Here is a 57,671-nt window from a genome sequence, read left to right as displayed (position 1 = left end):
ACCCGGCACTACTGTGTTTTCGGCTGCCAGGTCGCCGGCGTCGGGTTGAACGGCCGCGGCTGCACGCCCAACCGGGCGGTCAGCTCGGTATTGTCGGCCACCAGGTCCTGCTCCAGCCGCGAAACCGGTCCGCGCGCGCGCGGCACGGCCGCCGCGAGCAGGCGAAGCGCGGCCTGCGGCAGATACACCGGCAGCGTGAAGGTGCCCACGCTCGCCCGCACGCGCTGGAACATCTGCTGGTAATCCAGCCGTTCGCCACCGCCGATCTGCAGGGTCTGGCCGGACGCTGCATCGCTGCGCAGCGCTGCCATTACCGCCAGGGCGATGTCGTCGGCGTGTACCGGTTGGCGCAGCCCATGCGCCATGGGAATTGGAAACAACCGGGTGCGCCGCGCCCGCGCGACGATCGGGGTCAGGCTGCGGTCGACGCCGGCGCCGTATACCAGCGTCGGGCGCAGCACGGTCCACTGCATGCCCAGGCGCTCGGCCTGCATTGCCAGGTTCTGTTCGCCCCGCTGCAGCAGCGCCACCAACGCCTGTTCGTCGGCCTGCGCCGATCCCTGCTTGGTGAGCACGCTCATCGAGCTGGTCACGATGATCTTCGCCGCCGGGGCAACGCTCTGCCGCGCCAACCAGTCGCTCCACGCGTCCAGCGGCGCGAAACTGACGATTGCCTGCAGCGGTTGCTCCGGTGCCGGCAACGCACGCATGTCGCCCACCTGCCAGTCCACGCCCGGTTGCTCCGGATGTGCATGACGGCTCAACGCGAGGACGGGCAGCCGCGCGGCTACCAGGCGTGGCAGCAGATACCGGCCAATCTGGCTGGTTGCGCCCGAAACAAGAACCGTCATTGCCTGTCCACTCCCAAACGAGCGCGCACTATAGCCGACCCGGCACATGCACCCTGGTGCAGCACATCAACGCAACGCATCGACATCGACATCGCGCAGGCGCTGCTGCAGCGCCTGGTAGTCGGCGGCCGTGGCCGGAATACCCCACCGGGCCGCCTGCTGCAGTGCTTCCTGCGCGAAGGCCACATCGCCCCGGCCCAGCCGTTCGCTGCCGATGGCCAACCAGCGTTGCCCCAGGCGCTGGCGGGCATCGGCCTGGGGCCCTCCCCGCGCCAGCACCTGCCATGCCTCCAGGCAGGCACCGGCCGCCTGCACCCGGTTTTCGCGCAGTCGATCTTCAACGCACTGCTGCGCCGCCGGCACCAGCCGCTGCGCGGCGGCGCGTACCCGCGCATCCTGCGGGGCGAGCGCCTGTGCCTCGCGCAGGGCGTCATAGGCGCTGCGGCCGGGCGGCGAGAGGATATCGCCGCGCGCCTGCGCCTGCTCCAGGCGCGCCAGCAGCGTCTGCAGGGCCTGCTCCCGGCGCCGGTGCGGCGCAGCAGGTGCGGTCAGCGCACGCTCGGCCTGACGGGCCTGCGCCATGGTCTGGCGTGACGCCGCCAACTGGCGCTCGGATGCACCCAGCGCCTGTGCGGCGACCAGCGCCTGCCCGGCAAGGTCGAAACGGAAATCAGCGGCCTGCCGTGCCGCCGCTGCCAGCAGCGCCTCGACCACCTGCTGCAATCCCTGCTGCGCGACGGCGTCATCCGGCCGCACCGCCAGCACCGCCTGGAACGCTTCGCCCGCCGCCTGCCAGCGCTGCCTTCGCTGCCACTGCTGCCCTTGGCGCACGCGTGACTCCAGCGCGGCGTTCAACGCCGCTTCGCTGGCCGGCAGATCGACGTGACCCGGGTCGAACCCGCGTGCACGCTGCACGCGCGCCGCCGCACCGGCGAGATCGCCCTGCGCTGCGGCATCACGTGCCTGCTGCAGCAGGTCCGACAGCGCGTCCTCGCGCCCTTCCAACGCGCGCAGGTGGTTGGGCGCCCGCGCCAGCACTTGTTGGAACAATGGCAATGCACTGTCATCGCTGCCGTCCAGGCGTTGCGCCTGCAGCGCCGATTCGGCCCGGCCCAGCAGCGCCCCGATACCGGCGCCTTCGTGCTGGTGCCCGCGCAGCCGGCGCGCCACCGCATCGGCATCGCGCTGCGGCACCTGCAGCTCGCGGGCCAACGCCAAGGCACGTTGCGCGGCGGCCACATCGCCGGCGTCGAGTGCCGCGCCCGCCTGCGCCAGCGCGGCCTGGCCGGTACGCGCCAGCCCGGTGCGGGCCTGCGGCCGGTCGCTGTCCAGCGCCAATGCCGCCTGGTACCACTCGCGCGCGCCGGTACCGTCAGCGGCCGTCAGCCGGCCTGCCGCCAGCGCGCGGTCGCCGCGATCGAGCAGCTGCTCCACCTGCGGCTCATTCCAGAACCAGTTCGCCAGCGGGCGCCGGAACACCACCAGCAGCACGAACACTGCCACCGCCACCAGCAGCGCCCACCGCCAGATGCGCCGGGACTGCCACGCCTGCACCCACCACCAGCGGCCTTCGCGGCGCATGCGGCGCAGGGCGGCATGCGCGGCGTCTTGATGGTCGGGATGGCGGCTCATTCCGTGAGCGTAACGTGGAGCATGTGATGTCAGCCCAGACGCCGCGCGTCGCTGACCCCGGGCAAGGCATCCAGTTTGCCCAGCAGCGTCGACAACTGGCCGTAGTCGCTCACCTTCAACCGCAGGCGCAGATGCGCGCGGCCACTGTTGCGCACGTTGTCGCTGTGGATGTCGAGCACATAGGCATCCTCCTGCGCGATCAGGTTGGTGATGTCCTTGAGCAGCCAGCGGCGGTCGACCGCATTGACCACCACGTCCACTTCGTAGCCACCGCCGGCCTGGCCCCACTCGACCGGCAGGATGCGCTGCGGGCTGGCCGCCGACAGGCGGGCCAGCGCAGCACAATCGGTGCGGTGCACGGTAACGCCGCGCGTGCGGGTCAGGTAGCCCACGATCGGTTCGCCGGCCACCGGCTGGCAGCAGCGCGCCAGCTGCACCAGCAGGTTGCCTACGCCCTGCACGGTGAACTTGGACTTGCCCAGGCTGTCGCGGCGCGCGGTTGGCCTCGGCAGCGCGGGTACGTCCGGCTGCGTGGCGGCGCGTTCGGCCTCGAGCAGGGTCCGGCTGACCTGGTGCGGCCCGGTATCGCCCAGTGCGACCTGGATATACAGGTCATCGACGCTGTCGGCATGGAACTTCTTCGCTGCAACGGCCAGGTCGGCCTGCGCCAGTCCGAGCCGCTTCAGTTCGCGGTCGAGCAGATCGCGACCGGCCTGTACATTGCGCGCACGGTCAAGCTTGTGGAACCAGCCGCGCACCTTTTCACGCGAGCGGTTGCTGGCCAGGTAGCCGTTGGAGGCCAGCAGCCAGTCACGACGTGGATCGGCCTCCTTGCCGGTGAGGATCTCCACGCGGTCGCCACTGCGCAGGCGATAGGTGAGCGGCACGATGCGGCCGTTGACCTTCGCCCCCCGGCACCGGTGCCCGACCATGGTGTGCACGTGGTAGGCGAAGTCCAGCGGCGTGGCGCCCTGCGGCAGGTCCATCACCTCGTCCTTCGGACTGAGCGCATAGACCCGGTCCTCGGTCAGCTCCGCGTCCAGCGCACCGGCCAGTTCGCCCGCATGACCTTCCTGGGACTGCTCCAGCAGCTGGCGCATCCAGGTGATCTTGCGGTCGAACGCCTTCTCCGCGCCCTTGCTGCCTTCCTTGTAGCGCCAGTGCGCGGCCACGCCGAGCTCGGCCTGGGCGTGCATGTCATGACTGCGGATCTGCACCTCGATCGTGCGCCCTTCCGGCCCCACCACGGCAGTATGCAGCGAGCGGTAGTCGTTGGCCTTGGGCCGGGCGATGTAGTCATCGAACTCGCTGGGCACCGGCGCCCACAGCGAGTGCACCACGCCCAGCGCGGCGTAGCAGGCCGCCACGTCCTTGACCATCACCCGCACCGCGCGGATGTCATAGAGCTGATCGTAGGCCAGCCGCTTCTTCTGCATCTTCCGCCAGATGCTGTAGATGTGCTTCGGGCGCCCGCTGACCTCCGCTTCGATGCCCTGTGCCAGCAGTTCGCGCGACAGCACCTTCTTGACCGACTCGACGTAGCGCTCACGCGCCAGCCGGGTCTCGTCGACTTCCCGTGCGATGCGGCGGTAGGTGTCCGGCTCCAGGTGGCGGAACGCCAGGTCTTCCAGTTCCCACTTCAGCTGCCAGATACCCAGCCGGTTGGCCAGCGGAGCGTGGATGTCGCGGGTCAACTGGGCCAGCGCGCGGCGTTCGGCCTCGGGCAGGCGATCGGCCGCGCGCATGCGCGCCAGCTGCCGGGCCAGCAGGATCGGCACCACCCGCAGGTCCTGGATGATCGACAGCAGCAGCCGACGCAGGCCTTCGCTGTTGCGCCCGGCATCGCGCCCGGCGTGCAGCGCCCAGACCTGGTCGGCCGCGTCCAGCCCGTCGAGCAGGCCGACCACCGCCTGCTTGTGGCTTCCCAATGGAAGTGCATCCAGGCCGGCACGCAGCCACGGCAGGTCGAACAACAGCGCGGCAAGCATGGCGCTGTCATCGGCCGACAGCAGGGCCAGCGCATCCAGGGTATCGGCCAGCACCGGCCAGGCGGCGGCCTGGGCGTGGTCGGCATCCCCGGCCTGCCAGCGCTGCAGCAGCGCCTCGCGCAGCGCGGGGGGCAGCGAAGCCGCCGAGGGTCGGTTCAACAAGGCATCCAGGCCGGGGGCAGAAGCGCGGTTCACAGCATCATGCAGACAAGATGGAGAGCCCTACACTAGCGCTGCTATCGTTACCCGACAATCAGAACCCGTGCCATCCCGAATTCCTGGAGACCTGCCATGCGCTTTTCCCGTCTGAGGTTGTTGGCCAGTGCGGCCGTCCTGCTGAGCATGGCCAGCCCCGCCCTCGCCCAGCGGGTAGTCGAAGGCGACCTGCAGCAGCAGATGTCGCCGGCCGAGTTCAAGGCCGCCGGCCTGGACAAATTGAAGCCGGCCGAACTGGCCGCACTCAACAACTGGCTGCAGGGCAAGGTGGCCGCCATAGCCGCCGATGCGCGCGAGCAGGCACGCGAAGAAGGCCGCCAGGAAGTGATCGTCAAGAACCGGGGTTTCTTCGACTTCGGCAGCAAGGAGCCGATCGCCAGCACGCTGCAGGGCGATTTCCGCGGCTTCGGCAAGGGCTACCGGTATGTGCTGGCCAACGGCCAGGAATGGGAACAGACCGACGAGACCCAGCGCGCCGGCAGCCGCAAGTCCGCGCCAGCGGTCACCATCACCCCGGGCCTGGCCGGCGCCTGGTACCTGCAGGTCGAGGGCGTCAACCTGCGCTCCAAAGTCCGCCGGGTGAAGTAAGGCACGGCGCGGACCGCGATCACGCCTGGCGCAGCGCGGCCACGCGCTGGGCCAGCTTCTTGGCCGAGATGCCGGTCCTGGCACCCAGTTCCTGCGCGAACAGCGACACCCGCAGCTCTTCCAGGTCCCAACGCAGCGCCTGCCATTGCGGGCGCTCGCGCAGGCCGCGCGCCTGCGCTTCCTCCAACGCCTCCAGGAACGGGCGCAGCTCCAGCATCCGTGCCTGGTCGCGCGGTGGATCGCGCTTGGCCCGCTCACTGCGCAGGATCATCGCGCGCAGGTAGCGCGGGTACTGCGCCAGCGCATCGGCGGGCGTTTCGCGCAGGAAGCCGGGGTGCACCAGCGACGCCAGCTGCTGCTCCAGGTCATCCAGGTTGCCGCGTGCCCAGCCCATCAACGGCGCTTCCAGCAACGGCTTGAGCTCGGCCACATGCGCCAGGATGTTCTCGGCCAGCTTCAGCCGCGCCATCGCCTCGCCGAACAGCTCACGGCCGGCGGCATCGCGCCGCTTGGCGAAGGCCGCCGGGTCGCGGATCTCGCCCAGCCCTTCAGCCAGCACGGCATTCATGGCGGCATCGACCAGATCGCCGCGCAGGCGCTCCTGCGATTCGATCGAGGCATACAACAGACCAGTCTTGGGCGGCACGGGCAGCTGCTTGCGCGCCTGCTTGGCCTTGTCGGCCAGGGCGATGTCCAGCAGGCGGCGCACGCCACGCGGGTGCTGTTCAAGGGCTTCGTTGCGGTCGGCGAAGATGCGCAGCGATGCCGATTCACCGGCATCGACCAGCGCCGGATACGCCGGCACGCCGGCTTCACCGGGCACCTGCAGCGGAATCGGCGCCGCCGGGAAATCACGCAGGCCTTCGGCCGCCAATGCCCGGCCCGCACGCGCGGCGAACGCATCGCCGGCCTGCTCGCCGAAGCGGGCGCGCAGTGCCTCCAGGTCGCGCGAGGCGGCCAGCAGTTTGCCCTGCGCATCGTGCAGGCGCAGGTTCATGCGCAGGTGCGGGTCCAGCGCGCTTTCATCGAAATCGGTGGCGGACACCTGCGCGCCGGTCGCGCGCGAGAGGAACCGTGCCAGTTCGCCGCGCAGGTCGTCAGCACTGGGCGCGGAAAACGCCTCGGCAAAGGCGCGGCCAAAATCCGGCGCCGGCACGTAATTGCGACGCATGGCCTTGGGCAGGCTGCGAATCAGGGCCGACGCCTTGTCGGCCACGAAACCCGGCGCCAGCCACGAAAGACGTGCCGGATCCAATGCATTGAGCAGGTGCAGCGGCACATCCAGGCTGACGCCATCCTCCTCGCTGCCCGGTTCGAAACGGTAGTGCAGCGCCAGCCGCGCATCGCCCAGCGGCAGGTACTTCGGGTAGCGCTCGGCATCGCTGCCCTCGCCCGGCAGCAGGTCGGCCAGCGTCCACGCCAGCGCGTGCCGCTTCTCCGGCGCCAACGCCTTCCACCAGGTATCCAGCCCGGTGGCCGAATGGATCTCGGACGGAATCCGGTCCAGGTACCAGCGTGCCTGCCAGCCCTCGTCGGCCACGATGCCGGCGCGGCGCAGCTTGGCTTCTTCTTCGCGCGCCTGCTCCAGCACCTTGAGGTTGTCGGCGATGACGCTCGCACGCGTATTGATCTCGCCGGTGACCAGCGCCTGGCGCACGAAGATGTCATGCGCCTCGCCCGGGGCGATGCGGCCGTAGTGGACCGGCTTCTTCGGTGCCAGCACCAGCCCGAACAGGCTGATCTGCTCCGAGGCCAGCACCTGGCCCTGGGCGCGCGACCAGTGCGGGTCGAAGTGCTTGCGCAGCAGCAGGTGCGGCAGTTCGGCGATCACCCAGTCCGGCTCGATTGCCGCATTGGTCAGGCCCCACACCTTCTGGGTGTCCAGCAGGGTCGCCGCCAGCAGCCACGGCGGCGGCCGCTTGGCCATCACTGAACCCGGGAACGGCAGGAAGCGGCGTTGGCGCGGCGCGAGGAAATCGCCCTTGTCGCTGCGGTGGCCGATCTGGGTGGGCAGGCCGGCGATGAGCGCACGGTGCAGGGTCTGGTACGCATTGGCACGCACGCGCTCGCTGAAACCGCTGCGCGCATCGTCGGCCGCTGCCGGGGATGCGGCAGGGGCAACAACGGCCGGCGCTTCGGTCTTGCCTTCACGGGCCAGCCGCGCGGCGCGGTGCTGCTGGCCGCGGGTTGCCTTCGCCTTTTCGGCATCATCGCGTGCTGGCGCCGGCGCCGACGCGCCGGCCAGCAACGGTGCCATCGCACTGTCCACCGGCTCTTCGGTCCAACCCAGCTCTTCGCACAACACCCGCAGCTGGCGATGCAGCTCGCGCCATTCGCGCATGCGCAGGAAGCCCAGGAAATGGCGCTCGCACCAGCCCCGCAGTTTCGATTGGGTCAGGTCTTCGTGGGCCTGGCGGTAGCCTTCCCACAGCCGCAGCACGCCGACGAATTCCGATCGCCCATCGGCGAACAGCGCATGCGCGTTGTCGGCGGCGGCACGCGCTTCCGGCGGGCGCTCGCGCGGATCCTGGATGCCCAGGAACGAGGCGATGACCAGCATCGGGCGCAGGCACCCCTGCGCCTGCGCGGCCACCAGCATCCGGGCCAGCTTGACGTCCACCGGCAGGCGCGCCATCTGTCGGCCGATCGGGGTGAGCCGGCGTTCGTTGTCCACCGCGCCCAGTTCGCCCAGCTGCTGCCACCCATCTGCAATGGCGCGCTCGTCGGGCGCCTCCAGGAACGGGAAATCCTCGATCCGGCCCAGGCCCAGCTGCAGCATGCGCAGGATCACCCCGGACAGGCTGGAACGGCGGATTTCCGGATCGGTGAATTCGGCGCGCGACTGGAAGTCCGCTTCCGAGTACAGGCGGTAGCAGATGCCTTCAGAGACGCGCCCGCAACGGCCCTTGCGCTGGTTGGCGCTGGCCTGCGAAATCGCCTCGATGTGCAGCCGGTCCAGCTTCTGGCGCGGGCTGTAACGCTTCACGCGGGCCAGGCCCGGATCGATCACGTAGCGGATGCGCGGCACCGTCAGCGAGGTTTCGGCCACGTTGGTGGCCAGCACGATGCGGCGCCTGCTGCCCGGGTTGAAGACCTGGTCCTGGTCTTTCACCGACAGCCGCGCGTACAGCGGCAGCACCTCGGTTTCGCGATATTTGCGCCGTTCCAGCGCCTGGTGCGCATCGCGGATCTCGCGTTCGCCCGGGAAGAACAGCAGGATGTCGCCGCGCGGGTCGAGCCGGGTGATTTCATCCACCGCTGCCACCACCGCATCGTTGACGGTGCGCTCGCCATCGCGGCCGCCGTCCTCGTCGCCACCGCCCTCGCCTTCCAGCGGGCGGTAGCGCACTTCAACGGGGAAGGTACGGCCTTCCACGCTGATCACCGGCGCATCATCGAAGTGCTGGGCGAAGCGCGAGGTATCGATGGTCGCCGAGGTGACGATCAGCTTCAGGTCCGGCCGCTTGCGCAGCAGCTGCTTCAGATAGCCGAGCAGGAAATCGATGTTGAGGCTGCGTTCGTGCGCCTCGTCGACGATGATCGTGTCGTACTGCGAGAGCCAGCGGTCGCTGCTGATCTCGGCCAGCAGGATGCCGTCGGTCATGAACTTGATGCGGGTATCGTCGCCTACCCGATCGGTGAAGCGCACCTGGTAGCCGACCGTGGTGCCCAGCTCGGACTTCAGCTCCTGCGCCACGCGGGTTGCCACCGCGCGTGCGGCAATCCGTCGCGGCTGGGTGCAGCCGATCATGCCGCCCACGCCCCGGCCGGCGGCCAGGCACAGCTTGGGCAGCTGGGTGGTCTTGCCCGACCCGGTTTCACCGGCGATGACCACCACCTGGTGCTCACGGATCAGCGCGGTGATGCGCTCGGCTTCACGCGCGATCGGCAGGCTGTCGTCCAGAATGATCGACGGCTGGTTCAGCGCCCGCGCCTGGCGCCGCTGCACCGACGCCTGCAGGGCCTGTTCGAACGCCGCTGCCACGCCCGCATCGGCCGGTTTGGCCCGCCAGCGCGAGAGCATGCCCAGCAGGCGGCCGCGATCACGGCTCATGGCCCCGTCAATGGCTGCCTGCTGCGACGACAGGGACGAAGCGTTGGGTTGTCTGATAGCGGTCATCAATCGAATTGTTTAGAACTTATGAGTACAACTGAAGGTTAGTCTGACTTATTGTGAAGGCCATCCCATCCACCAGGAGGATTTCCCCCATGGCGAAGACCAAGACCCCGGCCAAACCCAAGGCCGCCAAGCAGAAGCTGGCAACGGCGGCACCGTCGGCCCCGAACATCGATATCGGGATCAAGGAAAGCGATCGCAAGAAGATTGCCGATGGACTGGCGGCCTTCCAGGCGGACGCGTTCACGCTCTACCTGAAGACCCACAACTTCCATTGGAACGTGACCGGTTCGATGTTCAATTCGCTGCATACGATGTTCGAAACCCAGTACACCGAGCAGTGGGCGGCCCTGGACGACGTGGCCGAACGCATCCGCGCACTGGGCTTCAACGCCCCGGGTTCCTACCGCGAATTCGCCGCCCTGACCTCGATCGCCGAGGAACCGGGCCTGACCGACAGCGCGGACTGGCGTGAAATGGTACGCCAGTTGGTCGCCGCCAACGAGGCCGTGTGCCGGACCGCCCGCAAGGTGCTGGACGTGGCCGACGACGCCGACGACGCTCCGACCGAGGACCTGATGACCCAGCGCCTGCAGACCCACGAAAAGTACGCCTGGATGCTCCGCAGCCTGCTCGCGTAGAGCCGGGCTCTGCCCGGCTGCCTTTGCCGTTGCGTGGAGCCGGGCAGAGCCCGGCTCTACCGGCCTGACGGCCGGATGCGGGAATCCCGGACGGGGAACGCCCCCCGGAACCGGTAAACTAGCGCGATGTCTTCCCGCCCCGCGCACGAACTGCTGCACCGCATCTTTGGTTACGACGATTTCCGCGGTCCGCAGCAGGCGATCGTCGAGCATGTCGCGGCCGGTAATGACGCGCTTGTCCTGATGCCCACCGGCGGCGGCAAGTCGCTGTGCTACCAGGTGCCGTCCCTGCTGCGCGAAGGCACCGGCATCGTCATCTCGCCGCTGATCGCGCTCATGCAGGACCAGGTCGAAGCCCTGCGCCAACTGGGCGTGCGTGCCGAGTACCTGAATTCGGCCCTGGATGCCGAAACTGCGGCCCGGGTCGAGCGCGAACTGGCCGCCGGCGAGCTGGAACTGCTGTATGTCGCGCCCGAGCGGCTGCTGACCGGCCGTTTCCTTTCGCTGCTGGCGCGCAGCCGCATTGCCCTGTTCGCCATTGACGAAGCCCATTGCGTGTCGCAGTGGGGCCACGATTTCCGGCCCGAATACCGCCAGCTCACCGTGCTGCATGAGCGCTGGCCCGACGTGCCGCGCATCGCGCTGACCGCCACGGCCGACCCGCCGACCCAGCGCGAGATCGCCGAACGGCTGGACCTGACCACCGCCCAGCACTTCGTCAGCTCCTTCGACCGGCCCAACATCCGCTATACCGTGGTCCAGAAGGACAACGCCAAGCGCCAACTGCTGGATTTCCTGCGCGGCCACCGCGACGAAGCCGGCATCGTGTACTGCATGTCGCGGCGCAAGGTCGAGGAAACGGCCGAGTTCCTGTGCAAGGAGGGCATGAATGCCCTGCCCTACCATGCCGGCCTGCCGGCCGAGGTGCGCGCGAACAACCAGCGCCGCTTCCTGCGTGAGGACGGCATCGTCATGTGCGCCACCATCGCCTTCGGCATGGGCATCGACAAGCCCGACGTGCGCTTTGTCGCCCATACCGACCTGCCCAAGTCGATGGAAGGCTACTACCAGGAAACCGGCCGCGCCGGCCGCGACAGCGAACCGGCTGAAGCCTGGCTCTGCTACGGCCTGGGCGATGTGGTGCTGCTCAAGCAGATGATCGAGCAGTCCGAGGCGGGCGAAGAGCGCAAGACGCTGGAACGCTCCAAGCTCGACCACCTGCTGGGCTACTGCGAATCCATGCAGTGCCGCCGCCAGGTGCTGCTGGCCGGGTTCGGTGAAACCTATCCCCAGCCGTGCGGCAACTGCGACAACTGCCTGCAGCCCCCCGACGCCTGGGATGCCAGCGTGGCCGCGCAGAAGGCGCTGAGCTGCGTGTACCGCAGCGGCCAGCGGTTTGGCGTGGGCCACCTGATCGACATCCTGCGCGGCGGTGAGAACGACAAGATCCGCCAGTTCGGCCACACCGAACTGAGCACCTACGGCATCGGCAGGGACCTGGACGCCCGCACCTGGCGCAGCGTGTTCCGCCAACTGGTTGCCGCCAGCCTGCTGGAAGTGGACAGCGACGCTTACGGCGGCCTGCGCCTGACCGACGGCAGCCGCCAGGTGCTCAAAGGCGAGCGCAAGGTGATGATGCGCCGGGAAAGTCCCAAAACCCGCGAACGCGAGCGCGGCGGCCAACGCACCGGCCTGTCGGTGCTGCCGCAGGACCTGGCCCTGTTCAACGCCCTGCGCGGCCTGCGTGCCGAACTGGCGCGCGAGCAGAACGTGCCGGCCTTCGTGATCTTCCACGACAGCACCCTGCGCAACATCGCCGAACAACGCCCCACCAGCATCGACGCACTGGGCCGCGTGGGCGGGATCGGTGGCACCAAGCTGTCCCGCTACGGCGAGCGGCTGGTCGAGATCGTCCGCGAAGAAGGCTGATGGGCGCGGCCCCAGCCAGACCCACGTCCAGAGTTGAACCTGCCGTTCAGGCAGGGGTGCGTGGTATGCGCTTTGGCGCTAAGGTGGCGCCCATGTCCGCCGGTAGCCTGCTCCTGCGAGTGGTGTTGATGCTCAGCCTGTTGCTCAACGGGCTGAACGCGGCCATGGCCGGCCCCATGCTGCTGGCGATGGCGATGCCCGCCGCTGCAGAGAAACCTGCAGCGCCGCCCTGCCATGGCGAAGGCCCTGCTGCCATGCACGGCGCTCCGGCCGAAACACCCGCCCAGGCACCGGACGGCAGCGACCACTGCAAGATCAAGGATTGCCTGCGCAACTGCGCCCAGCAACCCAGCCTGACCGCCCAGATCGCCTGGATTCCGGTACCGCCACCGCCGTCGCCGGTTCTGCTGCGCGTGGCGCACCCTTCCCTGCCCAGCCCGCCGCTGGACCGCATCACCCGCCCTCCCATCGGCTGAGCGCGCGTTCACCAAGAACGCCTGCGTAACGCGATGCCGTGCTGCCGCACGCGCATCCTGTCGGCACCTGCGCGTGCCCCTCGGATCCGATTCGGAGTTGCAATGTCACACCCCTCTTCCCCCGGCGCGGGTGCCCCGCCCGTGCCGTCGCGGCGCCTGTTCGTGCAGGGCCTGGCTGCGGGCGGCGTGGTCGCCGGCCTGACCGGCACCGTGCCGGCCCGCGCCCTGGCCAACGCCGGTCCGCGCGTGGCCACCGCCCCGCAGGTGCTCAGCGGCCAGCAGTTCCAGCTGAGCATCGGCGAGTCACTGGCCAACTTCACCGGCCGCACCCGCCCGGCCATCACGGTCAACGGCAGCCTGCCCGCACCGATCCTGCGCTGGCGCGAAGGCGACACCGTCAACGTGCGCGTGGCCAACGCGCTGCAGGGCCACCCTACCTCGATCCATTGGCACGGCATCCTGCTGCCGGCCAACATGGACGGCGTGCCCGGCCTGAGCTTCAACGGCATCGCCCCGGGCGAGGCCTACGACTACCGTTTCACTCTCAAGCAGTCCGGCACCTACTGGTACCACAGCCATTCGATGTTCCAGGAACAGGCCGGCCTGTATGGCGCACTGATCATCGACCCGCTGCAGCCGGCCCCGTACCGGTTCGACCGCGAGCACGTGATCCTGCTCTCGGACTGGACCGACATGGATCCCGGCGCGCTGTTCCGGCGCATGAAGAAGCTGGCCGAGCATGATAACTACTACAAGCGCACGCTGCCCGATTTCCTGCGCGACGTGCGCCGCGATGGCTGGAGCGCGGCCACCGCCGACCGTGGCATGTGGGGCCGGATGCGGATGACGCCCACCGACATCTCCGACATCAACGCGCACACCTACACCTACCTGCTCAACGGCACCGCGCCGGCCGGCAACTGGACCGGGTTGTTCCGCAGCGGCGAAAAGGTGCTGCTGCGCTTCATCAACGGCGGCTCGATGACCTACTTCGACGTGCGCATTCCCGGCCTGAAGATGACCGTGGTGGCCGCCGACGGCCAGTACATTCACCCGGTGAGCATCGACGAGTTCCGCATCGCGCCAGCGGAGACCTTCGATGTGATCGTCGAACCCAGCGGCCAGGATGCCTTCACCATTTTCTGCCAGGACATGGGCCGCACCGGCCATGCCGCCGGCACGCTGGCCGTACGCCATGGCCTGCAGGCGCCGATCCCCGCACGCGACCCGCGCCCGCTGCTGACGATGAGTGACATGGGGCATGACATGGCTGCAATGGGACATGACATGAAGGGCATGGAAGGGGGCTGCGGCGCCAACATGGGCCACGCCGGTCATGGCGGTGGCGACAAGGCACCACGCCACGCACCGAGCGAGAACGGCAACCCACTGGTCGACATGCAAAGCTCGGCCACCGAGCCCAAGCTCGACGACCCCGGCATCGGCCTGCGCGACAACGGCCGCCAGGTGCTCACCTACGGCGCGATGCGCAGCCTGTTCGAAGATCCCGATGGGCGCGAACCTTCGCGCGAGGTCGAGCTGCACCTCACCGGGCACATGGAAAAATTCAGCTGGTCGTTCGATGGCATTCCGTTCGCCAGCGCCGAACCGCTGCGCCTGAACTACGGCGAGCGCATGCGCATCGTGCTGGTCAACGACACCATGATGCAGCACCCCATCCACCTGCACGGGGTATGGAGCGACCTGGAGAACGCCGACGGTGAATTCCACCTGCGCAAACACACCATCGACATGCCGCCGGGCACCCGCCGCAGCTACCGCGTGCGCGCCGATGCACTGGGCCGTTGGGCCTACCATTGCCACCTGCTGTACCACATGGAAGCAGGGATGATGCGCGAAGTGAGGATCGAAGAATGAAGATGCTCACTGTTGCACTTCTGACCGCCATCGCAGGACCGGCGTGGGCGCAGTCGCATGCGCACGCCGATGCCGCACCCGCTGCCGCACCGGCAGTGGTCGATCATTCGAAGATGGACCACGCGATGATGGGGCACGCCCAGGCAGCCGATGCTGAAGTGGATCACGCCACGATGGATCATGAGCAGATGGACCACTCGAAGATGGATCACGCTGCCATGGGCCACGACGCAGCGCCCAGCGCGCCGCGCGAACCGATTCCAGTGGTGACCGACGCCGACCGTGCAGCCGCCTTCCCGACGATCCGCCATGATGCGATGGAGCACGCGCCCAACCTGCACAGCCTGCTGCTGATCAACCGGCTGGAGCACTGGGATGGCCGGCATGGCACCGGCCAGGCCTGGGAAGCCAGCGGCTGGATCGGCGGCAACATCAACCGCCTGTGGTTGCGCAGCGAGGGCGAACGCAGCGGCAGCCGCACCGAATCGTCTGATCTGGAAGTCCTGTACGGACGCAGCGTGTCGCCGTGGTGGGACGTGCTGGTGGGCGTGAAGCAGGACTTCCGCCCCGCGGACTCGCGCACGTGGGCCGCGTTCGGTATCCAGGGCCTGGCGCAGTACAAGTTCGAAACCTCGGCAACGGCCTATGTCGGTGAGGGCGGACAGCTGGCTGCCACGTTGGAGGTCGAGTACGAGCTGCTGCTCACCAACCGGCTCATCCTGCAGCCGCTGGTGGAAGCGACCCTGGCCGCCAAAGACGAACCCGGGCACGGCATGGGTGCCGGCCTGAACAAGGTCGAGGCTGGTTTACGCCTACGCTATGAGTTCAGCCGCCGCTTCGCGCCTTACATCGGCATTTCGCATGAGCGCCTGTTCGGCGATACCGCCGATTACCACCAGGCAGCCGGCGAGCACACCCGTGACACGCGCTGGGTGGCCGGCGTGCGCATCTGGTTCTGATCGCCGTCGATCATGAATTCCCGGTGGGCGAACGCCGCGACCTGGAATTCATCCTGCGCCGGCCCTGAGCAGGGCCGGCGCGCGGATCGCGTTCGCGATTAGAAGTCGAACAGGTCAGACAGGAAGCTTTCTTTCTTCTTCTTGCGGTAGCCCTGTCCATCGCCGTAGTGCTGCTGGCCGAGGTGGCGGGTATCGCGATGCTGCACATGTTGCGGCGGCGGAGACGGCGGTGCAGCGGCACGCACCGGTGCCGGCGCGGCGGCACCGGCCGATCGCTCGATGATCTTGTCCAGCTCGCCACGGTCCAGCCACACGCCCCGGCACTGCGGGCAGTAATCGATCTCGATGCCCTGGCGCTCGGACATCACCAGCGCTTGGGTAGTACAGACGGGGCATTGCATCGATCAGGCTCCATTCGGGGTCGAACGCTGACTGTACCGTGGCCCAGCTGACCGGCGCACAACGGGACAACGCCAGGATGACGGTTTCTGCACGAACCCCTCATCTGCCCCGCTGCCCATGCTGCCGCGCTGTCATCGGTTGGCTCAGCCTGCAGCCTTGCAGCTCAGGCGCGTGCCGTAGAACTCCAGCGTTGCCTCGCCCTGGTGTTCCCAGAATTCCACGCCCTCGCGGGTGTAGCGGCTGCCGCTGGCTGACGGTGCAGCAAAGGCGATGGCCTGGTCGCGGCCCAAGCGGATGATGGCCACTTGCGGGTCAAGCTCATTGTGGATGGCCACCGAGAGCGGCTTGCTGGCGTCATCGCACTGGTACTGAATTGCAGTGGGTGCCGGTCCGGTAGCCGCGGCCAGACGCAGCTCGACGATGCGGGTCTGGTACGACTCGAGCAGGCAGCGGTTGGCATCCACCGCCTGCCAGCAGGCATCGCGGCCCTTGATCCAGCCGCGCTGCTCAGCGGCCACGTCCAGCTCGCCCGGGCCGGTCTGTGCCGCCTTGTAGAGTCCGGCCAGTTCACGATCCAACGCCGACAGCCGTGCGTCGCCGCATACGGTTTTCTCCGTATCCGATGTCGCCTTGGCGCAGTCGAAGGACGGACCTTCGCCGCCAGCCACTGGAAGTACCGCCGACGAAGGCGCCGGCTTCGGCGATTCTGACGCTGCCGTTCCCGTTGTGGGCGCGCTGGGCGCAGCCGCCGTATCGGTGGGCGCGGGTTTGCAGGCCGCCAGCGCCAGCGCGCCCAGGCCGATCAGGACAAAACGGTTCATGGCACCTCCACAGCGCCTGTTACTCAACCAGCACAGTCTGCGCCACGCCGCGCTCAGGCGGCGTGTATGCGGGCTATTCAATGGTGCAGTCATCCACCCGGGCGGTATCGGGGAGGACCTCGATGCTGCCCACCGCCAGCTGCTCCAGGATCGTCTCCGGGCCGCGCCAGCTGCGCCATTCCAACCCGATGCTGGCCGCGCGTGCGTCGTGGATGCGGTCCACCACCGGCAGTGTCCAGCCGCGACGGTCGTACTCAGCGAGCCATTGCGGACAACGCTGGGCCAGCACGTCATGAGGGTCGGTCACCAAGGCCTCGCAATCTTCCCGCCGGAACGGGGTCCAGCCGCTGGCCAGGTAACGCTGGAACGCGGGGCCGCCATTGGTCAATGCCGCCACGTGTGCATCAGCCACATCGCGGACATCGATGCCGCGATGGAGCCGGTATAACATCATGCGTTCTGGCGGCTCCGGGAAGCAACGCGACATCCGGATCACGCGCACGTCCAGGTCGAAGCCAGCCGCCTCTTCCAGCCACTGTTCGGCCGCCAGCTTGGAACGGTGGTAAACGGTGCGGGGCTGGGGCGTTGTCTGCTCATCCACCCAGGTGCAGCGCCCCGGCACGATGGCGTGCCCGTACAGCGCGGTGGTGCTGGTGAACACCAGTCGCCGCACGCCAGCATCGCGCGCCAGCATCGCCAGCGTGCGGGTGCCTTCCACGTTGATGCGCTGGAATTCGCTGTCGCTGAAAAGCCCCACGTGTGGCGCATGCAGCGCGGCGGCGTGGATGACCGCATCCACCCCCTGCAGCGCTTTTGCCAGCACACGGGTATCGGTGAAATCGGCCACGTGACGCGTGGTCGCAAAGGGACTGCGGTCGATGCCCACCACCTCGTGGCGGGCGGCCAAGGCGCCAAAGATGGCGCGACCTACCCGGCCTGAACTTCCTGTCAGGAGAATCTTCACTGGAGAGCACATGTCAGCGCCCGGGAGCTACCGGGATACGTGGATTGTAGCGGGAAGACACCATGGCGCATGTCTTGAATGACACCGGTAGTGTGCATAGCAAGCCGGCCCCGCTGAACGGGGCCGGCCAACGCACGCATCATCAGAATCGGTAGTTCATACCGGTGTAGAAGAATCGCCCGACGTTATCGTACTGCGCGCTGCCCACGCCGGTGCCATAGAGATTGTACGGCGGCTCGCGGTCGAACACGTTGCGCACGCCAAGATACAGACTGAGGCGTTCGGTGGCGCCATACCCGACGCGTGCGTCGGTGAAGGTCATCCGCGACACCTTGATTGGATCCTGTAGATCCGGGTTGGTCGCGTACTGCTCGTTCGTCACCAGGATCTGGCTGTCGACATAGCGGGTACGCAGGCTCAGATCCCAGGCTCCGCGGGCATAGCCGATGGTGAGGATCCCCTTCCACCTCGGCGTGCCCAGCACGTTGCGCTCATCCACGACTTCGTCCGGGAAGCTCTGGAACGGGTAGCTCAGGAACTCCTTGAGGTAAGTCCCTTCCAGCTTCGTCGTCAGGCGCCCACCGAACACGTTCTCGAAGGCGTAGTCGATGCCGAAGTCGATACCTCGCGCCCGCAGCTTGGAGATGTTGAGCGGCAGGACTTCCAGCGAGGTAATCGCGCACGGATCGTCTGTGGCGCCGGCGATATCGCGGGTCATGCTGGCGCAGAACTCGTTGTCGATTCCGCCCACCGCGTCCACGCAACGATCGGCCAGCTGCTGGCCGCTGACGGAACTGATGGCGTCCTCGATCTGGATGTCCCAGTAGTCCACCGTGATGCCGAAGCCCGGTAGGGCGGCCGGCGTGAACACCGCGCCTACCGTGAAGGTCTTGCTGGTCTCTTCCGCCAGATCCGGGTTGCCACCGGACAGGCCGCGGCGCGTGGACGTGTCATTGGGTGTCCAGCCCATCGGCACGCCGAGTGCGCTGCAGTTGGCCTGGCGAACTGCCGGATCCGCGCCGCGCCCGATGTTGGCCGCAGAACACGGGTCGCTGATGGAGAAGAAGTTCACCGACTGCGGATCGTAGAGCTCGGAGATGTTTGGCGCGCGCACCGCGTTGGAGTAGGTACTGCGCAGACGCAGGGAGTCGTTGAACGTCCAATCCAACCCCGTCTTCCAGCTGACCGTGGTACCGACCGTCGTGTAGTCGGAGATGCGGCCCGCCAGGTCGAGATTGACGCTCTGCGCGAAGGGCAGGTCAGCCAGCAAAGGCATACTGATTTCCGCAAACGCCTCGCGGACCGAGTACTGGCCCCGCTGGTTCTGGATCGCATTCAGGAACGTCAGGTCGGCTTGCTGCAGCGGGTCAGTCGTCTGCTGGCTGGTTTCCTTGCGGAACTCGACACCGGAGGCAAAGCCCACGGAGCCGGCCGGCATCGCGAACAGTTCGCTCTTGGCGAGGTTGGCGGAGAAGACCTTCTGCGTCAGTTCGGTGCGGCTTGGGGTACGCGCATTGAACCACGCCGCCGCGCCCGGAGAGACCGCGCCTTCGCCGAAGATGCTGGTCGGGATGCAGCCTGCCAGCAGGTCTTCGCCGGTGACCGGATGCTCCGGGCCAGCGGTGCCATCGCGCGCGGCCCGGCACACGATGTTGCCGTTGTCGTCGAACACCGCATCGATCGAGGCATTGAAGCGGTCGGGCATCTGATTGTTCAGATTCGTCCGGGTTTCCACGGTGCGCCCGTAATTGGCGCTGGCCTCATACGACCAGTCCGAGCCGAACACCCCTTGGATGCCCGCCACGATGCGGCCGGTCCTGCGGGTGGTGTCTTCGCCGCGGAATCCGGCATCGGTGTTGTTGCGGCTGATGCGCAGACGCGTGAGCCCATTGGCATCCATGAACTGCCCCAGCTCGTCGCTGATATAGGCGTTGTCACGCGGAATCATGTACGTGCCGAATGATGGTCCAGACGTGGAGAACGCCTTGACCTTGTTCTGCGCCCACTTGCTTTCGACGAAGATCCGGTGGTTGTCGTTGAGGTCGAAACCGAAGTTGGCGTTGACTGCGCCGGTGCTGTTGCTCGGCTGCATCTGGCCGTACTGGTTCGGGTCCAGATTGTCGCAGTCGGAACAACCGGTACGCGTGGTGTCGACGATTCCATCGAAACGCTGCGGGCGCAGGCTGCCATCCGGATCGAACACATAGCGGTCATGGGTTGTAGCACTGCGACCGTCGAGATCGAGCACACCGCCAGCGGTGTAGCTGTACACGCTGGCGTTGCGGGCCAGGATGGTACGGGTCTGGGTTGGATCGTTCGGATCGGTCAGATAGCGCTGCGAGTCGCGGCTGAACGCGCGGTCCCGCAGGTACAGCGGATCCTGGTTGTTGAATGCCGCCGAGAAGACTAACTGGCCTCGGCCGTCCGCGAAGGTGCCGCCACTGACGACATTGACCGACCGCTCGTTGAAGTTGCCTTCCTCCGCGTGGCCGATCTGGGCATTCACGACGGTTCCGTCAAAGGACTTCTTGAGGATGAAGTTCACTACGCCGCTGACGGCGTCGGCGCCGTAGATGGCCGACGAACCGCCGGTGAGGATCTCAACACGCTCCACCAGCGCGGCCGGAATGGTGTTGATGTCCACGGCCGACGAGCCCGCGGCACTGGCAACGTGCCGGCGTCCATTGACCAGCACCAGGGTCCGATCCACGCCCAGGCCCCGCAGGTCCAGCAGGTTGAGGCCGGCGGTGCCGATGAACCGCGTCGAGTTGCCCATCGAGTAGGTCGTCGACATCTGCGGCAGCGCGTTGATCACATCGCCCAGCGTCACCGCACCGGTGGCCCGGATGTCTTCGGCGGTCAGCGTGCCGACCGGAGATGCCGACAGATAGTCCACGCGCGGAATGCGCGAGCCAGTCACCGTCACTGCATCAAGTCGTTTGATGTCGGCGCTTTCCTCCGTGGGCTGCCTTGCGTCCTGAGCCTGCGCCGTGGCCGCTGCTGCGACCATCAAGATGGTGCTGATGGCCGTAGCCAGTGTCCTCTTGTGCATCCTTGATTCCCTCTTGCGTCAAGTATGGCTAGCCGTCAACGATCCCGACCTCACGCGGAGGTAGCGGCAGGTGATCGGCCATCCAGAGTGGATCCAAACACCCGATGAACGATTTCAGCGGGACGCCTATGACGCACTCAGACGGGGAGTTCGGCTATCAGATAGTTCTCATCACAGAGCAGAAAATGACGCGAACCTGCTGCGAGAGGGGCAATTCGCTGAGCCCAGTGACCATGCTGGTGGTGCTCACGATCGCTACGCCGCTGATCTGCAATGCGAATTGGCCAAATTTTTCGTGAGCCACTAAAAAGGCGCCCCGGGGGCGCCTAAATATCTGATGCAATTGGTGGGCCGTGATGGATTCGAACCATCGACCAAAAGATTAAAAGTCTTCTGCTCTACCGACTGAGCTAACGGCCCATTGCATGCCCCGACTTCGCGCCGGGGGTGCGCATTCTAACCCATCTTGCGCCGCAGGCGTAGCCCGGCGGTCAGGCGTAGCGGGTCGGGTCGGCCACGCCGGCGTCGGCAAAACCCTGGGCGCGCAGGCGGCAGGCGTCGCAGTGGCCGCAGGCCGCGCCCGTGGCGTCGGCGTTGTAGCAGGACACGGTCAGGCCGAAGTCCACGCCCAGGCGCACGCCTTCACGCACGATGTCGGCCTTGCTCAGGAACTGCAGCGGGGCGTGTACCTGGATGCCCGCCCCTTCCACGCCCGCCTTGGTGGCCAGGTTGGCCAGGGTCTGGAAGGCGCTGATGAACTCGGGGCGGCAGTCCGGGTAGCCGGAATAGTCCACGGCGTTGACGCCGCAGAAGATGTCGTTGGCGCCCAGCACTTCAGCCCAGCCCAGCGCGACCGACAACATGATGGTGTTGCGCGCCGGCACGTAGGTGACCGGGATGCCCTCGCCGCCCGCTTCGGGCACGTCGATGTCGTCGGTCAGCGCCGAACCGCCGATGCTGCGCAGGTCGACGTTCACGGTCTTGTGCGCGACCACGCCCAGGGCCTTGGCCACGGCGGCGGCGGCATCCAGTTCGGAGGTGTGGCGCTGGCCGTAGCGCACGCTCAGCGCATGCACGGCATAGCCCTGCTCACGAGCCATGGCGACGACGGCGGCGGAATCCATGCCGCCGGACAGGAGGACAACTGCGTTCTTCATCAGGGTGTTTCCGGTGGGTTGCGGGAAAGCCAGCACGCTGTCCCGCGCCGGTGCATCAAGGGGCGTCGATCGGGCTCATCGCCCAGGCTCGTCGTCCCAGAGAATCTTGTGGAGTTGCATCTGGAAGCGTACCGGCAGGCGGTCTTCCACGATCCAGTCGGCCAGCTCGCGCGGGCTCACCTGCCCCTTGCTGGGCGAGAACAGCACCATGGAACGCTCGTTCAAGCGGTGCTCGCGGACCATGCCGCGCGCCCAGTCGTAATCCTCGCGGCTGCACAGCACGAACTTGATCTGGTCGCGGCGGGTCAGCAGCGGCAGGTTTTCCAGGCGGTTGCGCGCCATTTCGCCAGAACCGGGGGTCTTGAGGTCGACCACGCGCGAGACGCGCGGGTCCACGCCGCTCACATCGAGCGCGCCGGAGGTTTCCAGCGAGACGTCCAGACCGGCCGCGCACAGCTTTTCCAGCAGCACCAGGCAACGCTTCTGGGCCAGCGGCTCGCCGCCGGTCACGCAGACGTGGTGCACGCCCTGGGCCAGCACCTCGCGCACGATCTCGTCGATGTCCCACCAGGTGCCGCCGTGGAAGGCGTAGGCGGTGTCGCAGTAGGTGCAGCGCAACGGGCAGCCGGTCAGGCGCACGAACACGGTCGGCCAGCCAGCGGCATCGGCCTCGCCCTGCAGGGAGGTGAAGATCTCGGTGATCTTCAGCCGTGGCAGGGGCGACTGCACGATCTCGCTGGGGAGCGCGGCGGCGGCGGACAGGGGGGTGGTCATCGTGGGCGTCTGGGAATGCGGTTACGGAAACGAGAGCAGCCAGGCAGGGCCTGGCTCTACGGTGCCCGACACAGTCGGGCCAACCTCTGATTATACCGGCCTTGGCCGGTCGGGGCCTCAGCGGATCTGCTGACCGAGGCGGATGGCCTGCAGACGGTCCTGCGCGGTGCGCGCGGCGTCGGAGCCGGGATAGGTGTTGACGACCTGCTCCAGGGTGGCCTGGGCTTCATCGATCCTGCCTTCGCCGTACTGGGAAAGGCCGATCTTCAACAGGCCACCAGAGGCCTTGTCGTGGGTCGGGTAACGCGCGATGAGGTCGCGGAACTGCGCCTCGGCGAGCGGGAAATTGCGGGTGGCGTAGTAGCTTTCACCCAGCCAGTACAGCGCGTTGGGGGTGTAGACGCCATTGGGATAGAGCTCAAGGAAGCTCAGGAACAGCTGGGCCGAGTCGTCGTACTTGCCGGCCTTGAGCGAATCAAAGGCCACGTTGTACGCGGTGCGCTCATCGCCACTGGCGGCAAGGCTGCCCGGGTCGCCGTGCACGGAGGGCGGCCGCTCGGTGGCGGCCACTGCCGGTGCGGCGGGCTTGGGGGCAACGGCCGGGGCATTCGCGGCCGGAGCGGCCGGAAGGATCGGAGCCGAGCCGCCTTCAATACGGTTCAGACGCCCGTCCAGGTCCAGGTACTGGTCCTGCGAGGTCTGCTTGAGCTGGGCGTTTTCGTTCTGGAGCTGCTCAACCGTGCTCTGCAGCTGCTGGATCTGCTGCCGAAGCTGGTTGACCTGGTTCAACAGGTCCTGGTTGGAGCTGTTGTTGTAGGCCTGCTGCTCGAGCGCGCCAACGCGGTCGGCCAGGCTCTGCCGCTGGGCCTGCGCCGGTGCGGCAGCCACGAGGGCTGCCGCAACGACCAGCATCAGGGTTTTGATGCCGATGCGCATGGATTACTGCGCGGTGTAGACGATTTCGACGCGACGGTTCTGCGACCAGCAGCCTTCGTTCGACTCGGTGCAGGTCGGACGCTCTTCACCGTAGGACACCACGGTGATCTGGCTGCCCGAAGCGCCGTTGGCCTGCAGCGCCGAGGACACGGCGTTTGCACGACGCTCGCCCAGGGCCTGGTTGTACGCGCGCGAACCGCGTTCGTCGGTGTGGCCCTGCAGGGTCATGCGGGCCGACGGACGGTCACGCAGGTACTTGGCGTGGCAGTTCATCTGGGCCTGGAATTCCGGCCTGATGACGTCCTGGTCCAGGTCGAAGAACACAACGCGCTGGCGCAGGCAGGCGTCGGTGTCCAGGTCGCCCGGGCCGTACAGGCCGGAGGTGGTCGGACCGGTCGGCTGGGTGGTGCTGCCGGTGTCGACCGGAGCCTCCGGCACTTCCTTCACCTTCTTGGAGCAGCCGGCCAGGACGGCCATGGAAAGCAGGGAGACAAGCAAAACGCGGGAGGTCTTGTTCATGTAGTTACCTTTGAGGCTCCTAAAGCCGGATGTAGGGATGAATACGTGCGGATCTTAACACTCTGTTAGCGCTTTGTACGGTATGGCGACCAAGAAGGTTCGCGAACATCCCCGTCGGCCAGGACCAGCCGCTGGCGCACGCGCGCATCGGCCGATACGGCATACAACACCCCACGACCACCCTCGCGGGCGGCGTACAGCACCATGCTGGCGTTGGGCGCAAAAGTGGGCGATTCGTCCAGCGAACCGGGCGACAGCGTGCTCCAGCGCGGGGAGCCCAGGCTGCTGTCCATCATCGCGATCTTGTAGGTGTTGCCGCTGCCCTGCGCCACGACCAGCTTCTTGCCGTCATAGGACATGCTCGGCGTGGCGTTGTAGTTGCCCTGGAAGGTCACGCGCGAGGCGCTGCCGCCGCTGGAGGAGACCTGATAGATCTGCGGGCGGCCGCCACGGTCGGAGGTGAAGTAGACGTTGGAACCGTCTGCACTCCAGGTCGGCTCGGTATCGATGGCGAAGTGGTTGGTGAGCTGGGTGAGCTGCTTGCTGCCCAGGTCCATCACGTAGATTTCCGGGTTGCCGCTGCGCGACAGCGACAGGGCCAGGCGGCGGCCATCCGGGGAGAACGAGGGGGCGCTGTTGATGCCGCGGAAGCTGGTGACCAGCTCACGGGCGCCGGTGGCGATGTTCTGGATGTAGATCGCCGAGTTGCCGCGCTCGAAGCTGACGTAGGCCAGGCGGTTGCCGTCCGGGCTCCACGACGGGGACAGCAGCGGTTCGGCAGAACGCACGATGGTCTGCGGGTTGAAGCCGTCCGAATCGGCCACCATCAGCGCGTAGCGCATGGCATCGCCCTTGCCGCTGGCGGTGACATAGGCGATGCGGGTCCAGAACGCGCCGCGCACGCCAGTGATCTTTTCGTAGATGGCGTCGGCCATCTGGTGGGCTACATCGCGCATGGCATTGCCACGGGCGGTCATCGCCAGGCCCAGCAGGCGCTCGCCCTTGGGCACGTCATACAGCTCGTACTCGACGCGGTAGGCGCCGGCACCGGCGTCCATGACCCGGCCCACCACGATGTAGTTCTGCTTCAGCGCGCGCCAGGTGGCGAACTGGATTTCGCTGCCGCGGGTGGGCTTTTCGACGATCTGCGCTTCGGGAAGGGTGCGGAACTGGCCGGAACGCTCCAGGTCGGCGCGTACCACCTGGGCCACGTCGGTCTGCGGGGCCGCGGCCGAACCCTGATAGGGCATGGGCACCACGGTGATGGGCAGCGCGGAGGCGTTGCCGCCGATGATGTCGATATCCAGGCCCCTCTGCTGCGCGACGGCGGCAAAAGGCAGCAACAACAAAGCCGCGAACACGGCAAACCAGCGAGGCATCTTCTTCATGGGCGCTCTATAGGGGGAAAACCAGAACGAGGGATAACAGCAGTGCGGTGAACAGTTTCGCAATCATGAACCAACCGGGTGTGAAATCCGAGTGGTCGCGCCCCGAAAAATCACGGTTCATTAACGGAACGGGGGCTGCCCGGCCGCCCGGGATCAGTTGTCCTGGGCGGTAAAGGTGAAATTGAGCTGGCGGGCGAACACGGTCTCGAAGCCGCGGTACGGCAGCGGCTGGGCGTTGAGCACGGCCGCTTCGATCGAGCGTCGGCCGGCCTCGTCGAACGGGCAGTCCGGGCTCACCTTGGCCGAGCTCACGTTGCCGCCGGGCAGCTGCACGATCTCGATCCTGCAACGTTGCCCGAACGGCACGTTGTCCGGGCGGGTCCACGAGGCCAGCACCTTCTGCTGGATCGCCGCGGCGTACTTGGCGCGCAGGTCGTCGCTGGTGCCGCCGCCACCGGCGGCCGGCTGGGCGGCGCCGCTGGAACCGGCGGTAGACTGCCCGGCTGCCGCGCGGGCGGCGGCCAGCTGGCGCAGCTTCTGCTCGGCCAGCTTGGCTTCCTTCTCAGCTGCCTCGCGGCGGCTGCGGATCTCGGCGATCTTCTTCTGGCGCTCGGCTTCTGCCTTGGTGTCGTTGGCCATCTGTTCCTGCTCGGCCAGCTTCTTTTTCTGCTCAGCCTCTTCCTGCTGCTTGGCCAGGCGAAGCTTCTGCTCGGCTTCTTCCACGCGCTTGCGTTCGGTCAGGTCGATCTGTTCCTGGCGGCGCTTGGCTTCCTGTTCCTGCTTGGCCTTCTCGGCCGAGATCGACATCGCGTTGACCGCGGCCTGGTCGACCGTGTCGGGCTGGGCGATGCGCTCCTGCGCGTTCTGCTGCTGCGGGGTGGGCGCGTCCTGCGGGCGTGGCTCAGGCAGCGGCTGCGGCGGCGGCACGGTGTCTTCTTCCACCGGGATCGGCTCGGCAACCGGCTCGGGCAGGTCGGGCAGCTTTTCCGAGGCGCGCAGCGCCTGGCGTGCGGCGGCGGCTTCAGAGGCCGACAGCTGCAGGCTGGCCTCAATGGCCGGATCGCCGGCGGCCGCTTCGGTGCTGCGCTGGGGCGACCACAGCCAGGCGGCGATGAACACCAGCGCGAGCAGCACGTGGACCAGGATCGCCAGGGCGATCGGCAGGCCCCACCCGCCTTCCGGCTGGCGCTGCGGTGGCAGGGCTTCAGCGTGCATCGGTCGCCAGGCCCACCTTTTCCACGTTGGCGCGCTTGATCACGTCCATGGCCGCAACCACCTTTTCATAGGCCACGGCCTTGTCGGCGGCCACGATCACGCGCAGGTTTTTGTCCTGTGCGGCGAGTGCGCCAAGCCGTGCCTGCAGCTGGCCGGCGTCCATCGGGGCCGGTTCCTTGGCGTCTGGCAGTTTCAGGCTGAGCTGGCCGTCCAGGCGCACCGAGACGATCACCGGATCCTGCTTGCTCTCGAGGGCCTTGGCCTGCGAACTGGGCAGGTCCACTTCAAAGCTCAGGGTGAGCAGCGGCGCGGTGACCATGAAAATGATCAGCAACACCAGCATGACGTCGATGTACGGCACGACGTTGATTTCGGATTTGAGCTTGCGGCGCTTGCGGCGGCCGATGGCAGCGGTCATGGCAGGATCCTTGTGCTGGGCGCTTACTCGTCGCCCGCGGACTGGCGCTGCAGGATCGAGCTGAACTCTTCGGCGAAGGTCTCGAAGCGGACCGAGATGCGCTCGACGCGGGTGGTGAAGCGGTTGTAGGCCCACACCGCCGGGATCGCCACGAACAGGCCGATGGCGGTGGCAAACAGCGCTTCGGAGATACCCGGCGCCACCGAGGCGATACCGGCCTGCTCACCGCTGTTGATCATGTCGTGCATGGTCACCATGATGCCGAACACGGTGCCGACCAGGCCCACGTAGGGCGCGGTCGAACCGATGTTGGCCAACAGCTCCAGGCTGCGTTCCATCTGGTCCACTTCACGGGTGAAGGTGGTGCGCATGGCGCGCTGGGCGCCTTCAAGCTGGGCGCGGCCATCCAGGCGGCGCTTGTCGCGCAGGCGGGTGAACTCGCGGAAGCCGGCTTCGAAGATCGCTTCCAGCCCGCCCACCTTGCGGTTGCGGTCGGTGGCGGCGCTGTACAGCTTGCCCAGGTCGGCGCCGGACCAGAAGCGGCTTTCGAACTCGTCGGCTTCGCGGTTGGCCGCGTTGAACACGCGTGCCTTGCGGAAGATGATCACCCAGCTGATGAACGAACCGGCCAGCAGCAGCAGCACGATGATCTTCACCGGCAGGCTGGCCTTGATCATCAGGTCCAGGTAATTGATGCCACCGCCATGCGCGGCTTGGGCGACGGCCTGCGACGCGGCGCTGGTGACTTCCTGCGGCAGCGCTTCGACCACCGTGGCCTGCAGGGCCAGGAGCATTGCGATCATCCGTTGTTCCTCAATATGCGGCTATTTGAATTGCGTGGGTGTTCAACGCGGCATGGAGAACATCGTCCATGCCGCGCGGCTTGAATGTGGCAGCGTCCAGTGCCGCGATCCTGACCTGCGCGGTCAGCAGCGTTTCATCGCCGCGACACACCGCCTGGTCGAACACCATGCTGGCGCGCTTGCACTGCACCAGCGTGGCGGTCACTTCCAGCGCGTCGTCCAGCCGCGCCGGCTTGAGGAACTCCATGGTCATCGACCGGACCGCGAACACCAGGCCATGCTCGGTGCGGGTGCGTTCCTGGCCGTAGCCCAGGGCCCGCATCCATTCGGTGCGCGCCCGTTCCATGAAGGCCACGTAGCGGGCGTGGTAGACCACCCCGCCAGCGTCGGTATCTTCCCAATATATGCGTGTCGGCCAACTGAACCGCGGGTCAACCGACATCGGGGACCTCCGCGAACAGGTCGGCGGGCGGGTTCTTCGGCTTCAACCCCAGGTGGCGGTAGGCCTTGTGGGTGGCCATGCGGCCGCGCGCGGTGCGCACCAGGAAGCCCTGCTGGATCAGGTAGGGTTCGACCACGTCTTCGAGCGTGCCGCGCTCCTCGGACAGCGCCGCCGCCATCGATTCCACGCCCACCGGGCCGCCGTCGAAGAAATCGACCAGGGTGCGCAGCATGCGCCGATCGAGCTCGTCGAAGCCTTCCGGGTCGACCTTGAGCATCTGCATGGCAGCCTGCGCAACCTCCAGGTCGATATGGCCGGCGGCCTTGACCTGGGCGTAGTCGCGCACCCGGCGCAACAGCCGGTTGGCGATACGGGGGGTACCGCGCGAGCGCCGTGCGATCTCGGCTGCGCCATCGGCGGTGCAGTCGATGCCGAGTATGGCCGCCGAGCGCCTGACGATCTTCGTCAGCTCTTCGGGGGTATAGAACTCAAGCCGGTGCACGATGCCGAAGCGGTCGCGCAGTGGCGCGGTCAGCAGGCCGGCCCGGGTGGTGGCACCAATCAGGGTGAACGGCGGCAGGTCGATCTTGATCGAGCGGGCCGCAGGGCCTTCGCCGATCATGATGTCGATCTGGAAATCTTCCATCGCCGGGTACAGCACTTCTTCCACCACCGGCGACAGGCGGTGGATCTCATCGATGAACAGCACATCGTGCGGCTGCAGGTTGGTGAGCAGCGCGGCCAGGTCGCCGGCCTTTTCGATCACCGGCCCGGAGGTCACCCGCAGCGCCACGCCCAGCTCGTTGGCGATCACGTGGCTCAGGGTGGTCTTGCCCAGGCCGGGCGGCCCGAAGATCAGCACATGGTCCAGCGCATCGCCACGGGCCTTGGCCGCTTCGATGTAGATCGACAGCTGCTCGCGCACGGGCGCCTGGCCAAGATAATCGGCCATGCGCTTGGGGCGGATGCTGGCGTCGGTGGTGTCATCCTCGCGGGTGGCACCGGCGCCGATGATGCGGTCGTCGGTCATATCCGGATTATGCGGCAACAGCGCTCGTTTCGGGGTTATGCGAGGGCCGGCCAACGGCCGGCGCTACCACGCCACGGTGAAAATGCCCCGTTCTGATGGTGAACGCGTCGCCACGCGCCCGGTCAACGATTCGCCGACCGCATCGGTAGCGCCGGCCGTTGGCCGGCCCATGCGATGTCAGATCTCCACCTGGGCGCCCAGCTCCACGAGCCTGTTCCCCGGAATCCGGAAGAACCCGGTCGCCGGCGCGGCGTTCCGATGCATCAGCGCGAACAGCTTGTCGCGCCAGATCGGCATCCCGCGGTTGGCGGTGGCCACGATGGTTTCGCGGCTGGCGAAGAAGGTGGTGTCCATCGGGTCGAAGTAGATCCCGCCGTGGTCGCACGAGCGCATCAGCGCCAGCGGCACGTCCGGGGTTTCCATGAAGCCGAAGCGGACGAACACGCGGTAGAACTCATCGCCCACCGATTCGATCTTCAGGCGCTTGCCTTCCATCGCGTATGGCATGGGCAGGGTTTCCACGTGCAGGAACACGTTGCGCTCGTGCAGCACCTTGTTGTGCTTGAGGTTGTGCATCAGCGCGTGCGGGGCCACCGAGGGGTCGGCCGTGAGGAACACCGCCGTGCCCGGCACCCGTACCGGCGGGGCCAGCATCAGCCCGGGCAGGAAGGTATCCAGGCGGATGCCGTCCTTGCGGATCTCATCGCGCAGCAGCTCGCGGCCACGCCGCCAGGTGCGCATCATGGTGAACAGCACGATGCCCAGCACCACCGGGAACCAGGCACCCTGCAGCAGTTTGGCGCCGTTGGCGATCACAAAGCCCAGGTCGATGATGAAGAACACCACGCACAGCGGGATGATCCAGTAGCGCGAGGTCGGCCACAGCGCGCGCGCCACCAGCGCCAGCAGCAGGGTATCGATGAGCATGGTCGCCGACACCGAGATGCCGTAGGCCACCGCCAGGTTGGAGGAGCTGCGGAAGGCCAGCACCAGCCCGATCACCATTACCGCGATGCCCCAGTTGATGCCGGGGATGTAGATCTGGCCGATGGTGTCGTGCGAGGTATGGGTGATGCGCATGCGTGGGATGTAGCCCAGCTGCATGGCCTGGCGCGAGACCGAGAACGCGCCGGTGATCACCGACTGCGAGGCGATCACCGCGGCCATGGTGGCCAGGATGATCATCGGGTACAGCGCCCACTCCGGCACCGCTTCAAAGAACGGGTTCCTGACCGCTTCGGGATTGTTGAGCACCAGCGCGCCCTGCCCCAGGTAGTTCAGCACCAGGCACGGCAGCACGAAGAAGTACCAGGCGTGGCGGATCGGCTTGGCGCCGAAGTGGCCCATGTCCGCGTACAGCGCCTCGCCGCCGGTTACCGCCAGCACCACCGCGCCAAGGATGAAGATGCCGTGCCAACCGTGCTCGAGGAAGAAGCGCAGCGCCCACATCGGGTTGAAGGCCTTGAGCACTTCGGGGGAGTCGACGATGTTCCAGATGCCGATCGCAGCCAGCGAAATGAACCAGATCGAGGTGATCGGCCCGAACAGCTTGCCGATCTTCTCGGTGCCGAAGCGCTGCACGGCAAACACCGCCAGCAGCACGATCACGGTGATCGGCACGATGAAGGCATGCAGGCCGGGGGCGGCCACCTCCAGGCCTTCGACCGCGCCCAGCACCGAAATGGCCGGGGTGATCACCCCGTCGCCGAAGAACAGCGAAGCACCGAAGATGCCCAGGATGCCCACCACGTAGGCCGAGCGCGAACCGTGGCGCAGGGTGCGCTGGGTCAGTGCCATCAGCGCCATGATGCCGCCCTCGCCGTCGTTGTCGGCGCGCATGATGATGGTGACGTACTTCAGCGTCACCACGATGTTCAACGCCCAGAACGCCAGCGACAGCACGCCCAGTACGGTGTCGTGGTCGCTGTTGAGGCCGTAGTGCGGCGAGAACGCTTCCTTCAGCGTGTACAGCGGGCTGGTGCCGATGTCGCCGAACACCACGCCGATGGCGCCGACGATCAACGCCAGGCCGCTGGCGGCCGGCGCATGGCCGTGCCCGTGGTGGCCGCTGTCGTGCTGGGTGGAAGAGGTGGACATGGAACTCCGGGAAGGCGTCGGTCGGTAAGGGAGAAGGCCGCCGCGCTCAGCGCAGCGCGGCCTGCAGGGCCCTGCGGATCACGGTGGCGACATCATCGCCGTCGGTGTTGGCATCGCGCGCCATGCGCGCGGCCTCGGCCGGCTTGTAGCCCAGCTGCTGCAGGGCCACGGTGGCTTCGGACACCGGGTCGGTGGCCGGTGCCGCACCCGCAATCGGCGCACCGCCACCGCCAAAGGTGGCCGCGCGGTCGCGCAGCTCCAGCACCATGCGCTCGGCGGTCTTCTTGCCGATACCCGGAATGCGGGTCAGCGCGGTGATGTCGCCGGCCTGCACCATCCGCGCGAACTCATCCACGCTCACCCCGGACAACACCGCCAGCGCGATCTTCGCGCCGATCCCGCTGACCTTCTGCACATCGCGGAACAACCGGCGCTCGCCCTCGCGCAGGAAGCCGTACAGCGACACGCTGTCTTCCTTCTGCGCGTAGTGGGTGAACAGGGTGACCTCGCGGCCCAGTTCGGGCAGGTCGTAGAAGGTGCTCATCGGCGCCTCCAGCTCGTAGCCGACGCCGTTGACGTCGATCAGCAGCCACGGGGGTGCCTTGTACGCCACGATCCCACGCAGACGACCAATCATGCAGATGTCCTCATTTCCGGCTCCAGGCCTGGCGCACATTGACGCCCAGGCGCTGCGCCGTTGCCCTTACATGGGCGTGGGTGATGGCCACGGCCAACGCATCGGCGGCGTCGGCCTGCAGCCTGGTTTTCAGGTTGAGCATAAGCCCGACCATGTGTTGGACCTGTTGCTTCTCTGCCCCACCCCGCCCCACCACGGCCAGCTTGATCTCGCTGGCCGCGTACTCGTGCACCGGCAGGTCGCGCATGACCACCGCCGAAATGGCCGCGCCGCGCGCCTGGCCCAGCTTCAACGCCGAATCCGGGTTGCGCGCCATGAACACCTTCTCGATGGCCACTTCGTGCGGGCGGTATTCCTCCACCAGCGCGTTGAGGCCCAGCACCAGCAGCTTCATGCGCTGCGGGAAATCGTCCGCGCCCAGCAGCACCAGCGGCAGGTGGTGCACGTGCAGCACCTTGCCGGTGGGGTCCACGTCGATGATGCCCACCCCGGTGCGCTGGGAACCAGGGTCGATGCCGAGGATGCGGATCATGCCGGCGGGCACGTGCGGAAGCGATGGCAGGGAGTGTCGGGAGTCATCATGGTCCGCATTGTCCACCCCCGACGTCGCACTTGGCGAGACGGGGGCAGAAACGTCAGGCGTAGGCGTCCGCGCCGAGGTCGGCGTTGGAGAACACGTCCTGCACATCGTCCAGGTCTTCGAGCATGTCCAGCAGCTTCTTGACCTGCAGGGCGGTGTCGCCCTCGACCTTGATGTCGTTGTCGGCACGGAAAGTGAGCTCGGCGTGGTCCGGCTTCAGCCCGCCCGCTTCCAGCGCATCCTTGACCGCGTGGTACATGTCGGCGGCGGTCAGCACGTCGATGGCACCATCTTCCGGATAGACCACGATGTCGTCCGCGCCGGCCTCGATGGCCGCCTCGGTCACCGCATCTTCGTTGGCGCCGCTGGCAAAGTGCAGCACGCCCATGCGCTTGAACATGAAGGCGACCGAGCCTTCGGTGCCCATGTTGCCGCCGCACTTGCTGAACGCATGGCGGACATCGGCCACGGTGCGCACGCGGTTGTCGGTCAGGCAGTCCACGATCACGGCCACGCCACCGGGGGCATAGCCCTCGTAGCGGATCTCTTCGTATTCAACGCCTTCCAGCTCGCCGGTGGCCTTCCTGATGGCCCGTTCGATCACGTCCTTGGACATGTTCGAGGCCAGGCCCTTGTCCATGGCCACGCGCAGGCGCGGATTGTTGTTGGGGTCGCCTCCACCGCCGCGCGCGGCTACGCCGATCTCACGGATGATCTTGGTGAAAATCTTGCCGCGCTTCGCGTCAGACGCGTTTTTGCGGTTTTCGATGGAAGGGCCTCTACCCATGGGTGTTTCCGTGCTTGCGTCAGGAACAGGGCGCGGATTCTACCTGATCGGCCGCCGTCACCGTGTCAGCGGGGCTCAGGCGGCGTGCGCGGTGCGGCCCGGACGGAAGCAGCCATCGCGCAGGAAGGCGGCGGTCTGGCGGGCCGCGTCGAGGGAAAACACCAGCCCGCTGTGGCTGGCGGCCACCACACAGTGGTCGGCCAGGCCCGGCAGGCGGGTTTCATCCAGCGCCACCGTGCCGTCCGAGAAATCACCGATCGCCCCGAGCAGGCTGCCCAGCCCATGCGGCACCGAACCGGCGATCAGCCCCACCTGCGCCCTGCCCTCCCAGGCCGGCAGGCCATCAAGCAGCAGTTCGCTGCTGCGGCCCAGCGCCAGCGACCAACCGTGGTCGGCCAGCGAACGGGCGGTGCCGCTGCCGCGCAGCGGCGAGCCCAGGCAGACCACCCGCGACACCGGCAGATCCGGCTGGCGGCGCAGCGCCTCCAGCGCCACCAGACCGCCCAGGCTGTGCCCGACCAGCGCCACCGGGCCGCTGTTGCGCAGGCGCTGCAGCAATTGCGGCACGGCCACGTCCGGGCCACCGAACACGCTGGAATAGCCGAAGGTATCCACACTGAAGCCACGCGCGCGCAGGCGCCAGGCCAGTGGGCCAACCCAGGCGCGGGCGTTCCAGATGCCGTGCAGCAGCAAAACGGGGGGATTCATGGGCGCAGCGTAGCCGGTGCGGAACCGTTCCAACGGGGAAACACGGTTCTATTAGACAAATGGACCGGGGAACGGCGGGTGAAGCCGGGCCCCGCCAGGAAACGGGCCGCGCAGGCCGTTCAGCTTGACCGCGGCGGGCGGCGCAGGATGTATTCCAAGTCGCGCACCTGGCCCACCGGGAACTCGTAGGTCCCCACTTTGCTGAACCCGTAGCGGGCATAGAAGCGCTGGGCGCCGAAGTTCTCCGACCACACCCCCAGCCACAGGGTGCGCGGACCGTTGCGCTCCAGCCAGGTCAATGCCGTTTCCAGCAGGCGGCTGCCCCAGCCGCAGCTCTGCTGTTCCTTGATCAGGTACAGGCGCTTGAGTTCGCCATCACCCGGTTGCACGTCCGGGTGCGGCAGGCCGCACGGGCCGGCGGCGGCATGGCCCACGGCCACCCCGTCCAGCTCCAGCAGCCACACCGCGTAATCGGGGTGGGACAGGATCACGCGCTGGCGGTCCACCGCGTAGGCCTCGTCCAGGAAGTCCTGCAGGTCCCGGGCCGGGTACAGATGGCCGAAGGTTTCCACGAAGGTACGGGTGGCCAGCACCGACAGGGTCGGTGCGTCCTCGGGGCCGGCGCGGCGGATGGTGTACATGGACCGGTGCAGGGCAGGCCTCAGGCCTGCGTCCCCTTGGCGGCGTCTTCCTCTTCGCCGTCTTCTTCGTCCTCTTCCTCGTACTCCTCCTCGTCCTCTTCTTCCTCGCCCTCTTCGTATTCCTCGTCGTCGCCCTCTTCCTCTTCGTCGTCCTCGTAATCCTCGACGCCGAAGTCCTCACCGTCCCAGCGGCCTTCGCCATCGGCCACGAAGGTCAGCGCCATGGCGGCGGGGTTGGTCCCCACGCGCACAAGCCAGCCACCGAACACCCGGGCGCGTTCGGTCACCAGGTTGGCATCGGCGCCTTCATTGCCCAGCTTTTCCCATTCCAATACGAACGCGTACTCGGTCATTGCCTGGATCTCCTGGACGATGTGATGGTGAGGGGGCCGGCCAACGGCCGGCGCTACCGGGATGGTGCGATCGGTTGATCGCAGGATCAGCTCTTCCGCGGGCGGACCTGGATGTGCACTTCGGCCAGCTGCTCGTCCGGGATCGGCGACGGGGCGCCGGTCATCAGGCACTGCGCACCGGTGGTCTTCGGGAACGGGATCACGTCGCGGATCGACTCGGTCCCGGCCATCAGCGCGGCAATGCGGTCGATACCGAAGGCGATGCCACCGTGCGGCGGCGCGCCGAAACGCAGCGCGTCGAGCAGGAAGCCGAACTTGGCCTCGGCTTCTTCGGCACCGATGCCCAGCAGTTCAAACACCGTGCTCTGCATGTCCGAACGGTGGATTCGGATCGAACCGCCGCCGATCTCGTTGCCGTTGAGCACCATGTCGTAGCCGCGCGACACAGCGGTCCTGGCATTGGCGCGCAGGTCGGCGATGTCGTCCACCGCCGGGGCGGTGAAGGGGTGGTGCAGGGCCACGTAGCGCTGGGCTTCGTCGTCGTATTCGAACATCGGGAAGTCGGTGACCCACAGCGGCGCCCAGCCGGCGGCCACCAGGGAGAAGTCCTTGCCGGCCTTCAGGCGCAGCGCGCCCATGAAGTCGGACACCTTGTTGTAGCCACCGGCGCCGAAGAACACGATGTCGCCGTTGCCGGCGCCGACGTGCGCGACCAGCGCGGCGAACGCGTCTTCGCTGAAGAATTTGGCGATCGGCGAGCTGACTTCGCCGTTCCCGGCGATCTTGATGTAGGCCAGGCCCTTGGCGCCGTATTTGGCAGCGTGCGCGGCATACTCATCGATCTGCTTGCGCGACAGGCTGGCACCGCCGGGGATGCGCAGCGCGGCCACGCGGCCGTCCGGGTCGGCAGCGGCGCTGGTGAACACCGGGAATTCGCTGGTTCTGACCAGCTCGGCCACGTCGACCAGTTCCAGTGCGATGCGCAGGTCCGGCTTGTCCGAACCAAAGCGACGCATCGCCTCGGCCCAGGTCATGCGCGGGAAGCTGGCGGCCAGCTCCACGTCGACCACTTCCTTGAAAATGGCGCGGATCATGCCTTCCACGTAGTCCTGCACGTCGCGCTCGCGCACGAAGGCGAACTCCATGTCCAGCTGGGTGAATTCCAGCTGGCGGTCGGCACGCAGGGCCTCGTCGCGGAAGCAGCGCGCGATCTGGTAGTAGCGGTCGAAGCCGGCCACCATCAGGATCTGCTTGAACAGCTGCGGCGACTGCGGCAGGGCGTAGAACTCGCCCGGGTGCATGCGCGCCGGTACCAGGAAGTCGCGTGCACCTTCCGGGGTGGCCTTGGTGAGGATCGGGGTTTCGATGTCCTGGAAGCCGTCGCCATCGAGGTGGCGGCGCAGCGCCTGCACCAGCTTGATGCGGGTACGCTGCATGCGCTGCATTTCCGGGCGGCGCAGGTCCAGATAACGATACTTCAGGCGGGTTTCTTCGCCCGGGTTCTCGTGGGCGTGGAACGGCAGCGGCTCGGCCTTGTTGAGCACGGTGATGCGGGTGGCGACGATCTCGACCTGGCCGGTGCGGATCTTGTCGTTCACCGCATGGCGCTTGCGCACCACGCCTTCCACCTGCAGCACGTCCTCGTAACCGAGGCTGGCGGCGACCTTGAACACTTCTGCGTTTTCAGGCTCCACCGTCACCTGCACGATGCCCTCATGATCGCGAAGATCGATGAAGCACACGCCGCCCAGGTTGCGGGCAACGTCGGTCCAGCCGGCGAGGGTGACAGTCTGGCCAATCAGGGTCTCGTCGACCAGGCCGCAGAAGTGGGTACGCATGGGGGTAAAGCTCCGCAGGAGATTGCCGGCACCAGGCGGCACCGATCAGCCCGTTATTCTGCGGCCGGCGGCCCGATCGGGCAAATCCGGACGGTCACACCGGCTTAATCCGGCCCGGACCTATAGTCCGCGCACCACCATGCGCAAGGGGATTTGCCATGAACCGTCTCGCCGTCGCCTGCATTACCTTCGTTCTGGCGTGCAGCGCCCCCGCCCTGCACGCCCAGGTCAATGCCCGGGCCTACGCCCCGGAAAACCTCCGCACCCTGTCGGTGCAGGACCAGCAGCGGGTCATTTCCCAGGAATACGCCGAGCAATCCGGGGGCCGGCGCATTCCCGATGACCAGATGCAGTTCTACCTGGCCCAGGTCCACGGCTCGTCCTGGGGCTTTTCCCGGATCAAGCAGGACATCGCCACCTCGCTGGGCGGCTCCGGCGGCGGCTGGAACCCCGGCGGCGGCAACAACGGGGTGGTCCGCTGCGAAAGCAACGACAACCGCCAGCGGGTCTGCACCACCGGCTGGCGCAGCGCGCGCCTGTCCCGGCAGATCTCCGGCACCCGCTGCGTGGAAGGCAGCAACTGGGGCTCGCGCAATGGCCAGGTCTGGGTCAGCGGCGGCTGCCGGGCCGAATTCGTCGAAGGCCGTGGCGGCGGCGGGGGCCCCGGTACCGGCGGCCCCGGCAACACCATCCGCTGCGAAAGCAAGGACAACCGCGAGCGCAGCTGCCCCACCCCATGGCGCAATGCCGCCCTGGTGCGGCAGATTTCCGGCTCGGCCTGCGTGCAGAACCAGACCTGGGGCATGCGCGGCAATACGATCTGGGTCACCCGCGGCTGCCGCGGCGAGTTCGCCGAATCGCGCGGCAACTGGGGCGGTGGCGGTGGCGGCAGCAATTACAGCGTGACCTGCAGCAGCAATGGCAACCGCCAGCAGACCTGCGCCTGGGATTCGCGCCAGGGCCGGCCGGTGCTGCTGCAGCAGCTGTCGGGTAGTGCCTGCGTGGAGAACCGCAGTTGGGGCTACCGGCCCAGCATGGTGTGGGTCAGCAATGGGTGCCGGGCGAGGTTCGGCGCGCGTTGAAGGAACGGCGGCCCGACCAACGGTCGGGCCCTGCCGGATCCCGGCGATTGCCGATTGGCGATTGGATCGTAGAGCCACGCCGTGCGTGGCTTCGCGGCGCCCGAACGAAGGGCAGCCACGCAGGGCGTGGCTCTACAGGGCAGGTGGCGCCTCTGCGCCCCACGGGGCCGGCGGCAACGCCACCGGGTGCGCAAGGTCGAACACGACCTGGAACTTTCGTCCTCCCGGGCGGGTGAGCTCGTACACGAACGTCTTGTCGGGCTCGACTTCCATCGCCCACGTATTGGTCACCGACGCATCCATGCCGGCCTTGCGGAACATCGCCACCGAATCGGCGTCCACCGGGAACGACTGGCGCTGCGCGGTGCCGGGCGGCGCACTGTCGCCGCCGTACATCGTCACCGCATCGGGGCTGCCATCTGCATGGCGGTGATCGTGCTTGAGGCGCAGCCCGGTATCGGTGCGGCTCAGCACCCAGGTGCGCGAATGATCGTCACCCACATGGAACGGAATGCGCAGCGTGTGCGATGCGTCATCGCAACCGCGCACGTGCATCACCAGGCGCTTGCCGTCGAACGGGTCAGGCCCGGTGCTCTTCGGCTCATTGACGGCGATATGGCCTTCAAACGCCTTGCCACAATGGGCGGCAACGGCAGCGAGAAACGCGTCGGCGGGCGCCATCGCAACATCGTGGGCCACGCTGTCACGCTGGCCACCGCACGCGGCGAGCAATGATGCAGCCGCGAGCGGCAGGAACGTGTACACAGTCATGCAGACACCGTAGCCCGCGTGGGCGCATTGCGCAAATCCGCGCCATCCGCGACAAAGGATTAATCACCTCTGTGTTAGGGTCGTTGTCGTGACCGGTTCGCCTTCCCCACGAAGGTCGCACGTGTGTTGCGGCTGACCGCCCTGCTGACGGGAGTAGCGCTGCTTTTGACGGGCAGCGGGCTTCTTGGCACCTTGCTGGCGGTGAGCGGCGGTGAGGCCGGCTTCGGTGCCGGTACGTTGGGCCTGGTGATGTCCGGTTATTTTGCCGGCTTCTTCATGGGCACCTTCTTCGCGCCGTCGCTGATCGGCCGCATCGGGCATATCCGTGCGTTCGCCTTCTTTGCCGCCCTCGCCGCCATCACGGTGCTGCTGCATCCGCTGTGGCTCAACGCCTGGCTGTGGGGGCTGCTGCGCATCATCACCGGCATCGCGCTGGTGGGCCTGTACACCGTGATCGAAAGCTGGCTCAACGCCGAACCCGATCCGCGCCAGCGCAGTCGCGCCTTCTCGCTGTACATGGTGGTCAACCTGTCGGCGCTGGCCCTCGGCCAGATCCTGCTGATGGTCAGCAACGCGCCGGCCATATCGATGTTCATGCTGATCGCCATGCTGTTCTGCGCAGCAGTTCTGCCGATCACCGCCACCCGGCTCACGCCACCGGAAGTGCCCTCGGTACCGCGCCTGAAGCTGTCGCACCTGTATGGAATGGCGCCGGTAGCGACGGTCGCCGCCGGGCTGTCAGGATTGGCCATGGGTGCGTTCTGGGGCCTGCTGCCGGTGTATGCCGGCGACGTCGGGCTCAACGACGATGGCGTGGCCCGCTTCATGCTCACCGCCATTGCCGGGGGCGCCCTGCTGCAGTGGCCACTGGGACACATCAGCGATGGCCACGACCGCCGCATTGGGTTGGTTGCGCTGTGCCTGGCCGCCGCCGGCATCGCGGTAGTCGCCGCGCTGCCGATGATCCAGCTGCAGACCCATCTGCTGTTCGGGCTGTTCTTCTTCTATGGCGGCCTGGCGTTTTCGCTGTACCCCTTCGCGGTGGCGCACATGCTCGATTACCTGCCGCGCGGGGACCTGCTCTCGGGCTGCTCCAGCCTGCTGCTGGTACACGGCGTGGGCGCTGCGATAGGACCTGCCCTGGCCGGCGCGGCCATGCAGCAGTTCGGTCCGGCGGCGCTGCCGCTGTACTTTGCTGCGGTGCTGGGCGTGCTGGCGTTGTTCACCACGGCGCGTCTGCTCAGCTTCGACCGGCTGCGCACGCACCCGGTGGTGTTCCGGCTGATGCTGCGCACCACGCCGGCGGCGCTCGAATTGATGCCGGAAACGGACGTCGTTGCGCCGCCGGACACACCTGATTCCCCACCCCTTGACTCCGATAAGGAAGTGCATTGACTGTTTCGACACCTGCCACGCCCACCTCACCCCGCACGCCGGCGGCTCTCCCGGCCCAGCAACTGATTCTCGCCACCGACCTGGATGGCACCTTCCTCGCCGGCGATGCCGCCGCGCGCCACCGCCTGTACCGGCTGGTCGACCAGCACCCCGGTATCCGCCTGATCTTCATCACCGGCCGCGGCCTTGAAGCGGTGATGCCCCTGCTCTCCGATCCCGCCCTTCCGCGCCCGGACTACGTGGTCTGCGATGTCGGCGCGACCGTGGTCGACGGCCATACCCTGCAACCGCTGCAGCCCCTGCAATCGCTGATCGACGCGCACTGGCCGGGCGAGCAGGTGGTTGCCGCCGCGATGCGCCCGTTCACCGCGCTGCAACGCCAGGACGTGCCGCAGGAACGCCGCTGCTCCTACTTCTGCGACCCGGCCACGCTGGCACCGCTGCGCGTGCAGATCCAGGCCGCCGCACAGGCGCTGGGCTGCGACGTGCTGTATTCGGCCGACCGCTACCTGGACATCCTGCCACCGGACACCGACAAGGGCCGCACCCTGGCCGCGCTGGCGCGCCTGCTGGACCTGCCGCGCGAGCGCATCCTGGTCGCGGGCGACACCCTCAACGATCTGTCGATGTACACCGCCGGTTTCCGCGGCGTGTGCGTGGGCGATTCGGAACCGGCGCTTACCTCGGCCACCGCCGCGCTGGGCAACACCTACCATGCGCAGGCACCCGGCTGCGGCGGCATCCTGGAGGCGATCGAACACTTCGGCCTGCTGCCGGCCGATGATGCGTGGCTGAAGCCGCCGGCAACCACGCGCGCCGAAGGCGCCGACCTGGTGATGCTCTACCACCGCATGCCCTTCGACGAAGTGATGGAGAACGGTGTACTGGTGCAGCGCCCACCGCGCTCGCCCAACGGCATCATTCCCTCGCTGCTGAGCTTCTTCCAGGGCGGCCAGACCGGCTCTTGGGTGGCCTGGGGTATCGATGACCCCAAGCGCGGCCCGTTCCAGACCCACATGGCGGTCGATGCCGAACACTACCCCACGCTCACCGCCGCGCGCGTGCCGCTCACCCGGCAGGAAGTGGACATCTTCTACAAGCGTTTCTCCAAGGAAGCGTTCTGGCCGATGCTGCACGTGTTCTGGGAACGCGCCCGCTTCCGCGAGGACGACTGGCAGGTGTTCCTGAAGGTCAACCGGCGCTTTGCCGAAGCCACCGCCGCCGAGGCCGCGCACGGTGCGACCGTATGGATCCACGACTACAACCTGTGGATGGTGCCAGCCACCCTGCGCGAGCTGCGCCCGGACCTGAAGATCGCGTTCTTCCACCACACCTACTTCCCGTCGGCCGACGTGTTCAACGTGGTGCCGTGGCGGCGCGAGATCATCGGCAGCCTGCTCAGCTGCGACTACATCGGCTTCCACATCCCGCGCCAGGTGGAGAACTTCGTCGACGTGGTACGCGGGGCGATGCCGGCCGAACGCCTGGCCTGGGAAAGCTGCGCGCCGCGCTTCCTTACCTATGGCTGCGCGGTGGGGCTGGATACGATGACCACCCGTATCCGCGTAGGGGACCGCGAGGTGGCGTTGGGTGCGCACCCGGTGGGTACCGACCTGCGTCGCATCCATGACGTGCTGGCCCGACCCGGCGTGCGCAACGACATCTTCAAGCTGCGCCGCGAGATCGGTGCACGCAAGCTGGTGCTGTCGGTGGAGCGGCTGGATTACACCAAGGGCACGCTGGCCAAGCTGGAGGCGTTCGAGCGCCTGCTGGAACAGCATCCGGACCGCCAGGGCAATGTCACCCTGCTGATGGTGTGCGTGCCGGCCGCGCGCGAAATGACGGTATACCGCACGCTGCAGAACCAGATCGAACAGGCGGTGGGCCGCATCAACGGCCGCTTCTCGCGCCTGGACTGGACCCCGGTACGCTTCTTCGCCCAGGCGCTGCCGTTCGAAGAGGTGGTGGCGCATTACGCAGCCGCGCAGGTGATGTGGATCACCCCGTTGCGCGATGGGCTGAACCTGGTGGCCAAGGAATTCGTGGCCACCCATGGCATCGAAGGCACCAGCGGAGTGCTTGTGCTGAGCGAATTCGCCGGCGCGGCGGCGGAGTTGAAGGGTGCGGTGCTGACCAACCCGCACGACCCGGCCGATCTCACCGCCGGCCTGCTGCAGGCGCTGTCGATGCCCGACGAAGAAGCCGGCGGCCGCATGCGCCAACTGTTCGGCACGGTGGAGTACCACGATGTCGACCGCTGGGGCCGCGAGTTCCTTGAAGCGGTAAAGGCCACCGGCAACCCCGCGTAACGAGTCGATCAGCGCGCGTGCGCGCTGATCATCGTCTCCGCAATCACTGCTACCTGCCGCAGCACGTCATAGCGCCCGGCATCATCCAGCGTAGCGCCCTGCAGGTAGCTGGTCAGCACCCACGGTGCGCCGCCGGCCAGCGGCCACAGGATCGCGATGTCGTTGGTGGTGTCCTCCCCGTTGCTGCCGGTCTTGTCGCCCACCCGCCACGCCGGTGACAGCCCGGCGCGCAGGCTCGCATTGCCGGTTTCGTTGTCGATCAGCCAGTCGGCCAGCTGCAGCCGCGAGGCCGGCGTGAGCACATCGCCCAGCACGAACCGCTGCAGGCTGGCCGCCATCGCGGCGGGGCTGGTGGTATCGCGCGGGTCACCGGGCGCGAACTGGTTCATTTCCGGCTCCAGGCGATCGTTGCGGGTCACTGCATCGCCATTGGCGCGCAGGAACGCCGTCACCCCGGCCGGCCCACCCACCACGCCCAGCAGCAGGTTCGCGGCCGGGTTGTCGCTGGTCACCATGGTCGCGCGGCACAGGTCACGCACGGTCAGGTCCTTGCCGACATGGCGCTTGGTGACCGGCGCGTGCGACAGCATGTCCTGCTGGCGTACCGGCAACCGCCGATCCAGCGACAGGGTGCCCTGGTCGGCCAGGTGCAGCACGCTGGCCGACAGCACGAACTTGAAGGTGCTGCACATCGGGAAGCGCTCGTCCTGGCGATGACCGAGGCGACGGCCACTGGCGGTGTCGAGCAGGGTCACACCGAGGCGGCCGCCGCTGGCTTTTTCCAGCGCCGCGAAGTCGGATGCCTGCTTCTGTTTCGCCCCAAGCGCGGTGGGTGGGGTCTTGGCCAGCACGGTAGCGGCCAGGGCCGAGGCGGCGGCAGCACCGGACCACTGCAGGAATTGGCGGCGGGCAATCATGGGCGGTTCCTTGTTGGGCAGGGCTGCAGTATCGGCATGCCAGGTGCACAGGCACCAGCACGTATTTTCGGGGAGAGGCATGAGGTGACCTCATACCTCGGTAGCGCCGGCCGTTGGCCGGCCCACGGATGGTGCGGGGGAACTATTGCGCTGGCCTGCCCATGCTGGCGGTAGGATGGTCAAGGCCGACCAACGGTCGGCGCTACCACCCATCAGGATTCCTCACCACTCCCATGCTCCGGCCCCAACTTCCGCTCAACGCGCTGCGCGCCTTCGAGGCCGCCGCCCGCCACCAGAACTTCACCCGTGCCGCGCTGGAGCTGTGCGTGAGCCAGGCCGCACTGAGCCATCAGATCCGGGGCCTGGAGGAACGCCTGGGTGCGGTGCTGTTCCATCGGCTGCCGCGCGGGGTGGCCCTGACTGACGAAGGTGCACGCCTCTACCCCGTGCTCAATGAGGCCTTCGACCGCATCGCGGTCAGCCTGGATCGTTTCGTCGGCGGGCATTTCCGCGAGGTGCTGGGGGTGGGCGTGGTGGGCACCTTCGCCACCGGCTGGCTGTTGCCGCGCCTTGCCGATTTCAACGCGCGCCATCCGGATATCGAGCTGCGCCTGCAGACCCACAACAACCGCATCGACCTGGCCGGCGAAGGGCTGGACCTGGCGATCCGCTTTGGTGAGGGCGACTGGCAGGGCCAGGTCTGCACGCCGGTGCTGGCCGCACCGTTCGCGCCGGCGTGTGCGCCGGCGCTGGCGAGGTCGTTGCAGCAACCGCGTGACCTGGCCAACGTGGCGCTGCTGCGCTCCTACCGCAGCGATGAGTGGCCGCGGTGGCTGCAGGCCGCCGGCGTGGGCGAGCTGGAAGCGCGCGGGCCGGTGTTCGATTCGTCGTTGACCCTGGCCAGTGCGGCGGCAGCGGGGGCTGGCGTGGCGCTGCTGCCGCTGAGGATGTTCGAACAGGACCTGGCGCAGGGACGGCTGGTGCAGCCGTTTGTGCAGACGCTGGAGCTGGGAAGTTATTGGTTGACGCGGTTGCGCTCGCGCGCGGAAAGCGAGGCGGGGAAGCGTTTCAGGACCTGGTTGGAAGCGCAGGCGTAGAGCCACGCCCTGCGTGGCTGCTCTTCGTTCCGGCATCGCGAAGCCACGCAGGGCGTGGCTCTACGCAGGCATGCCCGTGCCGACCAATGGTCGGCACGGGCCTTCAGGCCATCAATTCCATCCACGCGGCTTCGGCTTTTTCGAGCTGCTGCGCGGTGGTTTCGCGGTCGCGGCCGAGTACCGCCATGCGGGTGGCGTCGGCGTAGTTGGCCGGGTCGGCCAGCTGCCGGTCCAGGTCGGACAACAGGCTTTCCAGCTCGTTGACCTTGGCTTCAGCGGCGGCCAGCTTGACCGGGTTGACCGTTTTCTTCGGCGGCAGCGGCGGGGTCGGCGGCGCCGGCTCCGGGGCGGCCGCCGCCATCTTCTGCTTGGTGCCCTGCGCGGCCGGGCGCGAACGCAGCCACGCCGCGTAGGCGTCCAGATCGCCATCGAACGGCTCCACCACGCCATCGGCGACGCGCCAGAAGGTGTCGCAGACCAGTCCGATCAGGTGGCGGTCATGCGAGACCATCACGATCGCGCCTTCAAAATCGGCCAACGCTTCGGCCAGCGCTTCACGCATTTCCAGGTCAAGGTGGTTGGTCGGTTCGTCCAGCAGCAGTACGTTCGGCTGCTGCCAGGCGATCAACGCCAGCGCCAGGCGCGCGCGCTCGCCACCGGAGAAACCGTCCACCGGTTCGAACGCGCGATCCCCGGCGAAATTCCACTTGCCCAGGAAATCGCGGAACGCCTGGTTCGGTGCATCCGGGGCCAGGTCGCGGAAGTGCTCCATCGGCGACTGCCCTTCATGCAGCGATTCCACCGTGTGCTGGGCAAAGTAGCCAATGCGCAGGTCCGGGTGCGCGGCGCGCTCACCGGTAATGGGCGCAAGCTCGCCCACCAGCGTCTTGACCAGGGTGGTCTTGCCCGCGCCGTTCGGACCGAGCAGGCCGATGCGCTGGCCCGCTTCCAGGCCGAAGCCGACCTCATGCAGGATCACCGCATCCGGGCCATAACCGGCATCCACGTGGTTCAGCCGGATCAGCGAGAACGGCAGCTTGGCCGGCGGGGCGAACTCGATGCGGAATTCGCGCTCGGCGCGCACCGCTTCGGTACCGGCCAGCTTGGCCAGGCGCTTCATGCGGCTCTGCGCCTGCGCAGCCTTGCTGGCCTGCGCCTTGAAACGGTCGATGAAGCTCTGCAGGTGGGCGCGCTCGGCCTGTTCCTTCTCGTGCGCAAGCTGCTGCTGGCGCAGCTGTTCGGCGCGCTGGCGCTCGAAATCGGTGTAACCGCCGACGTACAGCTTGGCGCCGCCACCATGCAGGTGCAGGGTGTGGGTGGCCACGTTGTCCAGAAACTCGCGGTCATGCGAGATCAGCAGCAGCGTGCCCGGGTACTTGAGCAGCCACTGCTCCAGCCAGAACACCGCATCCAGGTCGAGGTGGTTGGTGGGTTCGTCGAGCAGCAGCAGGTCGCTGGGCATCATCAGCGCGCGCGCCAGGTTCAGGCGCACTCGCCAGCCGCCGGAGAACGAAGACACTGCGCGCGAATGCGTTTCGGCCGGGAAACCCAGGCCATGTAGCAGCTTGCCGGCGCGCGCCTCGGCGTCGTAGGCGCCGATTTCGGCCATGCGCTGGTGCGCGATGGCAACCGCCTCCCAGTCTTCGCGCGCGGCCGCCTCGGCTTCCTCGCGCAGCACGGCGGCCACCTCGGTGTCGCCTTCGAGCACGAACTGCAGCGCCGGGTCCGGCAGCGACGGGGTTTCCTGGGCCACGCTGGCGATGCGGATCTTGCCGGGCAGATCGACGTCGCCCTTGTCCGCCTCCAGCTCGCCCTTCACGGCCGCGAACAGGCTGGACTTGCCGGCCCCGTTGCGGCCGACCACGCCCACGCGGTAGCCCGCATGCAGGGTCAGGTCGACGTTGGACAACAGCAGCCGCTCGCCGCGGCGCAAGGCGAAGTTACGAAGGGAAATCATCTGGGGGGTCCATATAACGGAATGGAATGTGCTGGTGAGCACCTTTCCTGCGACGCAATTCTAGCGTTAACGAATACTTGACGCGCCCCGGGATGCGCGGCAGGCCTCGTCTCTCTCCCACGAACCTGCCTGCGCTTTCCCCGGGACCCTCTCCCGCCTGATTGGTCAAATCTTCGTAAATCGTTGCTTTTGCAACGTTTTATCAATTTGACAGACAGTAAAAATACCGTTAATCCGTTAATTGCGCACCGCAACACCCGCCCTCGCTGACCCGCTTTGCCGCAGTCGTGATGTCGTCCGGTGCCACCTCGTCCCAACCGGAGCTACATCCTGATGAACCGCAAGACCAGTACGCTTGCCACCGCCGTTGCTGTCGTTCTCGGTGCCTCGGCCTTCACCGCCGCCGCCCAGGACGCTCCCGCGCGCGCCGCTGCCAACACCCTGGACACGGTCATCGTGACCGGTACCCGGGTAGCCGACCGCACCGTGGCCGAGTCGCAGTCGCCCATCGACATCATCACCCCCGAGGCGCTGCAGTCCACCGGCACCACCGAACTGGCCACCGCGCTGGCCCGTGCCCTGCCCTCGCTGAACTTCCCGCGCCCGGCGCTGACCGATGGCACCAGCGGCATCCGCCCGGCCCAGCTGCGCGGCCTGTCCCCGGACCAGGTACTGGTGCTGGTCAACGGCAAGCGCCGCCACACCTCGGCGCAGATCAACGTCAACGGCAGCATTGGCCGTGGTTCGTCTGCGGTGGACATCAACGCCATTCCGATCGCCTCCATCGAGCGGGTGGAAGTGCTGCGCGACGGCGCCTCGGCGCAGTACGGTTCGGATGCCATCGCCGGTGTGATCAACATCGTGCTCAAGGGTTCCAGTGCGGGCGGCAGCCTGGCGTTGGATGTCGGCCAGTACTCGGCCGGTGACGGCAACAAGTACCAGCTCTCCGGCGATACCGGCATCGGCTTCGCCGACGGTCGCGGCAGCGTGCACGTGGCCGGCCAGATCACCCAGCAGGATGAAAGCAACCGCGCCGGCCCCTACCAGGGCACCGCGCCGAACACCGGCAACTTCCCCAGCGTGGGCCAGACCACCTTCGTGGTCGGCGACCCACAGGTGGATGCCACCGCCGCCTCGGCCAACGCCAGCTTCCAGTTCAGCGACCACGTCTCGGCCTACGCCACCGCGCTGGCCAGCAACCGCGACATCACCTCGTTCGCGTTCTACCGCTCGCGCACCAACAGCGGCCAGGGCGCGCTGCTGGCCCAGACCTACCCGGACGGCTTCGTGCCGGAGATCAACCAGTACTCCAAGGACCGCTCGCTGGTGGCAGGCGTGAAGGGCGACACCGAAAGCGGCTGGACCTGGGACGTGAGCTACAACCACGGCACCAACAAGATCGACTTCCACACCCGCAACAGCATCAACTATTCGCTGGGCGTGGACAGCCCGCGTTCGTTCTACGCCGGTGCGCTGGAGTACACCCAGGACATCGGCAACGTGGACATCACCAAGCAGCTGGACTGGGGCCTGGCCTATCCGGTCACGCTGTCCTTCGGCGGTGAGTACCGCCGCGAGAAGTGGGAGCAGAGCGCAGGCGAGCCCACTTCCTACTTCGGCACCGGTGCGCAGGGCTTCGGTGGGTTCACCCCGCTCAACGCCGTGGACGCCGACCGCGACAACTACGCCGTCTACGCCGGCCTGGAAGCGGACCTGACCGACAAGTTCTCGGCCGGCGTCACCGGCCGTTATGAGGACTACTCGGACTTCGGCGACAAATTCTCCGGCAAGCTGTCGGCGCGTTACGCCTTCACCGACAAGGTCGCGCTGCGCGCCACCGCCTCGTCCGGCTTCCGCGCACCGTCACTGGCCCAGCAGAGCTACCAGGCCGTGACCAGTACGATCGTCAATGGCGTGTTCGTCGAACGCGGTACCTTCCCCACCACCAGCACCGCCGCGCAGGCACTGGGCGCCAGCCCGCTGAAGGCTGAAAGCTCCACCTCCTACAGCGTGGGCCTGGTGCTGCAGCCGATCGACCGCCTCTACCTGACCGTGGACGCGTACCAGATCGACATCGACGACCGCATCATCCTGTCCACCAACATCACCACCAACGACGCCACCAGTGCGTTGTTGGCCGATCTGGGCCTGTCGCAGGTCACCGCGTTCTCGTACTTCACCAACGGCGTGGACACCCGCACCCGCGGCGTGGACGCGGTGTCCAGCTACACCATCCCGTTCAGCGCCAGCGCGCTGGAACTGACGGCGGCCTACAGCTACAACGACACCGAGGTGAAGAAGTTCATCGCCTCCCCGGCCGTGTTCGGCTCACTGGGCCTGACCCAGTCGTTGATCGGTCGCGATGAAGTGGGCCGGATCGAAGACAGCTACCCGCGCGACAAGACCATCCTCAGCGGCACCTGGCGCTCGGACCGCTGGGACCTGAGCCTGGCCGCCACCCGCTACGGGTCCTTCACCGTGCGCAACTCGGCCACCCCGACCCGCGACCAGACCTACGACGCCTCGTGGGTGCTGGATGCCTCGGTGGCGTACAAGCCCAGCGAGAACTGGACCCTGACCCTGGGTGCGGACAACCTGCTGGACGAGTACCCCGACCGCACCGTGGACCTGCAGAACTCCACCTGGGGCATGCTGCCCTACAGCAACTACTCGCCGTATGGCTTCAACGGCGCCTACGTGTACGGCCGCGTCACCTACAAGTGGTGATCCCCCGGTAGCGCCGGCTGTCAGCCGGCCCTCGCGAACATACCTGCGTTCATGAGGGCCGGCCAACGGCCGGTGCTACCGCCAGCTGCATCATCGATTCCTGCATTACGGTTTGCCGGAATTGGCCGCATCGGTGAAAATCGGGGCATCCCCCAATCTGCGAGCCCCGATGCACCATGACACCGACCTGATCAACATCGTCGCCGTTGGCCTTGGGCTCGCCTTCATCCTGGGTGCGCTGGCCAACAAGCTGCGTTTGTCTCCGCTGGTCGGTTACCTGGTTGCGGGCATCTGCGTAGGACCCTTCACGCCCGGCTTCGTCGCCGACCAGGCGCTGGCCAACCAGCTGGCCGAAATCGGCGTGATGCTGCTGATGTTCGGGGTCGGCCTGCACTTTTCGTTGAAAGACCTGATGGCGGTCAAGGCGATCGCCATTCCCGGCGCAGTCGGCCAGATCCTGGTCGCCACCCTGCTCGGCTGGGGCCTGGCCTGGCTGATGGGCTGGCCGGTGATCCACGGCGTGGTGTTCGGCTTCGCGCTGGCCACGGCCAGTACCGTGGTGCTGCTGCGTGCCATGGAAGAGCGCCGCCTGCTGGAAACCCAGCGCGGCAAGATCGCGGTCGGCTGGCTGATCGTCGAAGACCTGGCCTGCGTGCTGGCGCTGGTGATGATGCCGGTGCTGGCCGGCGTGTTCGGCCCCGATGCGGCCAATGAAACCCATACCGTCGGCAGCGTGCTGGCCAGCATCGGCTGGACCTTCGTGCAGCTGGGCCTGTTCGTGGCGGTGATGCTGGTGGTCGGCCGCCGGGTCATTCCGTGGATCCTCGAGCGCATTGCCGGTACCGGTTCGCGCGAGCTGTTCACCCTGGCGGTGCTGGCCATCGCACTGGGCGTGGCGTTTGGTTCGGCCATGCTGTTCGGCGTGTCCTTCGCACTCGGCGCGTTCTTCGCCGGCATGCTGCTCAATGAATCCGAGCTCAGCCACAAGGCCGCCAACGATTCGCTGCCGCTGCGCGATGCGTTCGCCGTGCTGTTCTTCGTCTCCGTGGGCATGCTGTTCAACCCGGCCATCCTGGTCGAACACCCGTGGCAGGTGCTGGCCACCGCCGCCATCATCATGTTCGGCAAGTCCGCCGCCGCGTTCTTCATCGTGCGCGCGTTCGGCCACCCCAACGGCACCGCGCTGACCATTTCGGCCAGCCTGGCGCAGATCGGCGAGTTCGCCTTCATCATCGCCGGCCTGGGCGTCAGCCTGAAGATCCTGCCACCCACCGGCCAGGCGCTGGTGCTGGCCGGCGCGCTGATCTCGATCATGCTCAACCCGCTGGTGTTCGGCCTGCTCGACCGCTGGCTGGCCAAGCACCAGGAAACCACACCGACCGCCGTGGAAACCGAACTGCCGCCCGGACCGTCGCTGGACCTGCACGATCACGCCATCGTGATCGGCTATGGGCGGGTCGGCAGCGCGCTGGCGCAGGTGCTGCGCGACCGCGGCGTGCCGGTGCTGGTGATCGACGACAACAAGGAACACGTGGCCGAAGCGCATGCCGCCGGCCTGCCCGGCATCCGTGGCAGCGCCGCCTCCGACCGCGTGCTGGCCGAAGCGCACCCCGAACGCGCCAAGATCGCGGTGTTGGCCATTCCGCAACCGCTGGAAGCCGGCGAAACCCTGGCCAAACTGCGCGCGCTCAACCCGGGCCTGACCCTGCTGGCGCGCGCGCACAGCGACGCCGAGGTCAAGCACCTGCTGGAACACGGTGCCGACGGCACGGTGATGGCCGAGCGCGAGCTGGCCTACTCGCTGGCCGAAATGGTCATGGCCACCCCGCCCTACCGCAACATCGGCAAGCACACCATTCCGGTGGTGTAAACGCAGTCCGGTGCCGTGCCGCCGTCGCCATCTGTGACGGCGGTCAGGTCGGGGGTGAGGGCTGCGTTGCGGAAACGGACATCCAGGCACTACCCGCAACTACTCCGATAGGCACCGGCACGGCTCGGCAAGCACACCATTCCGGTGGTGTAAACGCAGTCCGGTGCCGTGCCGCCGTCGCCATCTGTGACGGCGGTCAGGTCGGGGGTGAGGGCTGCGTTGCGGAAACGGACATCCAGGCACTACCCGCAACTACTCCGATAGGCACCGGCACGGCGATGCGGCACGGTGCGATGGACCTGCGTCCGCACCGCGTCCTGCGGTGACAACGGCGCTACCGCCATCCACGAGGTTGCCATGCCGCTCGACATTCCGTTCGCCCGCCACGTCCAGGGCCACTTCGACAACCAGGTCGCGCGCAACCTGCACTCACGCGGCGTGCCCGTGCAGCCGAAGCCGCAGGCCGGGACGCGCCCCTTGACCGTGCGCAATGGCCGGGAGTGGCTGGTCAACGCCCTCGCACTGTCCTCGGCGATGGCGATCGCCCGGCTTCCGCCACGCCATGCCCCGGTCACAGCGGGCCGGGTCGGCGTACCGCCCGCGCCGGTGGCGGCCCTGCTGCCCGGCGCCCATGCGCAGGCGGGCACCGGCTACCAGGCGGTGCCGGGGGCGGCCAATGTGCCGACGGCGACCTCCGCTGCGCTGGGGCATATCGCCAACGCCGCCACCTTGAGCTGCGTGACGCAACCGCGCCAGTGTCCACGCACGCTGGCTGCCGGCACATTGGCCGCCGGGACCGTGGTGGCCAGCGCGGTCGCCGGCGGCGTGCTGGGCTTCGTGCTGGGCCGCAACAGCGCACCGGACGCCAGCGCGGACGGGCGCACGCCAGCGCCGGCCTCGCTTCCCCTGACGCTCTACGACCTGCTGCCCGACGAACAACGCCACCGCCTGCTGGAAATCGTGCGCGACTGCGGCACCGATGCCGCGGCGTGCACTGCCCCGGCGATCCGTGCATTGCTGCAGGACCTGCCACCGGCCACCCGCAACGAAATCATGCTGACCCTCGGCGTGGCCCGCCACGCCGAACAGCATGGGCACAGCGGCTGGCCCAGCGGCGCAGACGCCGCCGCCCTGGCGCCCATGCTGTCGTGGGTGGATTGGGCGGCGGAACTGCTGGGCGGCGTGGTGAGCCCTGCACAGGCCAGCTTCCAGCTGGACCTGGAGCAGATCGCGCAGGCCACGCTGGACGCACAGCAGCCGGGAATGACCGGCGCGCAGCGCGAGGTGGCCGCGAACATCGCCCGCTTCGACATGCTGCGCACGCTGGTCAAGCGCGACGGCCATACCCTGCAGCAGCTGCCGTTCTCTGGCAGCACACGCGACACCTTCGGTTTCAACCAGACCTATACCGGCTGCAACCTGATGCTGGAATTTGCGGGCGGCGGCACCCCCCAACGCACCCTCATGGTGCTCGCCCACGGCGACATGACCGGCGCGCGCGAGGGTTCCAGCGGTGCCAGCGACAACGGCACCGGCCTGGCCACGCTGCTGGCGCTGGCCCGGAAACTGGGCGCCACAACGCTCCCCGAGGGCATGCGCGTACAACTGCTGGTGTCCGACCTGGAAGAGCACGGCATGCTGGGCGCCAAGGCCTTCGTCGAGCAATGCCTGGCACAGTCCAGCTGCCCCGATGTGGCCCTCAACCTGGACATGGTGGGGCGTGGCGATGGCATGACGCTTTCGGGATCGGACCGCCATCACCTGTACATGGACGGCGATTCGCGCGCACTGCAGCCGCCTGCGGCGCCGGTGAGTGCCGCCGAAGCGCAGCTGCGTGGCCTGCTCGAGCACGCCGCCGCCGAGGTCGGGCTGCGCGTGCATGCCAGTCCCGGCTGGGTGATGCAGTCCGACCACATCGCCTTCCAGCGCGAAGGCGTGCCGGCGCTGGGCATGAACCTGGCGGACGCCGCCGACATCCCCCTTGAACGCGACATGCAGCAGGCCCGCGCACGCGTGTGGTTGGCCAACGCGGAAGTGGACTGGAGCCGGTTCGAGGCCTACCTGCAGGGCACCCTGGGACCGGCCGAGGTACAGACGATGGATGCGCGGATGGATGCCATGGAGCGCGCCATGCACACCCAGCAGGCGTTGCCGGTGTCGCGCGGATTGTCGAACATCCATAACCGATTCGACCAGCTGGATCAGGTTGATCCGCGCCGCGCGATGGCCGCGCTGGCGGTACTGGAAGGGGCCATCGATGCCTGGCTGCACGCGCCCGCCCCGTGACTACACCCACCCCGGCCGGCAGGAACCGGCACGACTGCCACCGGAGGCCGCGCCATGCGTATTGACCCCGCAACCCAACACCGTCGCAGCCAAGGCGAGTTCGCGCGCACGCTGCGTGGTCGGCAACCACGCCAGGACCACGCACGGCACCAGCGCTTCGGAATGGGTGCGCCCCCCCTGCTGCAGGTTCGCAATCGCGCCGGCCTGCTCACCGCTGCGCTGTTGCTTGCGTCGGCGCGGCCCGTCGTCGCGCAGGACGCACCTGCCTCGTTGCGTGCGCCGGCGCTGCTGCCCGGTGCCTGTGCAACGCGTGGTGAAACCTACACGGCCGTGCCGGTGCGCGAATCGTTGGAACAGCTCGGCAACGCGGCCGCTGCCAGCTGCCTGGCCCGCCCCCGCCAGTGCCCGCAGATCCTGGCCGGTGCGGCGCTGACCGCCCTGGGCAGCGCCGCAGCGGGCGGCTGGCTGGGCTGGCGCGCCGGCCACCACGCCGGTCGTGCCGAGTACGGCAATACGCCGCCGCCCCTCCCCGAGGCCGAGGCACAGGTCCAGGTCCAGTTCGCCAACACGGTCGATGGCCTGCCGGCCCCGCTGCGTTTCAATCCGGCCGATATCGATCCCATCCGATCGCCGTGTGACTCGTTGTATGCACACATCAACCAGCGTTGGCACGACACTGCGGTACTGCCGGCCGACCAGTCGCGCTGGGACATGCCGGCGATGCTGCAGGAACATTCGCTGGAACTGCAGCGGCGGTTGGCCGAACAGGCCACAGGGCTTGAGCTGCCAACGCCGGCAGAGAAGGTCGTGGCCGACCTGTGGACCGCCGGCATGAACCAGCACCGCATCAATGCCGATGGCATCTCGCCCTTGCGGGCCGAACTGGCGGCCATCGACGCGCTGCAGACACCTGCGGCGATCCAGACGCACCTGCACGCACTGACCGCCGCTGGCCTCAACCCCGTGTTCATGTTTGGCGTCAACCTGGACATGGCCGAACGGAGCACGCAGATTGCCTACGCCGTCCAGGGCGGACTGGGCCTGCCCGACCGCAGTTACTACCTGACCGACGACCATGCAGAGGCGCTACGGGCGTACCGGGCGCATATCGCCCACGTGCTGCGCCTGGCCGGCGCTGCGCCGGCCGACGCCGAGTGCAGCGCCGACGCGGTGATGGCACTGGAGCGCCGCTTCGCCAACGCGTCCGTGCCGCTGGAGGAGCTCAATGACAGCGTCACCAACTATTACCACCCGCTCAGCGTGGCCGAAGCCGATGCGCTCACCCCCGGCTTCCGCTGGAGCGCCTTGTTCCAGGCGCTGGGCGTGGACACGCCCGAGCGGTTCTCGCTGGCCACGCCCGGGTTCCACCAGGCCGTCGGTGAAGCGCTGACCTCGGTGGACGCCGCCACCTGGCGCGCCTATCTGCGCTTCCACACGATCGATGCCGCCAGCCCGTACCTGAGCGATGACTTCGTCCGCGCCCACCACGCGTTCCACGCCAGGACCCTGCAGGGCCAGGACGCAATGCCACCGCGCTGGAAACAGGTGCTGGCCGCCATCGAACGGGTGGCGGGCGAAGCGCTCGGCGAGATGTACGTCGCAGTGGCCTTCCCCGCCGAAACCCGGACGCGGATGAATGCGCTGGTCGAACAGATCGGTGCGGCGCTGAAGCGTCGCCTTGAACAGGTTCCGTGGATGGATGCCGACACGCGCGCCATGGCGCTGCGCAAGGCCGACGCATTCCGTCCGCGCATCGGCCACACCGACCACTGGCCGGACTGGTCCGGCCTGCACACCGAAGCGTGCGGCTACCTGCGCAACCTGCGCCTGGCCACCGCCTTCGCCCAGCGCAACGAGCTGGCGCGGCTGGGCGCACCGCCAGACCCATCGCAGTGGCTGATGACCCCACAGACCGTGGACGCTTACCATCATGTGATGACCGGTGAAATCGCCTTCTCAGCAGCGATACTGCAGCCGCCCTACTTCGATCCCGACGCCGACGACGCGCTCAACTACGGCGCGATCGGCGCGGTCATCGGTCACGAGATGGCGCATGCCTTCTCCGCCGAATCCAGCCGGTTCGGGCTGGACGGCGGCCTGCAGAGCTGGTGGAGCGACGCCGACCACCAGCGCTACGCGGCACTGTCGGCGCAGCTGGCCGCACAGTTCGACCAGCAGCAGGTGGATGGCATCCCGCTCAATGGGCAGCTGACCGCCAGCGAAAACCTGGCCGACCTTGGGGGACTGGCCATCGCCTTTGAGGCGCTGCGGCACCTGCGTCACAACCAGACCGACCCCATGCTGGACGGGCTGAGCCAAGAGGAGCGCTTCTTCCTCAGCTGGGGACTGCTGTACCGTCGCCTGCACACTCCGCAGCGCCTGCAGCGCGACGTGGAATCCGACGTGCACGCCATAGGCGCCCCGCGGGCAGATGTCGGCCCGGCCAACCTGCGGGCCTATGCGCAAGCCTTCAACTGCCCGCCCGGTACGCCGATGACGCGCAGCGATGCCGAGCGCGTGGTCTATCTGTAAGGTCCGCACCGCCACGCCCGCCCCTCACGGTGGCGGGCGTGGCAAGCAATCCGGCGTCATCCCTTGGCGAAGGCCAGGCGACCTGCGGCCGCATCCACACGGATCACATCGCCCCCGACGAAGTCGCCGGACAGGATCTTCTGCGCCAGCGGGTTTTCCAGCTGCGCCTGGATCGCGCGCTTGAGCGGGCGGGCACCGTAGATCGGATCGAAGCCGACGTTGCCCAGCAGCTCGAACGCCGCGTCGCTGACCTCGATGCGCAGGCCGCGTTCGGCCAGGCGCTTTTCCAGGCCCTGCATCTGGATGCGTGCGATCTGCTTGATCTGCACCTTGTCCAGCGGGTGGAACACCACGATGTCGTCCAGCCGGTTGATGAACTCCGGGCGGAAGTGCGCCTGCACCACGCCCATCACCGCCGCCTTCATCTGCGTGTAGGCCTCCGGACTGTCATCGCTGGACATGTCCTGGATCTGGTGCGAACCCAGGTTGGAGGTCATCACGATGACGGTGTTGCGGAAGTCCACGGTGCGCCCCTGGCCATCGGTCAGGCGGCCATCGTCGAGCACCTGCAGCAGGATGTTGAATACATCGGTGTGGGCCTTTTCGACCTCGTCGAGCAGGATCAGCGAGTAAGGACGGCGACGCACCGCTTCGGTGAGGTAGCCACCTTCTTCGTAACCGACATAGCCCGGGGGCGCGCCGATCAGGCGGGCCACGCTGTGCTTTTCCATGAACTCGCTCATGTCGATGCGGATCATGGCATCGCTGCTGTCGAACAGGAATTCGGCCAGCGCCTTGCACAGCTCGGTCTTGCCCACGCCGGTCGGGCCCAGGAACAGGAACGAACCGCTGGGCCGGTTCGGGTCGGACAGGCCCGCACGCGAACGACGCACCGCGTCGGAGACGACCTTGATCGCCTCTTCCTGGCCCACCACCCGCTCATGCAGCACGTCTTCCATGCGCAGCAGCTTGTCGCGCTCGCCTTCGAGCATGCGATTGACCGGAATACCGGTCCAGCGCGACACCACCTCGGCGATCTCCTCGGCGGTGACCCGGTCCTGGACCAGCTTGAACTCGGTGTTCTCCGCTTCCTGCGCGGCGTGCAGCTGCTTTTCCAGCTGCGGCAGCTGGCCGTACTGCAGCTCGCTCATGCGGCCGAAATCCTGGCGCCGCTGTGCTGCTTCCAGCTCCAGCTTGACCTGCTCGATCTGCTCCTTGATCTTCGTCGTGCCCTGTAGCGCGGCTTTTTCCGACTTCCAGATCTCGTTCAGATCGGAGAACTCGCGCTCCAGCGCATCGATGTCGGTTTCCAGATCGGCCAGGCGCTGGCGCGAGGCGTCGTCCTTTTCCTTCTTGAGCATCTCGCGCTGGATCTTGAGCTGGATCAGCCGCCGCTCCAGGCGGTCCAGTTCTTCCGGCTTGGAGTCGATCTCCATGCGGATGCGCGAGGCGGCCTCGTCCATCAGGTCGATGGCCTTGTCGGGCAACTGGCGGTCGGCAATGTAGCGGTGCGACAGCGTGGCTGCGGCCACGATGGCCGGGTCGGTGATCTCCACCCCATGGTGCACGGCGTACTTTTCCTTCAGCCCGCGCAGGATGGCGATGGTGTCTTCCACGCTGGGCTCGCCCACGAATACCTTCTGGAAGCGGCGCTCCAGCGCGGCATCCTTCTCGATGTACTTGCGGTATTCGTCCAGGGTGGTGGCGCCCACGCAATGCAGCTCGCCGCGGGCCAGCGCCGGCTTGAGCATGTTGCCGGCATCCATCGCGCCATCGGCCTTGCCCGCACCGACCATGGTGTGCAGCTCATCGATGAACAGGATGATCTGCCCTTCGCTCTTGGACAGGTCGTTGAGCACGCCCTTCAGGCGCTCTTCGAATTCCCCCCGGA

General features: G+C 67.5%; 44 protein-coding genes and 1 tRNA gene (1 of these 45 only partly in view). 14 read left to right on the top strand and 31 right to left on the bottom strand.

Features of this window, described 5'->3' with window-relative positions; translation table 11 throughout:
• Positions 1-8: 8 nt before the first annotated feature.
• From WIX41_RS13615 to WIX41_RS13605, 3 genes are all read right to left on the bottom strand, one after another.
• Positions 9-851: an NAD-dependent epimerase/dehydratase family protein gene (locus WIX41_RS13615; protein WP_339448353.1), complete on the bottom strand. Its 843-nt coding sequence runs from the start codon at positions 849-851 to the stop codon at positions 9-11.
• Positions 852-917: 66 nt separating this feature from the next.
• Positions 918-2,483 carry a hypothetical protein gene (locus WIX41_RS13610; protein ID WP_339448351.1) on the bottom strand — a complete coding sequence of 522 codons (1,566 nt, stop codon included), beginning with the start codon at positions 2,481-2,483 and terminating at the stop codon, positions 918-920.
• A 29-nt stretch (positions 2,484-2,512) separates the two neighbouring features.
• Complete coding sequence (locus WIX41_RS13605; protein ID WP_409187392.1) at positions 2,513-4,666, bottom strand: RelA/SpoT family protein; 2,154 nt, start codon at positions 4,664-4,666, stop codon at positions 2,513-2,515.
• Between the two features lie 96 nt (positions 4,667-4,762).
• Here WIX41_RS13605 and WIX41_RS13600 point away from each other — a divergent pair, with 96 nt between their 5' ends.
• Positions 4,763-5,275, top strand: a complete 513-nt coding sequence (locus WIX41_RS13600; protein ID WP_339448347.1) for a hypothetical protein — start codon at positions 4,763-4,765, stop codon at positions 5,273-5,275.
• Positions 5,276-5,294: 19 nt separating this feature from the next.
• Here the strand turns inward: WIX41_RS13600 and hrpA are convergent, their stop codons facing one another.
• Complete coding sequence (gene hrpA / locus WIX41_RS13595; RefSeq protein WP_339448345.1) at positions 5,295-9,395, bottom strand: ATP-dependent RNA helicase HrpA; 4,101 nt, start codon at positions 9,393-9,395, stop codon at positions 5,295-5,297.
• An 89-nt stretch (positions 9,396-9,484) separates the two neighbouring features.
• Between hrpA and WIX41_RS13590 the strand changes: the two genes are divergently transcribed.
• The 5 genes from WIX41_RS13590 to WIX41_RS13570 all read left to right on the top strand — a co-directional run bounded on the left by WIX41_RS13590 (position 9,485) and on the right by WIX41_RS13570 (position 15,275).
• A complete protein-coding gene (locus WIX41_RS13590; RefSeq protein ID WP_339448343.1) occupies positions 9,485-10,033 on the top strand; it encodes a Dps family protein in 549 nt (182 codons plus the stop codon).
• 126 nt (positions 10,034-10,159) lie between these two features.
• The gene (gene recQ, locus WIX41_RS13585; protein ID WP_339448341.1) at positions 10,160-11,962 is read left to right on the top strand and encodes a DNA helicase RecQ; all 1,803 of its coding nucleotides are present in this window, start codon (positions 10,160-10,162) and stop codon (positions 11,960-11,962) included.
• Between the two features lie 92 nt (positions 11,963-12,054).
• Entirely contained in the window at positions 12,055-12,438 is a 384-nt protein-coding gene (locus WIX41_RS13580; protein WP_339448339.1) for a CopL family metal-binding regulatory protein, read from the top strand.
• Positions 12,439-12,540: 102 nt separating this feature from the next.
• Entirely contained in the window at positions 12,541-14,316 is a 1,776-nt protein-coding gene (locus WIX41_RS13575; RefSeq protein WP_339448337.1) for a copper resistance system multicopper oxidase, read from the top strand.
• On the top strand, positions 14,313-15,275 hold the full coding sequence (locus tag WIX41_RS13570) for a copper resistance protein B (protein WP_339448336.1): 963 nt from the start codon (positions 14,313-14,315) through the stop codon (positions 15,273-15,275). The genes WIX41_RS13575 and WIX41_RS13570 overlap by 4 nt, the downstream gene beginning before the upstream one ends.
• Positions 15,276-15,373: 98 nt before the next feature.
• On the opposite strand, the gene WIX41_RS13565 is transcribed toward WIX41_RS13570, so the two are convergent.
• From WIX41_RS13565 to aspS, 23 genes are all read right to left on the bottom strand, one after another.
• On the bottom strand, positions 15,374-15,676 hold the full coding sequence (locus tag WIX41_RS13565) for a zf-TFIIB domain-containing protein (protein WP_339448335.1): 303 nt from the start codon (positions 15,674-15,676) through the stop codon (positions 15,374-15,376).
• Positions 15,677-15,820: 144 nt separating this feature from the next.
• Entirely contained in the window at positions 15,821-16,498 is a 678-nt protein-coding gene (locus WIX41_RS13560; protein ID WP_339448334.1) for an MliC family protein, read from the bottom strand.
• A 73-nt stretch (positions 16,499-16,571) separates the two neighbouring features.
• The gene (locus WIX41_RS13555) at positions 16,572-17,462 is read right to left on the bottom strand and encodes an NAD-dependent epimerase/dehydratase family protein (RefSeq protein ID WP_339448333.1); all 891 of its coding nucleotides are present in this window, start codon (positions 17,460-17,462) and stop codon (positions 16,572-16,574) included.
• A 142-nt stretch (positions 17,463-17,604) separates the two neighbouring features.
• Positions 17,605-20,514 (bottom strand): TonB-dependent receptor domain-containing protein, encoded by a 2,910-nt coding sequence (locus tag WIX41_RS13550; RefSeq protein ID WP_339448331.1) that lies wholly within the window; start codon positions 20,512-20,514, stop codon positions 17,605-17,607.
• Positions 20,515-20,858: 344 nt separating this feature from the next.
• Positions 20,859-20,934, bottom strand: a tRNA-Lys gene (locus WIX41_RS13545).
• A 71-nt stretch (positions 20,935-21,005) separates the two neighbouring features.
• Positions 21,006-21,671: a 7-cyano-7-deazaguanine synthase QueC gene (queC, locus tag WIX41_RS13540; protein WP_409187391.1), complete on the bottom strand. Its 666-nt coding sequence runs from the start codon at positions 21,669-21,671 to the stop codon at positions 21,006-21,008.
• Positions 21,672-21,746: 75 nt separating this feature from the next.
• Positions 21,747-22,445 (bottom strand): 7-carboxy-7-deazaguanine synthase QueE, encoded by a 699-nt coding sequence (queE, locus tag WIX41_RS13535; RefSeq protein WP_339448330.1) that lies wholly within the window; start codon positions 22,443-22,445, stop codon positions 21,747-21,749.
• A gap of 117 nt (positions 22,446-22,562) precedes the next feature.
• A complete protein-coding gene (gene ybgF / locus WIX41_RS13530; RefSeq protein ID WP_068853748.1) occupies positions 22,563-23,381 on the bottom strand; it encodes a tol-pal system protein YbgF in 819 nt (272 codons plus the stop codon).
• Between the two features lie 3 nt (positions 23,382-23,384).
• Positions 23,385-23,900, bottom strand: a complete 516-nt coding sequence (gene pal / locus WIX41_RS13525) for a peptidoglycan-associated lipoprotein Pal (protein WP_339448327.1) — start codon at positions 23,898-23,900, stop codon at positions 23,385-23,387.
• Positions 23,901-23,965: 65 nt separating this feature from the next.
• Entirely contained in the window at positions 23,966-25,288 is a 1,323-nt protein-coding gene (tolB, locus tag WIX41_RS13520) for a Tol-Pal system beta propeller repeat protein TolB (protein WP_339448325.1), read from the bottom strand.
• 153 nt (positions 25,289-25,441) lie between these two features.
• Positions 25,442-26,503, bottom strand: a complete 1,062-nt coding sequence (tolA, locus tag WIX41_RS13515) for a cell envelope integrity protein TolA (RefSeq protein WP_339448324.1) — start codon at positions 26,501-26,503, stop codon at positions 25,442-25,444.
• Positions 26,493-26,921, bottom strand: coding sequence for a protein TolR (tolR, locus tag WIX41_RS13510; RefSeq protein WP_339448323.1), 429 nt, complete (start codon positions 26,919-26,921; stop codon positions 26,493-26,495). The genes tolA and tolR overlap by 11 nt, the downstream gene beginning before the upstream one ends.
• A 23-nt stretch (positions 26,922-26,944) precedes the next feature.
• On the bottom strand, positions 26,945-27,724 hold the full coding sequence (gene tolQ / locus WIX41_RS13505) for a protein TolQ (RefSeq protein ID WP_339448322.1): 780 nt from the start codon (positions 27,722-27,724) through the stop codon (positions 26,945-26,947).
• A gap of 10 nt (positions 27,725-27,734) precedes the next feature.
• Entirely contained in the window at positions 27,735-28,166 is a 432-nt protein-coding gene (gene ybgC / locus WIX41_RS13500) for a tol-pal system-associated acyl-CoA thioesterase (protein WP_339448321.1), read from the bottom strand.
• The gene (ruvB, locus tag WIX41_RS13495) at positions 28,156-29,196 is read right to left on the bottom strand and encodes a Holliday junction branch migration DNA helicase RuvB (RefSeq protein WP_339448319.1); all 1,041 of its coding nucleotides are present in this window, start codon (positions 29,194-29,196) and stop codon (positions 28,156-28,158) included. The genes ybgC and ruvB overlap by 11 nt, the downstream gene beginning before the upstream one ends.
• Positions 29,197-29,373: 177 nt before the next feature.
• Positions 29,374-31,293, bottom strand: coding sequence for a potassium transporter Kup (locus WIX41_RS13490; RefSeq protein WP_339448317.1), 1,920 nt, complete (start codon positions 31,291-31,293; stop codon positions 29,374-29,376).
• Positions 31,294-31,339: 46 nt separating this feature from the next.
• Complete coding sequence (gene ruvA, locus WIX41_RS13485) at positions 31,340-31,930, bottom strand: Holliday junction branch migration protein RuvA (RefSeq protein ID WP_339448315.1); 591 nt, start codon at positions 31,928-31,930, stop codon at positions 31,340-31,342.
• Between the two features lie 10 nt (positions 31,931-31,940).
• Complete coding sequence (gene ruvC, locus WIX41_RS13480) at positions 31,941-32,462, bottom strand: crossover junction endodeoxyribonuclease RuvC (RefSeq protein WP_339448314.1); 522 nt, start codon at positions 32,460-32,462, stop codon at positions 31,941-31,943.
• 103 nt (positions 32,463-32,565) lie between these two features.
• The gene (locus WIX41_RS13475) at positions 32,566-33,297 is read right to left on the bottom strand and encodes a YebC/PmpR family DNA-binding transcriptional regulator (protein ID WP_339448313.1); all 732 of its coding nucleotides are present in this window, start codon (positions 33,295-33,297) and stop codon (positions 32,566-32,568) included.
• A 75-nt stretch (positions 33,298-33,372) separates the two neighbouring features.
• Positions 33,373-34,005: an esterase/lipase family protein gene (locus WIX41_RS13470; protein WP_339448312.1), complete on the bottom strand. Its 633-nt coding sequence runs from the start codon at positions 34,003-34,005 to the stop codon at positions 33,373-33,375.
• 119 nt (positions 34,006-34,124) lie between these two features.
• Positions 34,125-34,646: a GNAT family N-acetyltransferase gene (locus tag WIX41_RS13465; protein WP_339448310.1), complete on the bottom strand. Its 522-nt coding sequence runs from the start codon at positions 34,644-34,646 to the stop codon at positions 34,125-34,127.
• 20 nt (positions 34,647-34,666) lie between these two features.
• Positions 34,667-34,999, bottom strand: coding sequence for a hypothetical protein (locus WIX41_RS13460; protein ID WP_339448309.1), 333 nt, complete (start codon positions 34,997-34,999; stop codon positions 34,667-34,669).
• An 86-nt stretch (positions 35,000-35,085) separates the two neighbouring features.
• On the bottom strand, positions 35,086-36,837 hold the full coding sequence (aspS, locus tag WIX41_RS13455; protein WP_339448308.1) for an aspartate--tRNA ligase: 1,752 nt from the start codon (positions 36,835-36,837) through the stop codon (positions 35,086-35,088).
• A 158-nt stretch (positions 36,838-36,995) separates the two neighbouring features.
• Here aspS and WIX41_RS13450 point away from each other — a divergent pair, with 158 nt between their 5' ends.
• Complete coding sequence (locus tag WIX41_RS13450) at positions 36,996-37,919, top strand: DUF3011 domain-containing protein (protein ID WP_339448307.1); 924 nt, start codon at positions 36,996-36,998, stop codon at positions 37,917-37,919.
• A gap of 132 nt (positions 37,920-38,051) precedes the next feature.
• On the opposite strand, the gene WIX41_RS13445 is transcribed toward WIX41_RS13450, so the two are convergent.
• A complete protein-coding gene (locus tag WIX41_RS13445; RefSeq protein WP_339448305.1) occupies positions 38,052-38,690 on the bottom strand; it encodes a hypothetical protein in 639 nt (212 codons plus the stop codon).
• Between the two features lie 123 nt (positions 38,691-38,813).
• On the opposite strand from WIX41_RS13445, the gene WIX41_RS13440 reads away from it, so the two are divergent.
• Both WIX41_RS13440 and ggpS read left to right on the top strand, forming a co-directional pair.
• Positions 38,814-40,085, top strand: coding sequence for an MFS transporter (locus WIX41_RS13440; RefSeq protein WP_339448304.1), 1,272 nt, complete (start codon positions 38,814-38,816; stop codon positions 40,083-40,085).
• A 62-nt stretch (positions 40,086-40,147) separates the two neighbouring features.
• Positions 40,148-42,394 carry a glucosylglycerol-phosphate synthase gene (gene ggpS, locus WIX41_RS13435; RefSeq protein ID WP_409187505.1) on the top strand — a complete coding sequence of 749 codons (2,247 nt, stop codon included), beginning with the start codon at positions 40,148-40,150 and terminating at the stop codon, positions 42,392-42,394.
• An 8-nt stretch (positions 42,395-42,402) separates the two neighbouring features.
• Here ggpS and blaL2 read toward each other — a convergent pair whose 3' ends face one another.
• On the bottom strand, positions 42,403-43,311 hold the full coding sequence (blaL2, locus tag WIX41_RS13430) for a L2 family extended-spectrum class A beta-lactamase (RefSeq protein WP_339448301.1): 909 nt from the start codon (positions 43,309-43,311) through the stop codon (positions 42,403-42,405).
• A gap of 233 nt (positions 43,312-43,544) precedes the next feature.
• Between blaL2 and WIX41_RS13425 the strand changes: the two genes are divergently transcribed.
• Positions 43,545-44,408 (top strand): LysR substrate-binding domain-containing protein, encoded by an 864-nt coding sequence (locus tag WIX41_RS13425; protein ID WP_339448299.1) that lies wholly within the window; start codon positions 43,545-43,547, stop codon positions 44,406-44,408.
• A gap of 103 nt (positions 44,409-44,511) precedes the next feature.
• Here the strand turns inward: WIX41_RS13425 and WIX41_RS13420 are convergent, their stop codons facing one another.
• Positions 44,512-46,365 (bottom strand): ABC-F family ATP-binding cassette domain-containing protein, encoded by a 1,854-nt coding sequence (locus tag WIX41_RS13420; RefSeq protein ID WP_339448298.1) that lies wholly within the window; start codon positions 46,363-46,365, stop codon positions 44,512-44,514.
• 333 nt (positions 46,366-46,698) lie between these two features.
• On the opposite strand from WIX41_RS13420, the gene WIX41_RS13415 reads away from it, so the two are divergent.
• From WIX41_RS13415 to WIX41_RS13400, 4 genes are all read left to right on the top strand, one after another.
• Positions 46,699-49,092 carry a TonB-dependent receptor plug domain-containing protein gene (locus WIX41_RS13415; RefSeq protein WP_339448296.1) on the top strand — a complete coding sequence of 798 codons (2,394 nt, stop codon included), beginning with the start codon at positions 46,699-46,701 and terminating at the stop codon, positions 49,090-49,092.
• Positions 49,093-49,261: 169 nt separating this feature from the next.
• Positions 49,262-50,962 carry a YbaL family putative K(+) efflux transporter gene (gene ybaL / locus WIX41_RS13410; protein WP_339448294.1) on the top strand — a complete coding sequence of 567 codons (1,701 nt, stop codon included), beginning with the start codon at positions 49,262-49,264 and terminating at the stop codon, positions 50,960-50,962.
• Between the two features lie 357 nt (positions 50,963-51,319).
• Positions 51,320-53,248, top strand: coding sequence for a M28 family peptidase (locus WIX41_RS13405; protein ID WP_339448292.1), 1,929 nt, complete (start codon positions 51,320-51,322; stop codon positions 53,246-53,248).
• A gap of 54 nt (positions 53,249-53,302) precedes the next feature.
• Positions 53,303-55,780 carry a M13 family metallopeptidase gene (locus WIX41_RS13400; protein ID WP_339448290.1) on the top strand — a complete coding sequence of 826 codons (2,478 nt, stop codon included), beginning with the start codon at positions 53,303-53,305 and terminating at the stop codon, positions 55,778-55,780.
• 56 nt (positions 55,781-55,836) lie between these two features.
• On the opposite strand, the gene clpB is transcribed toward WIX41_RS13400, so the two are convergent.
• On the bottom strand, positions 55,837-57,671 hold the 3' portion of the coding sequence (clpB, locus tag WIX41_RS13395; RefSeq protein ID WP_339448288.1) for an ATP-dependent chaperone ClpB. Its footprint extends 751 nt past the window's final position; the window shows 1,835 of its 2,586 coding nt (coding positions 752-2,586); its start codon lies off the right edge, out of view; its stop codon occupies positions 55,837-55,839.

This window comes from Stenotrophomonas sp. AB1(2024), assembly GCF_037482345.1.
GTDB lineage: Bacteria > Pseudomonadota > Gammaproteobacteria > Xanthomonadales > Xanthomonadaceae > Stenotrophomonas.
The sequence above is the reverse complement of the archived record's forward strand: the minus strand, read 5'-3'. Positions and strand labels throughout refer to the sequence as shown.

Bases quoted from the DNA above. Each gene is read 5' to 3' on its own strand.
- WIX41_RS13400 (WP_339448290.1), top strand. From the start codon at position 53,303: ATGCGTATTGACCCCGCAACCCAACACCGTCGCAGCCAAGGCGAGTTC.
- ruvA (WP_339448315.1), bottom strand. From the start codon at position 31,930: ATGATTGGTCGTCTGCGTGGGATCGTGGCGTACAAGGCACCCCCGTGG.
- WIX41_RS13615 (WP_339448353.1), bottom strand. From the start codon at position 851: ATGACGGTTCTTGTTTCGGGCGCAACCAGCCAGATTGGCCGGTATCTG.
- WIX41_RS13465 (WP_339448310.1), bottom strand. From the start codon at position 34,646: ATGTACACCATCCGCCGCGCCGGCCCCGAGGACGCACCGACCCTGTCG.
- ruvB (WP_339448319.1), bottom strand. From the start codon at position 29,196: ATGACCGACGACCGCATCATCGGCGCCGGTGCCACCCGCGAGGATGAC.
- ybgC (WP_339448321.1), bottom strand. From the start codon at position 28,166: ATGTCGGTTGACCCGCGGTTCAGTTGGCCGACACGCATATATTGGGAA.
- tolR (WP_339448323.1), bottom strand. From the start codon at position 26,921: ATGACCGCTGCCATCGGCCGCCGCAAGCGCCGCAAGCTCAAATCCGAA.
- ybgF (WP_068853748.1), bottom strand. From the start codon at position 23,381: ATGCGCATCGGCATCAAAACCCTGATGCTGGTCGTTGCGGCAGCCCTC.
- blaL2 (WP_339448301.1), bottom strand. From the start codon at position 43,311: ATGATTGCCCGCCGCCAATTCCTGCAGTGGTCCGGTGCTGCCGCCGCC.
- ruvC (WP_339448314.1), bottom strand. From the start codon at position 32,462: ATGATCCGCATCCTCGGCATCGACCCTGGTTCCCAGCGCACCGGGGTG.
- WIX41_RS13560 (WP_339448334.1), bottom strand. From the start codon at position 16,498: ATGAACCGTTTTGTCCTGATCGGCCTGGGCGCGCTGGCGCTGGCGGCC.
- WIX41_RS13415 (WP_339448296.1), top strand. From the start codon at position 46,699: ATGAACCGCAAGACCAGTACGCTTGCCACCGCCGTTGCTGTCGTTCTC.
- tolB (WP_339448325.1), bottom strand. From the start codon at position 25,288: ATGAAGAAGATGCCTCGCTGGTTTGCCGTGTTCGCGGCTTTGTTGTTG.
- pal (WP_339448327.1), bottom strand. From the start codon at position 23,900: ATGAACAAGACCTCCCGCGTTTTGCTTGTCTCCCTGCTTTCCATGGCC.
- ybaL (WP_339448294.1), top strand. From the start codon at position 49,262: ATGCACCATGACACCGACCTGATCAACATCGTCGCCGTTGGCCTTGGG.
- WIX41_RS13425 (WP_339448299.1), top strand. From the start codon at position 43,545: ATGCTCCGGCCCCAACTTCCGCTCAACGCGCTGCGCGCCTTCGAGGCC.
- WIX41_RS13590 (WP_339448343.1), top strand. From the start codon at position 9,485: ATGGCGAAGACCAAGACCCCGGCCAAACCCAAGGCCGCCAAGCAGAAG.
- WIX41_RS13610 (WP_339448351.1), bottom strand. From the start codon at position 2,483: ATGAGCCGCCATCCCGACCATCAAGACGCCGCGCATGCCGCCCTGCGC.
- aspS (WP_339448308.1), bottom strand. From the start codon at position 36,837: ATGCGTACCCACTTCTGCGGCCTGGTCGACGAGACCCTGATTGGCCAG.
- WIX41_RS13600 (WP_339448347.1), top strand. From the start codon at position 4,763: ATGCGCTTTTCCCGTCTGAGGTTGTTGGCCAGTGCGGCCGTCCTGCTG.
- hrpA (WP_339448345.1), bottom strand. From the start codon at position 9,395: ATGACCGCTATCAGACAACCCAACGCTTCGTCCCTGTCGTCGCAGCAG.
- tolQ (WP_339448322.1), bottom strand. From the start codon at position 27,724: ATGATCGCAATGCTCCTGGCCCTGCAGGCCACGGTGGTCGAAGCGCTG.
- WIX41_RS13475 (WP_339448313.1), bottom strand. From the start codon at position 33,297: ATGGGTAGAGGCCCTTCCATCGAAAACCGCAAAAACGCGTCTGACGCG.
- tolA (WP_339448324.1), bottom strand. From the start codon at position 26,503: ATGCACGCTGAAGCCCTGCCACCGCAGCGCCAGCCGGAAGGCGGGTGG.
- WIX41_RS13550 (WP_339448331.1), bottom strand. From the start codon at position 20,514: ATGCACAAGAGGACACTGGCTACGGCCATCAGCACCATCTTGATGGTC.
- recQ (WP_339448341.1), top strand. From the start codon at position 10,160: ATGTCTTCCCGCCCCGCGCACGAACTGCTGCACCGCATCTTTGGTTAC.
- WIX41_RS13405 (WP_339448292.1), top strand. From the start codon at position 51,320: ATGCCGCTCGACATTCCGTTCGCCCGCCACGTCCAGGGCCACTTCGAC.
- WIX41_RS13460 (WP_339448309.1), bottom strand. From the start codon at position 34,999: ATGACCGAGTACGCGTTCGTATTGGAATGGGAAAAGCTGGGCAATGAA.
- WIX41_RS13490 (WP_339448317.1), bottom strand. From the start codon at position 31,293: ATGTCCACCTCTTCCACCCAGCACGACAGCGGCCACCACGGGCACGGC.
- WIX41_RS13570 (WP_339448336.1), top strand. From the start codon at position 14,313: ATGAAGATGCTCACTGTTGCACTTCTGACCGCCATCGCAGGACCGGCG.
- queC (WP_409187391.1), bottom strand. From the start codon at position 21,671: ATGAAGAACGCAGTTGTCCTCCTGTCCGGCGGCATGGATTCCGCCGCC.
- queE (WP_339448330.1), bottom strand. From the start codon at position 22,445: ATGACCACCCCCCTGTCCGCCGCCGCCGCGCTCCCCAGCGAGATCGTG.
- WIX41_RS13445 (WP_339448305.1), bottom strand. From the start codon at position 38,690: ATGACTGTGTACACGTTCCTGCCGCTCGCGGCTGCATCATTGCTCGCC.
- WIX41_RS13450 (WP_339448307.1), top strand. From the start codon at position 36,996: ATGAACCGTCTCGCCGTCGCCTGCATTACCTTCGTTCTGGCGTGCAGC.
- WIX41_RS13580 (WP_339448339.1), top strand. From the start codon at position 12,055: ATGTCCGCCGGTAGCCTGCTCCTGCGAGTGGTGTTGATGCTCAGCCTG.
- WIX41_RS13420 (WP_339448298.1), bottom strand. From the start codon at position 46,365: ATGATTTCCCTTCGTAACTTCGCCTTGCGCCGCGGCGAGCGGCTGCTG.
- WIX41_RS13470 (WP_339448312.1), bottom strand. From the start codon at position 34,005: ATGAATCCCCCCGTTTTGCTGCTGCACGGCATCTGGAACGCCCGCGCC.
- WIX41_RS13565 (WP_339448335.1), bottom strand. From the start codon at position 15,676: ATGCAATGCCCCGTCTGTACTACCCAAGCGCTGGTGATGTCCGAGCGC.
- WIX41_RS13575 (WP_339448337.1), top strand. From the start codon at position 12,541: ATGTCACACCCCTCTTCCCCCGGCGCGGGTGCCCCGCCCGTGCCGTCG.